This window comes from Ruegeria sp. YTSA075 (assembly GCF_059610245.1).
On record NZ_JBXWNG010000003.1, the window covers coordinates 166199 to 223869 of the forward strand.

Below are 57671 nucleotides of genomic sequence, written 5' to 3' on the forward strand. Positions count from 1 at the left end.
GCATCGTCTATGCCATCTGGTCCGGCCTGGGTATCTTCTTCATCGCCATTATCGGCTTTGTGGTCTTTGGGCAGAAATTGGACATCTGGGCGATCTTTGGTCTGTCGCTGATTCTGGCCGGAATCTTGATCATTCACCTGTTTTCGAAGACCGCGGGCCACTGAAGGCCGGTTAGGGCTGGTATATTTTGCCGCGCCGCGTTATGCGCGCGGCAACTTCCCGTTCAAAGGCTGACCTCTCATGGACCTGCGCAATATCGCAATCATCGCTCACGTGGACCACGGCAAGACAACGCTGGTGGATGAGCTGCTCAAACAATCCGGCGCGTTCCGGGAAAATCAGGCCGTGGCGGAACGCGCCATGGACAGCAATGATCTGGAACGCGAGCGTGGCATCACCATTCTGGCCAAGGCGACCAGCGTCGAATGGAAAGGCACGCGTATCAACATCGTCGACACCCCCGGCCACGCCGATTTCGGTGGAGAAGTCGAGCGCATCCTCAGCATGGTGGACGGTGTCGTCCTGCTGGTTGACGCGGCTGAAGGCCCGATGCCGCAGACCAAATTCGTGACCTCCAAGGCGCTGGCTTTGGGCTTGCGCCCGATTGTGGTGCTGAACAAGGTCGATAAACCGGATGCCGAACCGGATCGCGCGCTGGATGAGTGTTTCGATCTGTTCGCGAACCTGGGCGCTGATGATGATCAGCTGGATTTCCCATCCATGTATGCCTCGGGCCGCTCCGGCTGGGCCGACATGGAACTCGACGGGCCGCGCAAAGACCTGACCGCACTGTTCGACCTGATCGTCGATCACGTCCCGGCCCCAAAGCAAGCCGAAAAGAAAGACGAACCTTTCCGCATGCTGGCCACCACGTTGGGCAGCGACCCCTTTATTGGCCGCATCCTGACGGGCCGTGTGGAAAGCGGCACTCTGAAAGCAGGCGACAGCCTCAAGGCGCTCAGCCGCGACGGAACGCTGATCGAGAACTTCCGCGCATCGAAAATCCTGGCGTTCCGCGGTCTTGCGCAACAGCCTATAGACGTGGCCGAGGCCGGTGACATCGTCACCATCGCCGGGATGAGCAAAGCCACCGTTGCCGACTCGCTGGTCGCGCCACAGGTTGAAGAAGCCCTGCCCGCTCAACCCATCGACCCGCCGACCATCACGGTGACCTTCGGCATCAACGACTCGCCCCTGGCCGGTCGTGACGGCAAAAAGGTCCAGTCTCGCGTGATCCGCGACCGTCTGATGAAAGAAGCGGAGTCGAACGTTGCGATCCGTATCACCGACACTCCGGGTGGCGAGGCGTTCGAAGTGGCTGGTCGTGGCGAATTGCAGATGGGCGTTTTGATCGAAAACATGCGCCGTGAAGGGTTCGAACTCAGCATCTCACGCCCGCAGGTTCTGTTCCGCGAGGAAGATGGCCAGCGCCTGGAACCGGTCGAAGAAGTGACTATTGACGTGGATGACGAATATTCGGGCTCGGTCATCGAAAAGATCACCGGCGCCCGCAAAGGTGAACTGGTCGAGATGCGCCCGGCAGGTGCAGGCAAGACCCGTATCATAGCCCATGTCCCATCGCGCGGATTGATCGGTTATCACGGTGAGTTCCTGACCGACACGCGCGGCACAGGCGTTCTGAACCGCGTGTTCCATGACTGGGCCCCGCACAAGGGCCAGATTCCGGGCCGTCGCGCCGGCGTCCTGATCTCGATGGAGAAAGGTCAGGCCGTCGCTTATGCGTTGTGGAATCTCGAAGAACGTGGCCGCATGTTTGTGGGCCCACAGGCCGAAGTTTACCAAGGCATGGTAATCGGTGAGCATTCGCGTGACAATGATCTGGAAGTGAACCCGCTGAAAGGCAAAAAGCTGACCAATGTTCGCGCCAGTGGCTCGGATGATGCAGTGCGCCTGACACCACATGTTCAGTTCTCGCTGGAAGAGGCGATTGCCTATATCGATGATGACGAACTGGTCGAGGTGACACCAAGCGTTGTACGCCTACGCAAGCGCTATCTTGACCCGCACGAGCGCAAAAGAATGGCGAAATCCGCCTAAATTGTGGCAAAGTCAGGGTTTCAAAATCAGAAACAATGACGCGAGTGTGACATTTTTTCATCCATCGCAAAAATGGTGAATTGGGGCTGATTTGACCTAAGGTCAGGTTTAGCCCCTGTTTTTCATCATCAATCAACTTTAGGTAATGCTCAAGTTGATACTTTCACCACAAGTCCCTCTTGTAAATTCGGCCTAACAAAGGTGTATTCACGGCCAAAGTGTGACGTCGTTCATATAAAGCACGTTTTGATTGGTGCATAAGATCGACGCAGTTGGTAATGAGTTTTGAGGAGTAGCGCTATGCGCATTAAACCCCGTTTGTTTTCCGTCGTTTTTGCATCCGCAACAGCATCTTTGCTGACAGTTGGACCTAGCTTTTCCGATGGCACCTGCTCGGTGCGTACCGCCAAACAATCCGTGTCAACCGAGACGCTTTGCGCCTGTAACGTCGTCGATGCACGGATGCTGCGCTACATTCAGCGCCGCGCAGATTTCGAAGATATTCTGTCCCGCACTCTTCAGGCCTGCCCGGCTTTTGCAGCAGTTCTGACCGACTTCCCGACGGCATCGATCACAAATCCTCAGCGCACGGGTGATGGCCCCGCTGATGAGAACGGTGGTGGTTCTGGTTCCGGTGGCGGTTCCAGTTCGGGCGGCGGCTCAAGTTCGGGTGGCGGTTCCAGCTCGGGCGGCGGCTTAAGCTCGGGTGGCGGTTCCAGTTCGGGTGGCGGTTCCAGCTCCGGCGGCGGCTCAAGCTCGGGTGGCGGTTCCAGCTCCGGCGGCGGTTCCAGCTCGGGCGGCGGCTCGGGTGATGGCGGTGGCACCGGTGGTGGCTCGGGCGATGGTGGCGGCTCGGGCGACGGTGGCGGCTCAGGCGACGGTGGCGGCTCAGGCGACGGTGGCGGCTCAGGCGACGGTGGCGGCTCGGGCGACGGTGGCGGCTCAGGCGACGGTGGCGGCTCAGGCGACGGTGGCGGCTCAGGCGACGGTGGCGGCTCGGGCGACGGTGGCGGCTCGGGTGGCGGCAATGGCGATGTCGGTGCGACCGGCACAACCAACGACCCTTCCCCAAACGCCAACGTCTAAGGCAGATACAAAAAACCAGCAGCGTTAGCGGCTGCTGGTGTTCGTTACTACCAACATCTGAACGCGTTTAGCTGCTTCCGTAGACACCAACCCAACGACGCGGTTGTTTGGGGTCCTGCATGCGAAGGAAGAGATATCGTGTCGACGCCCAAGGCTTAATGCGGTTTGTCAGGTTATCCAAAACCAGATCACCGCTGTCAGAACGATATACCAACACCGCATGAGAGTTACGGCGTGTATCCAACACCGTTGCGATCAGAAGCTTTCTGGGGTCAATCCCCGCGGCGATCAGATCGCGTTTTTTCAGAAGGGCGAAATCTTCGCAATCACCACCCCGCGACGTAGGAAGCGCCCAACGTTCACGGGTCTTATATTGTGATTGATCGGTTACCTCGCGAATCGTCGCGTTGACATGGCGGTTCACACGCTGGACGATCTGCATTTCCTGCTGGCTGGTCAACGTGCCGGACCGCTTGGTGGCACATGCCCAATCATACTGACGGCACAATTGCCGCGCACCGGATGGCGGAGGAGAGGCTGAAACGATTGTGATAAACGCACCCTCAGAGGCATTTGCCGCAGGCGTCGCCCCGAGAGAGCCAAGCAGAATCGCAGCAGCACAAAGAAAATGCCCCGAGGCCGAAGTGGCGCGCCCCAAGACAGGCATGAGTTTCGTGCCGATCGATTTCATTCCTGATCCCCAATCCGTGTTCAACCATGCGATTGCCGTCAAACCGGACTCTGCCCTGTTTTCAGAAAATATCCGTAAACATGGCCCGTGATGCAATCATGGATGAATGTGGCGGCGAAAAAGGGCGGAATTTCGTCACTTACTATGACAAAGTTGGGCAAGAATTGGGGTCAGATTGCCACAATTATAACGGGAATATTGAACCTCAACCTTAGGTGATCAGGTTAAGGTTCTGTAATTAAACACATTTACTTAGAATATGATGCGCGGCGCGGAAGGTCTCAATCTCATCCTTCGCGCCTTGGCTGTTTTTCGCTTATAGCTATGGGCTTGCGCGACGCTGATCACAGCAAGTGATTCTCACTCGGTGATCTCGACAACAACCAGTTCACGCTCACTTGCTCCACGCGCGCGATTCAAAGCCGCCTGATAGTCGTCTGAGTTATAACACTCAACCGCCGCTTCGACCGATGGAAAGCGCGCAACGACATTGCGGGGGCGTTCTTTTCCTTCCAGCTGAACATAGCGCGCCGCACGTGCGATGAACTCACCGCCATGTTTTGCAATCGCGGGCCCTGCCAATTCGGCATATTTCCCATAGGCGTCCGCGTCGGTCACAGTCACATGTGCAATCCAAAGTGCAGCCATCTCATCCTCCCAATACCTGCTCGGCGGCCTTGATTGCGGCGTCAGAGTTCGTGGTGTCCTTACCACCGCCCTGCGCCATGTCCGGGCGCCCGCCACCGCCCTTACCTCCCAATTCGACAACGGCCGCTTTGACCAGGTCTACCGCGGAGACTTTGCCGGTCAGATCAGCGGTAATACCGGCAGCCACCGCCGCCTTACCGCCGGTATCCGCAATCAGCAGAACCGCACCCGAGCCAAGACGCGCTTTGTGCTCGTCAATCAAAGTTGGCAAGTCCTTGCCCGACACTCCGCGGAGAACCTGCGCCAGAAAGCTGACCCCGTTCACATCACGGGCCTCGGCCCCACTTCCCTGACCCGCGCCACCAGCCATCGCCAGATCGCGGCGCAACTGCGCAACTTCGTTTTGCAAGGCTTTCCGCTCATCCAGCAAGGATTTCACGCGCGCGACGACATCATCCGACTGCGCCTTTAACTCCAGCGCAACTTGTGAAAGCCGCTGATCCTGCCCGGACAGATAGCGGAACGCCTCATCCCCGGTCAGCGCCTCGATGCGGCGGACACCGGCACTGCTGGCGCTGTCGCCCAGCACCACAAAGGTTCCGATATCGCCGGTTTGGCGCACATGGGTGCCACCGCAAAGTTCAATCGACCACGTCTCACCATCCTGGCCCTTGCCAGTTGGCGCTTTGCCCATCGACACAACGCGCACTTCGTCGCCGTATTTCTCGCCAAACAGGGCCTGAGCACCCAATCCACGCGCGTCATCCGGCGTCATGATCCGGGTCTCAACGGTTGAGTTCTGGCGGATGAAGTCGTTCACCTCGCGCTCAACCTTTTGAATTTCCTCAGACGTCAACGCCTTTGAGTGGCTGAAATCGAACCGCAAGCGATCCGCGGCATTCAAGGACCCACGCTGCGCCACATGATCACCCAGCGTTTCGCGTAAGGCTTCATGCAGCAGGTGTGTCGCCGAGTGGTTGGCCCTGATCGAGGACCGGCGCGCGTGATCCACCTCAAGCTCGACCGCATCGCCCTTGGACAGCACGCCGCGCTCTACGGTCACCTTGTGCGCATAGACTTTACCATCCGCGAACTTCTTAGTGTCTTCCACGCGCGAGACATCTTCGCGTTCTTCCAAACGTCTAATCTCACCCATATCTCCAACCTGACCGCCGGCCTCACCGTAGAACGGAGTCTGGTTCACTACGACCCAGCCGGTACCACCCTGGTCGATTTTGTCGACCAAAGCACCATCAACGATCAACGCCGCGATCTGCCCTTCAGCCTTTTCGGTGTCATAGCCCAAGAAATCGGTTGCGCCAGCGGTATCGAGCACATCGAACCACACCGCCTGATCCGCCGCCTCACCCGAGCCGGCCCAGGCTGCACGGGCCTTAGCCTTTTGTTCGGCCATGGCTGCATCGAAGCCACCAGTATCCACGGTCCTGCCCTTCTCGCGCAGCGCGTCCTGCGTCAGGTCCAGTGGGAAACCGTAAGTGTCATACAGCTTGAAAGCGGCATCGCCCGGCAAGGCCGCGCCTTCGGGCAGGCCCGCCACTTCGTCATCCAGCAGTTTCAGACCACGGTCCAGTGTTTGCTTGAAACGGGTTTCTTCCAGTAACAGGGTTTCTTCGATCAGCGGCTGCGCCTGTCCCAACTCGGAGTATTGCGCGCCCATCAACTGCACCAATGATGGCACCAGACGGTGCATAACCGGATCTTTCGCACCCAGCAGATGCGCGTGCCGCATGGCCCGGCGCATGATGCGGCGCAGCACATAACCACGACCGTCATTGGAGGGCATGACCCCATCCGCGATCAGGAATGAGGTCGAGCGCAGGTGATCCGCGATCACCCGATGATGCACGTTCTGATCGCCATACGGATCAACACCCGTTGCATCTGCCGAGGCTTCGATCAGGGTTTTGAACAGGTCAGTGTCGTAGTTGTCGTGGCTGCCTTGCAGCAACGCGCCGATCCGTTCCAAACCCATGCCCGTATCGATCGACTGCATGTCGAGCTCGACCATCGAGCCATCCTCGAACTGTTCGTTCTGCATGAAAACGATGTTCCAGATTTCAATAAAACGATCACCGTCTTCCTCTGGCGATCCCGGAGGGCCGCCCCAGATGTGATCGCCGTGATCATAGAAAATCTCGGTGCACGGACCACAGGGGCCGGTTGGGCCCATTTGCCAGAAATTATCACTGGTAGCGATGCGGATGATCCGGTCTTCGGGCACACCGACCTTTTTCCAGATCTCAAACGCCTCATCATCCGTGTGATAAACCGTTGTCAGCAAACGGTTCTTGTCAATGCCGAATTCCTTGGTGATCAGTTCCCATGCAAAGGGGATAGCCTCAGGTTTGAAGTAGTCTCCAAACGAGAAGTTCCCCAGCATCTCGAAAAACGTATGGTGGCGTGCTGTGTAACCCACGTTGTCCAGATCGTTATGCTTGCCCCCGGCGCGAACGCATTTCTGTGCCGTGGTGGCGCGCTGGTAGTCACGGGTTTCAACGCCGGTGAACAGGTTCTTGAACTGCACCATGCCCGAATTCACGAACATCAGCGTCGGGTCGTTACGCGGCACCAGAGGGCTGGATGCCACCACTTCGTGCCCTTGCTTGGCGAAATAGTTCAGAAAGGTCGATCGGATATCGTTCAGCGTGGGCATTTGGGCTCTCTCGGCGCGCAATCAGAAGGGTCTGCGCAGGTTTACCGCCGCACCTAAGGAGTGTCCACAGCATAGGCTGCCCGAAAACGAAACAAGGCGGCCCCGTTTGACCGCCCTGTCCTGTCTGTTCTCAGCCCATCAAGGTGCCGGAGGGTATCACCTGTTGCCTCTCACGCGGTTTTTCAAGCTTCGAGGATATCATCATCCTCGGCCGCGCCCGGTGGCATGTCGAAATCCAGACCATGGGCTGCGCGAATCTTGTCTTCGATCTGCAGCGCGATCTGGCTGTGATCTCGCAGATATTGCTTGGCGTTTTCACGCCCCTGCCCGATGCGCTCATCGCCATAGCTGAACCAGGACCCTGATTTTTCAACCACACCAGCCTTCACACCCAGATCGAGCAGTTCGCCCATCTTGCTGATGCCTTCGCCATACATGATGTCGAATTCCACCTGCTTGAATGGCGGTGCCACCTTGTTTTTCACTACCTTGACGCGGGTCTGGTTGCCCACCACCTCGTCACGATCCTTAATCGCGCCAATGCGGCGAATATCCAGACGGACCGAGCTGTAGAACTTCAGCGCATTACCACCGGTCGTGGTTTCCGGGCTGCCGAACATAACGCCGATCTTCATCCTGATCTGGTTGATGAAGATGACCATGCAGTTTGAACGGCTGATCGAGCCGGTCAGTTTGCGCATTGCCTGGCTCATCAGACGGGCCTGCACGCCGACACTGCTGTCGCCCATGTCACCTTCCAATTCGGATTTCGGCGTCAGCGCCGCCACCGAGTCGACCACGACCATGTTCACCGCGCCCGACCGCACCAGCGTATCGGTAATCTCAAGCGCTTGTTCTCCGGTATCAGGCTGCGAGATCAGCAGCTCATCCAGATCAACACCCAGCTTGCGGGCATATTGCGGGTCCAGCGCATGTTCTGCATCCACGAACGCACAAACACCCCCGCGTTTTTGCTGTTCAGCAATGCAATGCAGCGTCAGCGTGGTTTTACCGGAGCTTTCAGGCCCGTAAATCTCGACAATTCGGCCCATTGGCAGACCGCCAATCCCCAGCGCAATATCCAGCCCCAGCGAACCGGTCGAGCTTGCTTCGATATCCTGCGTGGCACCTTCGCCCAGCTTCATGATCGAACCTTTGCCGAACTGCCGTTCGATCTGGGCCAGCGCGCTATCGAGCGCCTTTTGCTTGTCTGCGTTTTTCTTATCGCTCATCGTCAGAAGATCCGCCATTGTCCTGTCGCCTTCCCTTTTGTCACACCCTTTGCCGGGCGGCAATCGCTGCTTTGTTCGCCTCTTGTTCCTTATGGGACCAAAAAGAGAACATTTCAACTAAAACTTACGGAACTTACTCTTCGGCAATTGTGTTAAAGAGTGGTTTACGACAATCTGCACAGGTAAGCGTTGGTGGCATGGGATCGATAAATGCTTGTTTTCTATAAAGAACGCCTTGCGTTTTTATCTGTTCCAAAGACCGGCAGTACGGCCTATCACACAGCACTTGGCCCGCGTGCGGATCTGGTGATCACGGGCCCACCCGAACTGAAACACGCCCCAGTACGGCGGTTTGATCGCTTTTTCCAAAATATGTACCGAAAGATGTATGACACCGAGATGGAGATCATGGCAGTTGTACGCGAACCCATCGACTGGTTAGGGAGCTGGTATCGCTTTCGCGGCCGCGATGACCGTATCGGACATCCACATTCAACCCATGATCTGAGCTTCGATGAGTTTGTACGCGCCTATATGCAAAACCCACGCCCGGAATTTGCGGATGTGGGCAGCCAGAACCAATTCTTTCGCACCCGCAACAATGGCGTCGGTGCGAGGCATGTATTTAAATATGAAAACCAGGACAGGATCCTGGATTTCCTGCAGAACCGGCTGCAGATGGATATCACCCTGCACCGCGAAAACGTTTCGCCTACCCGGGATACATCGCTGACATCTGAAACCGAGAACATGTTCCGTAAAATACATGCCGAAGAATTTGCGACCCATGACGCAGCGCTTTAGGCGCGTCAGTTAAGCTTTTCGAACACCGCTTCGGTCAGTTGGTTCAACGAGAACGGCTTGGGTAGGAAGGTCGAATTGGCGATCTGCGGCCCGGAATCGCCAAACGCGCCTTCGGTATAACCGGACACAAAGACGACCCGGGCATCGGGCCGGATTTCCAGCGCCTTGCTGACCCAGGTCGGGCCATCCATGCCCGGCATCACCACATCGGTTACAAAAACATCCACGACCAAATCAGGGTCGTCTAATATACTCAGGGCATCCTCGCCAGATTCCGCCTCGAGCACGGTGTAGCCTTTTAGGCGCAACGCGCGGGTTGCAAAAGCGCGCACCGGGGCCTCGTCTTCGACCAGCAGCACCACACCTTCGCCCTGACGTGTGGTTTGTGGAGCCTGTTGAGCTTCCGCGGTCACTTCAGGTGCGGCGGCGGTTTTGCAGACCGGGAGCAATAGCGTGAAATTCGTCCCGCGCCCGACCACGCTGTCGACAAAGATGAAGCCGCCGGTCTGCTTTACGATGCCATAGACGGTCGACAGGCCCAGCCCGGTCCCCTCGCCGGTGCGTTTGGTCGTGTAAAACGGCTCGAATACTTTCTGCAGCTTGTCGGCGGGTATTCCGATGCCGCCATCCTTGACCTTGACGGTGACATATTCGCCCGGCTCAACCGTGGCCCTGTCCCGAACCAGCGGGCTTGTCAGGGTAAGTATTTCGGTCTCGATCCGGATCTCTCCGCCTTCGGGCATCGCATCGCGGGCATTGACCACCAGATTCATCAGCACTTGTTCAAGCTGGCGCTTATCGGCGCGAACAGGTTTGAGCACTGGATCATGGCTGAGCGTCAGATGCACCTTTTCCCCGACCAGACGGTTCAAAAGGTGGATCAGATCCGAGATCGTATCCCGCAAATCCAGCACCTCGGGGCGCAAGGTCTGTTTGCGGGAAAAGGCCAGAAGCTGGCTGACCAGTGCCGCCGCCCGGTTGGCGTTCTGATTAATCTGCACCAGATCGGCATAGTCAGGATCATTCTGATCGTGCCGCAGCAACAACAGGTCGCAATGGCCTGAGATGGCGGTCAGCAGGTTGTTGAAATCATGCGCAACACCGCCTGCCAACTGGCCAACGGCCTGCATCTTTTGCCCCTGTACAAACTGCGCCTCAAGCGTTTTTAACTCGGTCGCGTCGTTCAGAACCGCGATCAAGCACACCTGCCCGTCTTTTACGACACGGCTGAGTGTAACCTGCACAAAGACCTCTTTGTCATCACGGCTGAGCCGCAGAAATTCGGACCGATGTGCCTCTTCTTCCGCCGCCGTTCGCTGCAACCAGTCCAACACGGGATGGTTCAGCCCTTGCATGATCGTGCTGATGTTGCTGTTGGTCAGTTCCCCGCCGCCCAGCAACTTCAACGCCAGCCGATTGGCCTGCAGAATGGTGCCATCAGGAGAGAGATATAAAAGCGGCACAGGAAGATCGTTGAAATGCGTCCTAATCCCCTGTGTAGGAGAGACCGCGAGCGGAACCAGCGCCAGATTGCGCCCGGTGCTCGAGCTGGACAACTCAGTCACCACCGCGGTTTGTTCACCGGTTTTAGTACAAAGCCGCCTGACATCACTCTGCTCGTCACCACCTTGGGACAACACCTGATCCATCGTTTTCGGAAGAAAGCCCAAGAAACTCTCGGCCGCGCGGTTCAGGCCCAATACATCGCCGTGTCGCCCTTCGGTCAGAACCGGCAACGCCAGACTGTCCCAGGGCCCGTTTTCCTCAAACCGAAAACGCCAACACAACAGCCCATCACAAAGCCGGAAGACCGATACCGGGACTGTCGTATCGAGTGTCACCACATCCTCATGCGCCCGTCCTTGCGATTGCGCCCGCGATTGCAGACGCAACAGGATCGCCGCCGGGTTGGCGAAGACGGGGCGCAGACAGTGAGTCAGGGCCTCGCCTGGCGTCGCGCGAAACCGTCTGTAAGCCGCCGCATTCGCAACCAGGATATCGCCTTCTGCATTGGCAATCAGACAGGGAAAAGTATCCTGCTGTGCAAAGGCTGCCATCACAGCGGTCGATCTGCTCACAGACCGGTTGTTCAGCGCTGATCGAAACACCGCAATCAATGTAACCACCGCCAGCGATCCGCCAGAAACCCAAAGCCCCATTGCCCAATCCGGGGATATAAAATCGGTGCTGGGCGCTAAGATCAATGCAAGCGCTAGCAGGGCCAGAGTGGCGACACGTTGTGTGGAAAGGGCGGTATCTGGGCGTGGTTGATAGGAAAAATCTGCAGTATCAGACATCAATGGCTCGGTCAAAGGGACGTTGGGGTATCTCGAACTTAAATTGGTTAAAACCCGCTTAACAAATTCGGTCGGGCGAACCTCTACCTAAAGTTGCTAGAACCGGACCTACTACCGCGTCAAGTGTGCCGTAAAGAAACCATCCACACCGTGTGTTACCCGCCACGATCTGCGCAAAATTTGCTGCCAGTTGAGGTTGGACCGCAAGAAGGCCTCGACAATGTCACCATTCTCACAGTCAAGCATCGAACAAGTGGCATAGGCCAGAACACCATCGCGCTGCACAAACCGCTGAATATCGGTCAGAATTTGGGCCTGAATACCCGTCAATTCGTGCAAGCGTTCCCTGGTCAGGGCCCATTTGCCCGCCGGAGCGCGCCGCCATGACCCGCTGCCAGAGCACGGGGCATCGGCAAGTACGATGTCAAATGGCCCATGCCTTGCCAGATCTTCAGAACTGAGCAAGGTGATGTCAGCCCCCGCCCGCTCTGCCCGTTTGGGCAAATCCCGCATACGGCCCGCATTCACGTCATGGGCGAACACGGCGACATCCTTATGCGCGGCCAGGGCCAGCGCTTTGCCGCCGCCACCTGCGCAATAATCCAGAACACGCATCCCCGACTGCACATCCAGCGCTGCAACAACGGCCTGGCTTGCAGCATCCTGCAATTCGACCAACCCATCGGTATAGGCACGGCTTTGCGCGATCTTGCGCACACCGTCTGTGACCTCGAGCGCTGTTTCACAAATTGGATGCGGGATTGCGGTGATGCCATCCGCCGCCAAGGCTTCGGTCGCCAACGCAAGATCGGCTTTCAGAAGGTTCACGCGCAGATGAACCGGCGCGCGGCTCTGCAAAGCCTCTGCTGCGGCTTCCGCGTCCGCCCCCAACGAGGCAGAAAACTGCGGCCATAGCCATTCAGGAACATCCAACCGTTCGGCATCAGAGGCAAACGCGCGGGCGGTTTCGGAGGCACTCAGAAGTGACGGAGTATACCTGTCGCCCGTAAAGACGGCCTGAAGATCACCACCCCGCGCCCGAACCGCACCAATCATCAGACCGCGCCCGGTACACGCGCCACCAAGCGCGGCAAAAGATCGCCTACACCGCAGCGTATCGAACACGTGATCCCGAACCGCCGCACGATCCTTGGACCCTGCAAACCGACTGCGGCGCGCCCAGCCGGTTAGGGATTTTTCAACGGGTGCTCCGCCCAGTATCTCATCCAGGATCTCGATCGAGGCCTGAACGCGCGCCGCAGGTGTCATATCTGGTCCTGCTGCCTTACATCACCCGATAGTTCGGGCTTTCGCGGGTGATCTGAACGTCATGTACATGACTTTCTTTCAGACCTGCCCCGGTGATTTTCACAAAGTTGCAGTTCCTGCGCATCTCTTCGACCGTTGCGCAGCCGGTATAGCCCATGGCCGCACGCAGACCGCCAACCAACTGGTGCACCACTGCCCCGGCTGATCCTTTGTACGGCACCTGCCCTTCGATCCCTTCGGGCACCAGCTTGTCATTTGCTGCATCCTTCTGGAAATAGCGATCCGCCGAACCACGCGCCATCGCGCCCAGGCTGCCCATGCCGCGATAGGATTTGAAGGACCGGCCCTGGTACAGGATCACCTCGCCCGGGCTTTCATCGGTGCCAGCGATCATCGAACCGACCATGGCGCAGGAGGCCCCTGCCGCAATGGCCTTGGCAAAATCGCCCGAAAACTTGATACCGCCATCGGCGATCACCGGAACGTCGCCAGCTGCTGCCGCGCAATCCATGATCGCGGTTAGCTGAGGCACACCAACGCCTGCCACCATCCGCGTGGTACAGATCGAGCCCGGCCCGATGCCCACCTTGATCGCATCTGCACCTGCGTCGATCAGCGCTTTGGTCGCCTCGGAGGTGGCCACATTCCCCGCAATGATCTGCACTTCATTCGACAGCGTCTTGGCCCGCTTCACCGCATCCAGAACGCCCTGCGAATGGCCATGCGCGGTATCAACCACGATGATGTCGACACCAGAATCGACCAGTTGTTCCGACCGTTCAAACCCGGCATCCCCAACTGAAGTTGCAGCAGCAACCCGAAGACGACCCAATCGATCTTTGCATGCGGTGGGGTTCAGCACAGCCTGCTCACTGTCTTTCAGTGTCAACAGGCCGGTCAGCTTGCCTTCAGCATCAACGACCAGCAGTTTTTCGATCCGGCGCGCGCGCATCAGGCTTTTGGCTTCTTCGCGATCTGCAGGCTCTTTCAGCATCGCCAGATTGTCCGATGTCATCATTGCCTTAATTGGCGTATCGTCCGAAGTCGCGAAACGCATATCCCTATTGGTGACGATGCCAACAACGCGGCCATCTTCTTCCACCACGGGAAAACCAGTGAAGTTGTATCGCTCGACCAGAGCCTTGGCATCCGCCAGCGTCTGATCCGCCCGCAACGTCACAGGGTTGTAAACAATCCCGGATTCGAACCGTTTGACTCGACGGATCTCGCGGGCCTGTTCCTCGACCGAGAGGTTCTTATGCACCACACCAATGCCGCCAGCCTGCGCCATGGCAATGGCCATGCGCGCCTCGGTCACGGTGTCCATTGCCGAACTCAGCAGCGGGATGTTCATGGTAATCTCACGCGTTACACGTGTGGTCGTATCTGCGGTGGCCGGCAGCACAGAAGATGCGCCCGGAACAAGAAGAACGTCGTCGAAGGTAAGTGCCTCACGAATCTGCATCTGATCACCCCATGCAAAAGCCCGTTTGGCGGTGACCCTATTGCATGGATCAACCCCAAGGAAAAGCCCCTGAACCCAAGTTGTTGCAAAAGCGAGGCAACAGTGCGCCCTAAAACGACGCTTGTTGTTGAAAACCTGCCGCTGAATGGCCTTTCCCTTTGCGTATAAACCCATATGTTCCCCGGCAAACGCGAATACAAAGGCAGGCCATTCATGACCACAGACCCTCTTGTCGTCTTCACCCCATCCGGCAAACGCGGGCATTTTCCCGTTGGCACCCCAATTCTGACCGCCGCACGGCAGTTAGGTGTGGATCTGGATTCGGTCTGCGGCGGGCGCGGCATCTGTTCGAAATGCCAAATCACGCCCAGCTATGGTGAGTTTTCCAAACACGGCGTAACCGTGAACGACGGCGCGCTGAGTGAATGGAACGCGGTCGAGCAGCGTTATGACGACAAGCGGGGGCTAAAACCAGGTCGCCGTCTGGGCTGTCAGGCCACCGTGCAGGGTGACGTCGTGATCGACGTGCCTCCGGAAAGCCAGGTACATCGACAAGTGGTGCGCAAAGCGGCCACTGCGCGCGCCATCACCATGGATCCGGCAACGCGTCTGTACTTCGTTGCCGTAGAAGAACCCGATATGCATTCGCCCACCGGTGATCTGGAACGGCTCGAACGCGCCCTGCGTGATCAGTGGCAGATCGACGCCATCACCGCCGATCTGTCGCTGCTGTCCAAGCTGCAACCCGTTCTGCGCAAAGGGAAATGGGAGGTCACGGTCGCCATCCACAAAGGCCACAATGACACTGTCGCGCGGGTTGTCGAAATCTGGCCGGGCCTGCACGAAGGCGGGCTTTATGGTCTGGCCATCGACCTTGGTTCAACCACCATCGCGGCCCATCTGACCGATCTGGATACGGGTGAGGTCAAGACATCCTCGGGCCTGATGAACCCCCAAATCCGCTTCGGCGAAGACCTCATGAGCCGCGTCTCCTATGCCATGATGAACCCTGGCGGCGATCAGGAGATGACCAAAGCGGTGCGCGAGGCGATCAACGATCTAACCACCTCAATCGCGGAAGAGGCCGGAATTGATGCCGCCCTGATCGTGGAAACTGTATTCGTCAGCAACCCGGTCATGCATCACCTTTTGCTAGGCCTTGATCCGGTCGAACTGGGGCAAGCCCCATTTGCGCTGGCGACATCTGAGTCGATGTCCCTGCCCGCGCATGAGATGGGCCTGACCAACATGAACCCACGCGCGCAGGTCTATATCCTACCTTGCATCGCAGGCCATGTGGGTGCGGACTGCGCCGCTGTGGCCCTGTCGGAAGAGCCCGGCAAATCCGAAGATCTGGTACTGATCGTCGACGTGGGTACAAACGCAGAAATCCTGCTGGGCAATACCAGCCGCGTTCTGGCCTGTTCCTCGCCCACCGGCCCAGCCTTTGAGGGTGCACAGATCAGTTCCGGCCAGCGGGCCGCCCCCGGCGCCATCGAACGGATCGAGATCGACCCTGTCACCAAAGAACCCCGCTTTCGTGTCATTGGGTCCGAGAAATGGTCGGATGAGGATGGGTTTGACGTCGATATTGCCACCACCGGCATTACTGGCATCTGCGGGTCCGGCATTATCGAAGCGGTCGCTGAAATGCGTATCGCGGGCCTGCTGGATGAAAGCGGGCTAATCGGCTCGGCCGAGCAAACCGGCACGTCGCGCAACGTGCCCGAGGGTCGCACCCATTCCTACCTGATACATGATGCCAGCGCGGATGGCGGCCCGCGGATCACCGTGACACAAGGCGACATCCGCGCCATCCAACTGGCCAAATCCGCACTCTATGCCGGGGCGCGGCTGTTGATGGACGAAATGGAGGTTGACCGTGTGGATCGTGTTGTCCTCGCAGGCGCATTTGGCGCGCATATCTCGACCAAACATGCGATGGTTCTGGGCATGATCCCGGATGCACCGCTGGACAAAGTGTCCAGCGCTGGCAACGCCGCAGGCACCGGTGCCCGGATTGCCCTGTGCAACATCGGTGCGCGGGCCGAAATCGAGCGCGTGGTGCGCGAAATCACCAAGGTCGAAACCGCCATCGAGCCGAAGTTCCAAGACCATTTCGTCGCCGCCAACGCGATCCCACACAAAACCGATCCGTTCCCAGAACTGGCTAAGGTCGTCACCCTGCCCGCGCCTTCGTTCAATACGGGCGGTGGCGATTCCGACGCTGGCGGAGGTCGGCGCCGTCGTCGCAGGGGGTAACCGGGTCAGAAAAGACAGGCTGTGGTTCACAAACAGAGTCGCGGCCTCTCAGACCTAACCAAAGCCGCCCAAGGCGGCACCAACTTATTGATCTTGAACGTGAAAGTCTGGAGCGGGTAGCGGGAATCGAACCCGCGCGTTCAGCTTGGGAAGCTGACAGGCTACCATTACATCATACCCGCCGCGCAGATGTGGATAGCACCCCCTTTGTCCGGGGTTCAAGAGGGATCATGTCTGGCCAGGATCTACTTGGTCAGATCCTGTGCCAGCATCAGCGCGTTATTGTCTGGATCGAAAAAGGTCGCGGTGCTGACCATACCTTCGATGGTTTCGGTCTCGCCATCGAACCGTACACCTGCTGTTTCCAACGCCTTGCGAGCCTCTGAAATATTGGCCACGCCAAAGACAGGTACGCAATTACCGGGATTGGGGTCTGCCTGCTCTCCCAAACCCAGGGTTACACCTTTGGTATTGGTCTGCACTTCGCTCCAGCCCGCTTCGTCCATGTGATAGACGAGCTCAAAACCCAGGTTATCGCGATACCATTTCGCACTTGCGTGGCGGTCACGGACAGAAAGGGCCAGAGTGATCGTATCATCAAGGGAAACGCGGGCCATATGCTTTACCTTTTTCTATAAATCTAGTAACTATACTTTATGGACATTATGACACTTGTCAACCTGACATCGCGGGCTTGGTCGCTCAACATACTGGCGTTGTTGGATGCGGGTACGCCGGGACGTCAGGCCCCCTTGCTGGCTGCGACTAATGCAAGCCGGACGTCCTTTCGCGCCAGTCTTGAACATCTGATCACGCTGCGTCTTCTGGAAAGAAATCCCGGCCACGGCCATCCGTTGCGGCCTGAATTCCGGCTGACACCAAAGGGTGTTGAGGCCGCGCAAATGGCTAGCAAGATTATCAAAGCCGTACCTGATGAAAGTGAATTTGCCCTGCTGCGCAAAAGCTGGTCGGTCCCAGTGTTGGCGTTGACCAACGCGCCGCAGCGGTTTTCGACCATGAAAACCACCCTGAGCACAATCACAGACAGGGCGTTGTCCGAGTCCTTATACAGGCTAGAAGATCATCAATTTATTCAAAGGGATATCAACCTCTCTGAACGCACGCCCTACCCGACCTACTGTGCGATCAATACCGGTTTGGCAGTGAACCAGGCCATCGGCTTGCGTATCTGAGGCTGCACGCTGGTCAGACCTTTGATAGAATGACAACAAAAAAAGGCCGGGCAAGTGCCCGACCTCTGATCAAGTTGCGTTCAGCCTAGGCGCGGCGGCGACGACCGCCTCCGCGACGTCCTCGCCCTTCACCTTCGGCTCCGGGTGCCTCGGGGGCTTTGTTGAACCTGATCCACTCACCACCATGGGGGTCGTTGTTGGTGAGCAAATTGGCGGCGCGGATGGCCTCCATTTCTTTACCGGCGCGCGGCAAGGTCGAGCCCAGACCAAACATCTGCACGAAAGTCTCATCGTCCATGCCTTCCGGCAGGATGATACCGGCGGCGGTCACGGCCTCTTTCTTCTCGGCAATCTTCTTTTGAGTCACCGGCAGGGCTACAGGGTTCATGATCGCCGAGGTCATGCCAGCACCCATCGCCATTGGCAGGAAGGCATTATTGATGCCGTGGCGGTTCGGCAGGCCAAATGAAACATTGGACGCACCGCATGTCGTATTCACACCCAGTTCCTCGCGCAGACGCCGGACAAGAGCGAACACCTGCTGGCCTGCGGTTGCCATCGCGCCGATCGGCATTACCAGCGGGTCGACGACGATGTCATGCGCGGGAATGCCGTAATCAGCAGCGCGCTCGACAATCGTTTTCGCAACAGCAAAACGCACGTCAGGATCTTCGGAAATACCGGTATCGTCGTTTGAGATGGCAACGACCGGCACGTTGTATTTCTTCACCAGCGGCAAAACCAGTTCCAGACGCTCTTCCTCGCCGGTGACCGAGTTCAGCAGCGGACGGCCTTCAGCCGCCTCAAGACCCGCTTCCAATGCGCCAGGAACCGAACTGTCGACACAGAGGGGTACATCAACGAGGCCCTGTACCAGCTCGACAATCTTACGCATCAGCGGCGGTTCGGTTTCATTCGGATTGGGGTTCGAGTTGTAGACAACGCCCGCGTTGATATCCAGAACGGTCGCGCCGGCAGCAACCTGTGCCAGTGCGTCTTTTTCGACGGTCGAAAAATCGCCCGCTTCCAGTTCAGCAGCCAGTTTCTTGCGGCCTGTGGGGTTGATCCGCTCACCGATCACGCAGAACGGTTCGTCAAAGCCCAGAACGGCAGTTTTTGTTTTTGATTCTACGACTGTACGGGTCATGTCCGTTCCTTAGGAGTTTGCAGGCTTCGTCGAAGCGCCGCCGTTATTGATCGCCCAGTTGGCGTTGGTCTTGATCCCGCCCAGTGGGAAGAAGTGAACGTTGGTGATGTTGAAATCAGGGTTGGCCGCTTTGTAGTTGGCCAGTTCGGTGATCACGTCGGTCGGCTCATAAGGCAGAAGCAGCTTGGACACATCCATGGCGCGCTTTTGCAGCACCTTCAGTGACGGACCAACGCCACAAGCGATGGCGAACTTGATCAGGGTCTGCAGCTTGGCGGGGCCCGCGATACCGATATGGACCGGGATGTCGATCCCCGCCTCTTTCAGGCTGTCGGCCCAAGCGATGATCGGCTTCGCGTCAAACGCGAATTGCGTGGCCAGAGCCATTTCCGCATCGGTGGTCTCAGAGAATTTCTGTTTCCAGCGCAGCGCGTCATCGACATTCTTGGTCGAACCGTCGGGGTCAATGTCCTTGTTACCCTCTGGGTGACCCGCCACATGCAGGCGTTTGAAGCCTGCCTTGTCGAACAGACCGCTTTCCAGCAGCTGCATCGAGCTGTCGTAATCACCATGAGGCTTTGCCACGCCACCGGCCAGCAGCAGCGCTTGTTCAACGCCCGCCTCGCCCTGATACATGGAAATCCAGTTTTCCAGCGTCGCCGCATCCTTGATGATCCGCGCCGGGAAATGCGGCATCACCGGATAACCGTCAGCAGCGATGCGCTTAGCGGTCTTGACCATATCTTCGATCGGCGTGCCCTCGATATGGGCGATGTAGACGCGGGTGCCTTCGGGCAGCAGCGCGCGGAAATCTTCGACCTTCTCGGCGGTGCGCGGCATCACCTCGATCGAATAGCCCTGCAAAAAGGCTTCGACGGTCGGATTTACGGGGCCGTTTTCGACGGCGTCACGTTTCTTGAAGTTCAGCAAAGCCATTGCGGCCTCCCATAGCTGTCTGGGGCTCATGCCCAACCGTCATTGGCGATCAGCGCTTTGATGCGGTCCTGATCATATTCCGTTTCCAGACGCACGGCCTGCGCCTCAGCAATCTCGGACGGGTCGCCCTCAACCGCAAAAGGCGCGGCTTTGCGCCATTCGGCCAGGTAGGCATCACTGTCCTTGGCGTTCACTCTCATGGCGGCACGGTCGATGGCTTGTTCAAACCGTTCTTCCAACTGCCGCTTCGCGCCACGACGGCCTTTGCCGACGATGACCTGAGCGGGAATGTCGCGCCAATAAACGATGGTAACGTCAGGCATTGCTGTGATTCCTCCTAACCCGATGGGCCGGTTCTAAACACCTATGTGGGTCGTGGTCGGTCGGTTTTCGACACAAGTAGCATTTCAAGCGACTTTTTCGCCCACGATCCTGTACCCGGGCTTTTAGCCGAGTTCCAAGCCAATCCGCATATCAAAATTCTCATCGTCACTATGAAACTGCTGCATGAAACAGAAAAACCCCGGACGAATTGCATCGTCCGGGGTTTATTTTCAGCAATCGGCGAGGTTAGCCGACCAGGCCACCGTCTTCGCGGGTTACCGCGATGATGGCAGAGCGTGGAACCGCGTCACCGCCTTCGGGCCAATGGCTGTTGCCATCCTCACCGGGGTGCTGGATGCCCACGAACATGGTGCGGCGATCAGGCGACCAGCTGAGGCCGGTGATCTCACACTCATTCGGGCCTACCAGGAAACGACGGATTTCGCCGGTAACCGGGTCACCTGCCAGCATCTGGTTGTTACCCTGACCGGCAAAGTCGCCTTCGTTCGAGTATTTGCCATCTGTCTGGATCCACATCAGCCCATTGCTGTCGAACTTCAACCCGTCGGGTGAGTTGAACATGTTGTCGGCATTGATGTTGTCAGATCCTGCATTGGCGTCCTGATGCACGGTGGGGTTACCAGCCAGAACATAGAGGTCCCAGCCGAAGCCTGCCGCTGTGTGATCGCCACCTTCAGGGGTCCAGCGCACGATCTGGCCATAGTTGTTGGCCTCACGCGGGTTCGGACCGTTCACCGGCGTTTCATCGCCACCAGCATTCGGCTTGACGCCCCGGTTCTTGTTGTTGGTCAGGCAGCAATAGACCTCGGGCGAGTTGGGGTTCGCGGCAACCCATTCCGGGCGGTCCATTGTGGTTGCACCTACAGCCGAACCGGCTTGACGGGTGTGAACGCTGATTTCTGCCAGCGACGCCATACCTGTTGTCTCAGGTGTCAGCTCCAGCCACTCACCGGTTCCGTCGTCGTTGAACTTGGCGACCGAAAGAGTACCGTTTTCCAGCAGAGCATTGGTGTCAACACCAGCTGCATAGACGCCATCAGAGACAAAGCGATACAGGAACTCGCCACGCTCATCATCGCCCATGTAAACGACGACACGCCCATCGTTGTTTACAACCGCTTCAGCATTTTCGTGCTTGAAACGGCCCAAAGCGGTCAGTTTACGCGGAGTTGAGGTGGGATCGGTCGGATCAATCTCAACCACATAGCCTGCGCGGTTCGGTTCGTTGGGGTTTTTCGAGACGTCAAAGCGGTCATCGATCTTGGCCCAACCATAGCCCCAGTCGCTGGCCGAAACGCCATAGCGCTTGAGTTCAGGGCTGACCTCGTGATTCTCATCAGCTGCCGAGAAGTAACCGTTGAAGTTTTCTTCACAGGCCAGATATGTGCCCCAGGGCGTCATGCCGTTGCCGCAGTTGTTCCAGGTGCCCTTCGAGGTCGTCCCTGTCGCATCGGCTGCGGTTTTCAGCAGATCGTGGCCTGCGGCCGGCCCGGTCAAGGCCATATCGGTCTGCGGCGTGATACGGCGGTTGTAAGGGCTATCCTTGACGATCGCCCATGTGCCATCGGTGTTCGCGATCTCGACCACGGTAACACCATGGGCCATCATGCCCTTGGCAACATCGTCATCCGAGGCCGCCTTGGCATCGGGGTTATTGCCCCACAGGATGTCACGGTTGGTGTACTCGTTGTTCACAACCAACAGCACATGACCGTCATGCAGGAAGACGTCCTGACCATCAGTGTTGTCACCAAAGGCACGTTCCTGGCTGGCAGCCGTACCGCGCGTTGCATGGTCAAATTCGGGCGCATCGGACCAAAGCGGATCCCCCCAGCGCACCAAAACCTCGGCCTTGTAACCCGCAGGTACCACTATGTCATCTGCGGTGGAAATCGGGATTGCGTCAAACGCGAAACGATCTGCCGCAGCACGTGCACCCGAAGGTACAAACGAGCCGGCTACAGCCGTGAAACTGCCCATCGCCAGAACACCGCCCAAAAAACCGCGTCGCGACAAGGCCCGTTCAACCACACGATCAAATTCACATTCTTCGGGGCGTGGATTTACGACCTCATCATACTCATCAAAAGAAAGGGTGTGCTCGTCTTTCATGGCAATCTCCATATCTGGCTGAAAGCTGGTAGAGAATCCCGTATCGGGGATCGGCCACGGGATCGCACCCCAGTATGAACGCGGTGTGACAGTCACGTTAAATTCAAAATTGAAATCACTTGCGCGTCGGCGATCCCCCGCCTAGGGTCAAACTAACTCGAAAATCGGAGGGCGTGACGAATGGCGCCCAAGCGTCCCAAAGGTGCGGGCGCGTTCCCGAAGGCGGTCGAAAGCCCCGCGCCGGCAAGACCCGATCCAGATGCACTCTATGCGGCGTTGGATCTGGGGACAAATAGCTGCCGCATGTTGATAGCCCAGCCCAAGGGCAGCGGGTTCCATGTGGTCGACAGTTTCTCCAAATCCGTGCAGTTGGGCGCGGGTCTGGAACGCACGGGGCGTCTGTCCCGGGCCTCGATGTCGCGTACCGTTCAGGCTCTGCGCATTTGCCAGCAAAAGCTGAAACGCAATAAGGTCAAACGGATGCGTCTGGTCGCCACCGAAGCGTGCCGCCGCGCCAAGAACGCGCGCGACTTCATCCGACAGGTGAAACGTGAAACCGGTTTGACGTTGGAGATCATCCAGCCCGAAGAAGAGGCACGCCTGGCCGTCATCTCATGTGCGCCCTTGGTGTCCACCAAGACCGAACAGTTACTGGTCGTTGATATCGGCGGCGGTTCGACCGAGTTGGTGTGGATCGATATTTCCTCCCTCCCACGACGCGACCGCCCGGCTGCGATCATGCGCTTGCACAACGGGTTTCACACCGCTGACAGCCCCTTCCCGGCGGCCAAAGTTGTCGACTGGATCAGTGTTCCGCTGGGAGTTGCCACTTTGCGCGATCAGTTCCACGACGTCGAAGACGACTCGGCCCGTTTTGCCCTGATGAGCTGGTTTTTTGAAGAAAACCTGGCCGATTTCGCCCCTTACAAGGACGAACAGACCCGCGAGGGGTTCCAGATCGTCGGCACCAGCGGAACAGTAACGACCGTTGCCGCCTCGCATCTGGGTCTCAAGCGCTATGACCGAACCAAAGTGGACGGTCTGCGCATGACCAGCGATCAGATTGACAAAGTCATCCGCGGGTATTTAGAACTCGGCCCTCATGGGCGCCGCCGCGACCCCCGGATTGGGGATGACCGGCAAGCCCTGATCATGTCCGGCTCGGCCATTTTGCAGGCCCTTTTGCGTTGCTGGCCCACCGACCGCTTGTCTGTAGCGGACCGGGGGCTGCGCGAAGGTCTGCTGTATGCACAAATGAGCGCGGACGGTGTATTGGAAGACGGACCGTTCTGATGGCGAAGACACCGAGTGGAAAGAACACCTCAGGCCGTGGGCAACGCGACCTGAAGGTCAAGGTAAAGACCGCGCGCGGGCGAAAGCTCAGCTCGACTCGCTGGTTGGAACGACAGTTGAATGATCCCTATGTAAAACGCGCAAATGCCGAAGGGTATCGCGGGCGTGCGGCGTTCAAGATATTGGAATTGGACGAGAAATTCCGATTCCTCGTACCCGGTGCGCGCGTCGTGGATCTGGGTTGCGCCCCCGGTGGCTGGCTGCAAGTTGCGGTCAAGCGGGTGAATGCACTGGGCGAAAAAAGCGGCAAGCGGATCGGAACGGTTCTGGGCGTCGATCTGCAAGAGGTTGAGCCAGTGGCTGGCGCAACGGCCCATGTGCTGGATTTCATGGAAGACGACGCCGACCAACAGGTCAAAGACTGGCTGGGTGGCAAGGCGGATGTGGTGATGTCAGACATGGCAGCCGCCTCCTCGGGTCACAAGCAAACCGACCACCTGCGGATCATGGCATTGTGCGAGGCCGCCGCCTACTTCGCTTTCGACGTTCTTGAGGAAGGCGGCACGTTCGTTGCCAAAGTTTTGGCCGGAGGGGCCGAGGGCGACCTGCAGAAACTTCTGAAGCAGAAATTCGATAAGGTTGCCAACGTCAAACCGCCCGCATCCCGATCAGACAGCTCAGAAAAATTCGTGGTAGCAACAGGGTTTCGCGGCTGAAGTTAATCTTCGGTCGCGATCTGCACTGCAAGCGGGTGCTCCTGGAAAGACGCGGTTGCAAGGCTCTGCATCTCAACAACCTGTGAATCGTTCAGATACACTGGTCTACGATCCCGCAACTGCGCGATACGCTGCTCCAATGACCCTTTAACTGCCCCTGCACAGGGCTGTTTCTGCATCGTTTCTGACATGTGCCACCTGCAAACAAACCTGAGGCTGATGCCCCTAAGGCTGTCTAAAGGTGAAATTTGCCGGGATCATGGCCCAATACAGGCGAGCGCGTGCCGATCCAACTGAGCTTAGACCTGCGCGCCGGGATCGTCTTTCGATAGATCAATCAGAGCGCTGTTGTATTCGGCCCCCATGATCACAATCGCAGCGCACAGGTACAGGAAGATCAGCGCCGCCATAGCCCCAGCCAAACCCGCATAAGTGGCGCTGTAGCTGGCGAATTGACCGATATAGATCGAAAACCCCCATCCCCCGGTCCCCAACAGCACAAGTGTCAGAACCACGCCCGGCAGGATCTGCATCAGACTATGACGCCGCGTGGGCAGAACAAGGTGCGCCATCAGAATGGTCACAACCGGCACCGCCACCGCAAAGGTCCAGCGCAGGCGATCCGCCGACAACCAGGTTGCGACATCCACATCTGTGCGTTCGGAAACAAGCGCTGTGTAGACGGGCAGAACAACCTCAACTGCTGCCACGATCAGGACGGACGCGCCGCCCAGAATAACCAAAGCGATACACAGCAGACGCGTTTTCCAGAAGGGCCAGCTGTCATGGTCGTGATAGGCGTGGTTCATTGCTGTCCGCACCGCCGCGACCCCGTTTGAGGCAAAGTAAACGGCCAGCAAACCGCCCAGCGTAATTACCCCGGACCCGGACCCATCCAGCACCGCCCGCAGCTCGGCCACGATAGGTCCGGCCACGTCCTGTGGCCATGCGCCAAAGATCAAATCGACCAGTTCATCCGTCACATAACCTTGCGAGAGTGCTCCCGCCAGCGCGACGGTGAACAGCACAAAGGGAAACAGCGCCATCATCATCGACATGGCAACGTGGCTGCTCATGACAAAGCCGTTCTTATCGTTGAACCGCCGCACCGCCAGAAACAGCGCCTTGATCGGATGGGTTGAGAACAGATTCGAAGCAACAGACATGGGTCGACCCTAGCCCGCCACAAGCCAAGGTAGAACCCGCCGCATCGCGAATTCCAAATTATTAAATAGCTGACAGCATTGCATAAACGTATCGGGCTGTGCAGGATCAAGGCAGGCCCGTACCCTGCCCCAAGTCAGGTTCTTTATGACATCCGATCCAAACGCCCCAGTGATACGCCGCCGCCTCAGCCTGTCTGTGGTACGTGACAGCTGCATCGTTGCCGCTTTGGTTGTTCTTGGGCTTTATGCAGGAGCGGCCTTTCTGATCCCGTTGACGCTTGCCCTGCTGGTCAATGTTCTGATCATCGCTCTCAGCGACCGAGTCATCGCCCTTACCCGCTCGCCGGTTTGGCTGGCAAACCTGGCTGGAGTGACGGTTGTTTTGGCAGGCCTGTTCACCATCATGTATATTCTTGGCAGCCAGGCCACCCAATTTGCCCGTGGTATCACCACGTATGAGGCCCAGTTCGACAGCGCAATCAACCGTATCGCCGGGTTGGTGGGCAGCGATGTGACAACGTTTATCCGAGACAACCTAGTTAGCATCGACATGTCCTATCTTGCACGTCTGTTGCTGGGCAGCGCCACATCGCTGCTGAACCAGTTCTTTCTGATCAGCCTCTATGTCTCGTTCCTGATGGTCGAGCGTCTGGCCTTTCGCAAAAAGATCCAGCTGGCCGCAGGAAGCCCCGAAACCGGGAAAGAGCTGTCAGTAATGCTGGATGCAATCTCGTTCAGTCTACAGCGGTATGTCGGCGTCAAAACCCTGATCAGTCTTATCACAGCAGGCATCAGCTATAGCATCTTCCGCATGCTTGGCCTGGAATATGCTGAGACATGGGCGGTTCTGACCTTCGCGCTGAATTTCATCCCCTCAATCGGGTCGATCATTGCCGTGGTGTTCCCGGCCATGATAGCTTTGGTTCAGTTCGAAAGCATCGGGCCGTTTTTGGTGGTGGTCCTGGGCTGTGGCACGATCCAGTTCCTGATCGGCAACTTCCTGGACCCTGCGATGCTGGGCCGGTCCCTGAACATGTCCACCTTCCTGGTCATACTGGCGTTGACATTCTGGACCACGGTCTGGGGTTTGATCGGCGCCTTCCTGAGCGTGCCCCTGACGGTCTGCATCCTGATCGTTTTCAGCCATATCCCAGCGTTGCGCCCGGTCGCAATCCTGATGTCCTTGGATGGGCGACTAGGGGACGACTCCGGATGAAGAACAAGAACGCAGTTTCGCTCGCCTATCGCCTCTAAAGCAAAGCAAACAGACGGAGCCCTGAAAACAAATGTGGACAGTGTTGGTATCTGCAGCCGTCTTTGCGCTTTATGTCACAGCCGCTTTCTTCTCACTCAGGGCAGCGCAGACGGCCCGAACGCCGCAGGGCGCGGTTGGCTGGGTGGTCTTTCTGATCGCTGCCCCGTTCTTTGCCGTACCGATGTATCTGTTTCTGGGCCACCACCGTTTTCGCGGCTATCGCATTGCCCGCCAGGAAAGCGAGCGCGTGGTCGAAGGCATCAAGACATTCGCCGATCACTCCAAACCTGAACCAGATAAGATGTCGATCAATCCACGACCGTTCGAATTTTTGGCCCATCTGCCCGTTTCGCGCGGCAATGGAGTAGAGTTGCTGATCGATGGCGACGCCACATTCGATGCGATTTTTGACACCATTGATGCCGCAAAGAACTACATCCTGATCCAGTTCTACATTGTGCGCGCCGATGAATTGGGGCTGAAGCTTCAGAAACGGCTCATTGCGGCCTCGGATCGGGGTGTGCACGTGCGGTTCATGACCGACGCGGTGGGCAGCTATGGCTTGCCGTCCGAGTTTCTGGAAACCATGCAGAACGCAGGCATTGATGTCGCCAACCCGAAGGAACAACGCGGCCCGAACTTTCGCTTTCAGTTGAACTACCGCAACCATCGAAAAACCGTGGTGATCGACGGAGAGACCGGCTTTATCGGCGGGCACAATGTTGGCGTCGAATATCTAGGTCAGGGCGAAAAGTTCGGCCACTGGCGCGACACACATGTGAAAATTACCGGCCATATTGTCCGACAACTGCAGCTGATCTTTACCGAGGATTGGCACTGGGCCCGTGGCGAGGACCTGATCGACGAATTGGACTGGGCCGGGAGCGAATCTAATCAAGATATGAACGCGCTTCTGGTCGCAACAGGGCCCGGCGACGATACCGAAACTGGTGCGATGATGTTCTTTTCTGCAATCGCCGAAGCAAAAGAGCGGTTCTGGATCGCCTCGCCCTATTTTGTGCCCGATATCGACGTTATGACCGCGCTTCAACATGCGGCCATGCGCGGCGTGGATGTGCGTATCCTTGTGCCCGAGGTGATCGATCACCGCCTACCCTGGCTGGCCGCCTTTGCTTATTTTGATGAGGTTCGAAACTGCGGCGCGAGGGTGTTTCGATACACCGATGGTTTCATGCATCAAAAGGTGTTTGTGGTCGATGATACGCTGGCCGCGGTCGGGACAACAAATCTGGACAACCGATCATTTCGGCTGAATTTTGAAGCAATGGCGTTGTTTTTCAATGCAGAGGCCGCACAAGCAGTTGAAAGGATGCTTCTGGCCGATTTCGACAAGAGCTATGAGCTAACGCGATCCTTATTCCAGCAACCGGCCTATATCCGGTTTGGTGCACCCCTGGCCCGTTTGTTTGCACCTATTCTCTAGGGGATTGGCCTAAGGAAAAGAGCCGTTCCTGAAACACACGGGTCATTAGGGCAACCATATAGGCGGTCGAAAGACCAAAGGCCAAAAGCCCGGTAACCGACGCAAAAGATCCAAAAATCCGTAACGCCTCACCCAGAACGATATCGCCATAACCCAGCGTGGTGAACGTCACCAATGAGAAATACAACGCCGTATTCCAATCCGGCAGCACCTCAAGCAAAACCCAAACGATTGCCCAAATCCAAACCTGAATTGTGTGTGTCAAAACGATAAACGCCAGCGCCACGGCAATCGGGGCTGCAGTTGCCAGAAACAGCCCGTATTTGGACCATTTCCTTTCCATCCTCATCACGAAAATCGTGCACCAGGTCAGGAAAAAGATCTCGACCACAAAGCAGAGCCCAAGAAAGGCACTGCCCCAAACAATCTGGTGCAGCAAGCTCATGATTTTCCACCCTGTTCCGCGATGATCCCGTGAGTATTAGAATGGCCTCTGCGGCGGAAAGGTACAAGACCGGCGCGCCCTCAATATACCTGCGGCGAAACGCATCGGAGAGCGTTCGGCACTGGACATGGATGAATTCCGTTGCACATCCTGCATGAAAAAGCGGGGCAGATCATGCTATTGACGATAGACAAGGTGCAGAAATCCTATCCTGGTGGGCGGCCTGTCCTGCGTGATGTGTCGCTGACCCTGGATCAGGGGCAGACACTGGCCCTGACCGGTGAAAGCGGCAGCGGCAAATCCACCTTGCTGAACCTGGCCGCCGCTTTGGATAGCTTCGATGCCGGTGAGATCACACTTGATGGCGTGGCCCTGTCAACGCTGGATGATGCAGGCCGTGCCGCCTTGCGCCGCACTCAGGTCTCTCTGGTGTTTCAACAGTTTAACCTGATCCCATCGCTCACTGTTTCGCAAAATCTGTCCTTTCACGCCCGGCTGGCGGGGTGCCATGACCCCGAGTGGAGCACTCAACTGGCTGATCGGCTCGGGTTGTCCGATTTGCTGGAACGCTTCCCCGAGAACCTGTCCGGTGGGCAGCAACAGCGCGTTGCCATTGGCCGCGCCATGGCCGCGCGGCCCAAACTGCTGCTGGCCGATGAGCCTACGGGCAACCTGGACGAAACTGCCAGTGCCAATGTCTTGGACCTGATGCTGGTACTCGTTGCTGATACCGGCGCTGCTTTGCTGTTGGTGACCCATTCACAAGACATTGCCGCGCGGCTCGACCGGCGCGTGCAACTGGCCGGTGGCCGCATCGAATGACCAGGGCCGTCATACAGGCGCTGCTATCCCACTGGCGCGCTCATTGGCTGCAACTGGCAACGCTGCTAATCGGCATTGCCTTGGCAACCGGTCTGTGGTCTGCCGTGCAAGCCATCAACGCCGAGGCCCGCGCAAGCTATGCGCGTGCCAATGCGCAACTGGCCTTGGGGCAGTTTGATGAGTTGCGCGATCCAAGCGGACCCATCCCTTTGTCCCGATACGCTGAACTGCGCCGGGCAGGTTGGCAGGTGGCTGCCGTTCTGGAAGGTCCTTATCGCGCAGGGGGTCGTACCCTGCGGGTGATGGGCGTGGATATGGTGGCGTACCCTGCCCTGCCCGCCGTGACGGAAACCGAGCAGAGCGCTGATCCACCAGACCCGGCTGACATCCTGACCGCTCCGGGCCGCATGCTGATCCATCCGGACCTTGCGCCGCTATTGTCTACGGTCGCAGGATTACCGCCGATCATCCTCGGCACATCGCTGCCTGCCGATGTGATCCTAACCGATATCGGCGTGGCCGAATCCCTTCTGGATCAACCCGGAACGATCTCTCGTCTTGTAGTTTTGCCAAACCAGCCACGCGGACGCCCGCCCCTATCGCAGGTCGCGCCTGAACTACAACAGATCAGCCCGGCCTCGCAGGTCGATACGGCACAGCTGACGGATAGTTTTCACCTGAACCTCACTGCATTTGGCTTGCTGTCCTTCGCTGTTGGGCTGTTCATTGTGAACGGCACGGTCGGGCTGGCCTTTGCCCAGCGGCGCGGCATGATCCGAACCTTGCGTGCCTTGGGCGTTTCGATGCGGCGGCTGGTTTGGATGGTTCTGGCTGAATTGGCGGTACTGGCCTGTATCGGCGGAGCTTTGGGCCTGATCCTGGGTTTCTTTCTCGCAGGCGCGTTGCTGCCGGATGTCGCCGCAACCCTGCGTGGGCTTTATGGCGCCCCTGTCACCGGGCAGTTGAGCCTGCAACCGAGCTGGGCGCTGGCGGGTATGGCCATGGCACTGGTCGGCACCTTGGGGGCCAGCGGTCATGCGCTTTGGCGTCTGTCTCGTATGCCACTGCTCGAAGGACCCGGCGCTCAGGCTTGGCGCGGCAGCGGGCGATCACACGGCCTGATCGGGATGGTCGGAGTGTTCCTGATCGCCTGCGGAACCGCCCTCTATTTCGGCATCGGTGGTCTGCTCGGGGGCTTTGCACTGCTCGCTGGGCTGTTGACCGGTGCAGCACTGGTTTTGCCCTGGTTCCTTTCGCTAGCCCTGACGATCTTTGCTATGAAAGCACGCGGGCCCGTATCTCAATGGATCTGGGCGGATATGCGGGCGCAATTACCTGGGCTTTCCTTGGCACTGATGGCCTTGTTGCTAGCGCTTGCGGCCAATATCGGTGTCGGCACGATGGTGTCCAGCTTTCGGCTGACCTTTGTCGGCTGGCTGGATCAACGCCTGACCTCGGAGCTGTATGTGACCGCCGCAGATGATCAGCAAGCGGCGGACATCATCGAGTGGCTGACCCCTCAGGTGGACGCAATTCTGCCCATCCGCAGTGCAGAACTTACACACGAAACCGGCCCGCTGTTCCTGTATGGCGTGGTCGACGACCCGGTCTACCGGGATCACTGGCCATTGATCGCACGATCAGATGGCGATTGGGATCGGGTGATGTCAGGACAGGCAATCCTCATTAACGAACAGCTAGCCCGGCGCGCGGATCTTTGGCCCGGAGATGTTCTGGCGCTGTCGTCGACTGCCTCTCTGCCCATTGCAGGCGTCTATTCCGACTATGGCAATCCAACCGGTCAAGCGATCGTGTCGATGTCCCGTCTGGATCAGATCGCGCCGGGGGCTGATGCAAGACGTTTCGGCATTCGCATGGACCCAGATCACGCGACCGAGATGGCGCAATCCCTGCGCACTCAGTTCGATATGCCCCCGCGCAGCGTGGTTCAACAGGCGGCGATGAAGGCACAATCGCGGGCGATTTTCGAGAAGACATTTGTCGTGACCTCAGCCCTGAATATCCTGACCCTTGGGGTTGCCGGATTTGCAATACTGACCAGCCTGCTTACCCTTTGGACGCAGCGCCTGCCCCGAATCGCGCCGGTCTGGGCCTTGGGTCTGAATCGTGCGCAACTGGCTAGGTTCGAGCTATTGCGCAGTGCCCTGCTGGCCGCATTGACTGCCTGTCTGGCTTTGCCCTTGGGGCTGGTTCTGGCCTGGGTTTTGCTTGCTGTTATCAATGTACAGGCCTTTGGATGGCGACTTCCGATGTTCCTGTTCCCGTGGGACTGGCTGTATCTGTTCCTTCTGACGCTACTGGCTGCTTTTGTGGCGGCGGCCCTGCCCGCGTTGCGACTGCTGCGCCTGCCCCCAGCCAGCCTGCTGAGAGTGTTTGCCAATGAACGTTAGAGCGTTTTTTCTTTTTCTGCTGGTCTGGCTTCCGACATCCGCACTAGCCCAAGGTTATGCGGGTCTGGGCGGATCGGCAGACGGGTTTGATGTGCCGCAGCGTGGCGTTCCGTTCGAGTTTCCGCAAGATCACGGGCCCCATCCCAGCTACCGGATCGAATGGTGGTATCTGACCGCCAATCTCAAGGGGGATGACGGGCGCGACTATGGCATCCAGTGGACCTTGTTTCGCTCGGCTCTCAAGCCCTTTGAGGTCGAGGGTTGGCAAAGCCCACAGATCTGGATGGGCCACGCCGCTGTCACGACGCCTGAACGGCACTACTTTGCCGAACGCCTGTCGCGCGGCGGGATCGGTCAGGCGGGGGTCATAGCAAAACCCTTTGCCGCTTGGATCGACGAATGGCGCATAAGCGGGCCCGATTTCGATACGCTATCCCTGACCGCAAACGGAGAGGATTTTGGGTACACCCTGTCGCTAAACACCCAAGGCCCATTGGTGTTTCACGGCGAAGATGGCTATTCGGTCAAATCCGCCGATGGACAGGCCAGCTACTACTATTCTCAACCCTTCTATACAGTTGAAGGTACTTTGCACCTGCCACAGCGCGATGTCACCGTCACCGGTTCGGCTTGGCTGGACCGTGAATGGTCCTCGCAACCTTTGGCCGAAGATCAAAGCGGATGGGATTGGTTCTCGCTCAGCTTTGATGATGGCGACAAGCTGATGGCCTTCCGGTTGCGCGGGGATCGCGGGGATTTCACTGCCGCCACTTGGATCAATGCAGATGGCAGCACCGAGGCATTGCCGAACGGTTCCGCCGCATTCACCCAGTTAGAAACCGCAAAGGTCGCGGGGCGAGATGTACCGATACGCTGGAAGGTGGACCTGCCGGACCGGGGGCTTAACGTCGAGGTCTCGGCCCTGATCCCTGATGCCTGGATGGCCACGCGATTTGAATACTGGGAAGGCCCGGTCACTGTCTCAGGCAGCCACACCGGGCGCGGCTATCTGGAAATGACCGGGTACTGATCAGCGCACCACGTAGACCGAAGCCGTAGCGTGACGTACAACGCGCGCCGCATTGGGGCCCAGCAGATAATCCTTAAAATCAGGCTTATGTGCCCCGATCACGATCAGGTCGGATCCGGCGCCCTCAGCTGTTTTCAGGATTTCCTGATAGGCCGTGCCAGTGGCCACCACGTGGCGCATCACGGCGTTGCGTTCCGCTCCAAGCGCAGAGACACAAAGGTTCGCCAGCTTGTCATGCGCCTCGGCCAGCGCCTTATCGTGGAAGTCGGCCTCGAAAAACCCCGACACCCAGCTTTCGCCAAAATCCGGAAGAACGGTCACGACATCCAGCTGCGCCCCATCCAGATCCGCCAGCCTGGCGGCCTGTTTCAGGACCGGGCTGTCCAGATCACCATTGCTGATATCGACGGCGCAAAGAACTGATTTGGTCATGCGGGCACCTCTTGTCTGGCGGCACGGCCGCGTTGCAGGAAGGCGATCAGAGCCAGCAGGATCATCGCCGGGATATAGACCAGTTGTTTCGGAGGCTGGCTGGATGGCAAGCTGACCGAGGTCAGGCGCACCGCTTCGTCCCCGTAATAGTCGAAGATATCCAGATCATCGGCGACAGGCGTGCCAAACAGCGGTTCCTCAAGCTTGATCAGCCCATCTTCGGGGATCAGGATCAGCCCCATCGCTTCAACCCTTGCCGCGCCGCCCTCTTCATCACCGACGGTGACAACAACGGTGGTATCGGCCATTTCGAGCGTGTCGAAATCCGGGCCGGATATGACCAGTCGCACCTCGGACCCCGGTGCCGTCTGACCTATCGTTTCTTCAAACGCAGCAGGCTCGACCGACTGGAACGGAGGCGAGATTCGATCCATGAAATAGTCGGGTCTGAACAGTGCAAAAGCGACGAAGATCAGCGCGATGCTTTCATAGATGCGGCTGTGGGTCAGGAAATAGCCCATCGTGCCAGCCGTGAAGACCAGGATAGCGATGGTTGCAAATATGGCGACGGTTATCCCTTCGACCCAGGTGACATCGATCAACAGCAGATCAGTGTTGAAGATGAACACAAACGGCAGCGCTACGGTCCGCAAGCTGTAGAAGAACGCGGTGAAACCGGTCTTGATCGCATCACCGCCCGACACAGCGGCAGCCGCGAAGCTGGCCAAACCAACAGGCGGTGTCACGTCTGCCATGATCCCAAAGTAGAACACGAATAGGTGCACCGCGATCAACGGCACGATCAACCCGCTTTGGGCACCCAGTTCCACAACCACCCCCGCCATCAGCGAGCTGACGACGATATAGTTCGCCGTGGTCGGCAGACCCATGCCCAGGATCAGGCTGAGGATACCGACCATGATCAGCATCAGGATCAGGTTGCCGCCCGACAGGAACTCGACCAGATCGGCCATCACCTGCCCAACACCGGTCAGTGTTACGGTGCCCACGATCACACCTGCTGTGGCTGTGGCCAAAGCGATACCGATCATGTTGCGCGCGCCGTCGATCAGGCCCTGCCATAGGTCGGCAACACCGTCGATGAAGCGGTTATAGACATCGCTTTCGCCACGGAAGATCGCCTTGAGCGGCTTTTGCGTCAGCAGGATCACGAACAACAGCGCCGTTGCCCAGAAGGCCGACAGACCCGGTGATTTCTGTTCGATCATCAGGAAGTAGACCAAAACGATGATCGGCAGCAGGTAATGCAGGCCAGCTTTGTAGATATCAGCGATCACCGGCAAGGTGACTTCTTTCGCGTTTGGATCATCGGGCTCCAGATCCGGAACCTGTGCCGCCAGATAAAGCAGAGCGATATACACCGCGACGATAATCAGGCTCAGCACAATCCCAGCAGCTGATGGCACCAACGTAGTGACCGCGTCGACCGGGAATTGCGAGCCATAGCAGAGACCGGCAAAGACGAGGAAGAAGGACAGCATGCCCACCACCGTGCGCGCCAGATGCACATCGCGGTCGCCCAGCGTCGGCATGTTCCGCTTAACGGCTTCAAGGTGCACAATATAGACCAGCGCGATGTAGGAGATCGCAGCTGGCAGGAAGGCATGGGTAATCACCTCGACGTAGGAAATACCCACATACTCCACCATCAAGAAGGCCGCAGCGCCCATGACGGGCGGCATGATCTGGCCATTCACAGAACTTGCAACCTCGACCGAGCCTGCCTGTTCACTGCTAAAGCCCACGCGTTTCATGAGCGGGATGGTGAAGGTACCCGTGGTAACAACATTGGCGATGGACGAGCCCGAGATCAGGCCGGTCGCCGCAGACCCCACAACAGCCGCCTTGGCTGGTCCACCGCGCAGGTGGCCAAGCGCCCCAAAGGCCATTTTGATAAAGTAGTTCCCTGCCCCGGCCTTATCCAGCAAGGCCCCGAACAGCACGAACAAGAAGACGAATTTCGTGGAAACACCGAGTGCGATACCAAACACGCCTTCCGAGGTGATCCACATATGGCTCATCGCCTTTTTCAGGCTGGCGCCTTTCCAGCGAATGACTTCAGGCACCCATTCGGACGAGCCAAAGAAAACATAAGCAAGGAAAATCGTTGCAATGATTGCCATTGCCGGGCCAAGCGCGCGGCGCGCAGCCTCAAACAGCAGTAGCAGACCGCCCAGAGCAACCCATTTGTCGGTATCATCTGCAAGACCACCTGCATTGACGATCTTCTCATAGAAAAAGTAGCCATACAGCGCGACAAACGCCCCCAACAGGCCCATGATCCAATCCTGTATCGGGATATAGTCGCGCGGACTGGATTTCAGCGCCGGATAGGCCGCAAAGGCCAGAAACATCGCAAAGGCCAGATGAAACTGCCGTGAGTTGTTCACAATGCTGCCTGGCAGCACATAGTTCGCTATGGGCGAGGCCAAAACGACCTGAAAGATCGACCAGATCGCCGCAACAATGGCCAGGAAAATCCCCACATTGCCGACCGGATTACGTCCGCCCGCATCGGATGACGCCACAAGATCCTGAAGTTCTTCTTCGGATAGCGGACGATTGGATTGTGTGTCGGAACTCATGCAAATGTCTCCCCGTCGCGACCATTTTTGGCCTTCTGAATCACCCGCTTTGTGCGGGTTTGGGTTGCAGGGCGCCTGTAGGCGCCCTGCTTTAGGTCTGGCTTACTGAATCCAGCCCTTTTCTTTGTAGTACTTCTCGGCACCCGGATGCAGCGGAGCCGACAGACCGTCCGCGATCATCTCTTCGGGCTTGAGGTTCGCAAATGCCGGGTGCAGCTTTTTGAAGTCATCGAAGTTTTCGAAGACCGAGCTGACAACCGCATAAACCGCGTCATCCGACACATCCGCAGACGTCACGAAGGTCGCGCCCACACCGAAGGTTGCAGTGTCGCCATCCGATCCACGGTACATGCCACCGGGAATGGTCGCAGTCCGGTAGAACGAGTTGTCGCCAACCAGTTTGTCAACGGCTTCACCGCTGACATTCACCAGAACGGAATCACATGCCGTGGTGGCTTCCTGAATCGAACCCGAAGGGTGACCAACAGTATAAACCATCGCGTCGATCTGGTTGTCGCACAGAGCCGCCGACTGTTCAGCTGCTTTCAGTTCGGTCGCCAGTTCGAAATCATCCGTGGTCCAGCCCATTTCGCCCAGCAGCACTTCCATAGTACCGCGCTGACCGGAACCGGGGTTACCGATGTTGACGCGCTTGCCCTTCAGGTCTTCGAAGTTGGTGATGCCGGAATCGGCACGCGCCACAACGGTGAACGGCTCGGGGTGAACCGAGAAGACGGCGCGCAGGTTCTCAAAAGGACCGGCCTCTTCAAACTTCGAGCTTCCGTTATAGGCGTGGTACTGCCAGTCAGACTGCGCCACACCAAATTCCAGCTCGCCTTCGCGGATGGTGTTGATGTTGTAAACGGAACCGCCGGTCGATTCGACCGAGCAGCGCACGCCATGTTCCTTACGGCCTTTGTTCACCAGACGGCAGATCGCGCCACCGGTCGGATAGTAAACGCCAGTCACGCCGCCGGTGCCGATTGTGATGAACTCTTCGGCATAAGCCGCGGGTGCCATCATTGCAGCGGTCACAAACGCGCCGAGGCTAAGCTTGCTACTGTTTTTCATGTAAAAAACTCCCATTTTTTAGTGTGGGCGGTAAAAGCCAAAAACCCTGCAATAGCGAGGGAGCGCGCTGGTACCTCAGAACCGGCTGCCCTGCAACTGCTGCTATTTTGAATTTTTCCAATGTCTCCCAACATCTTCGAGGTTTCATTCAGATACAATGAATGTCAAGGCCAGCCCATCGCAGATCGCGCCAAAGCAGCATATTTGAGGTTGATTTTTGAACTTTCCCCGTCGAACCATCGAAGATGAAACAGGCTGCCCGCTGACACGGACAGCCCTATCAAACTGTTGGCCACCATTCGCCGAAGATCGGAAAGGTCAATCGGACTTGGTGTTTTGTTCCCGGGTTGGGATCTCAATAATCCCGAACAAGAATGCGGCAAAGGCGGTTTGTACCGAAACGGCCATAAGGCTGAATCCGGCTACAGTCAGGCGTGTTGGCAGAGGGTTTTCGATATTGCCAAAGCCCAGGCGCGCCCATTGGCCGAACGCCACACCGAACAGGATGACACCGAACAGGAACAACCAAAACGCAAATAGGGCGATATTGTCGGTTGTGGCCCAGGTTCGAAGAATCCGGCTCGGCTCACCCACTGGCAGCAATCCGCTCCGGGTGGCCATCATCCGCGCCAAGGCGCCAAAGGTCAGCAACTGGGTTCCAAGGATGGTGATCACGCAGGCGGCGATAAAGGTGTTTGTGCCCAACTCGACCGAACCTGCAACCTGAACAGGACCGAACATCAGGATCAAGGCGGCAAGCCCGCCAACAACACTGAAAAACAGCCCCGGATAGACGAACAGCCAGCGTGGATTGTGCATCAGCAAAAACTTGAGGTGGCGCCACCCGTCCCGCCAGGTGCGCAGATGCGGTGGGCGGCTTCGGCCATCAGGCCGCAGCGTGGTGGGCACTTCGGCAATTTTCAGGCGCGACATTGCGGATCGGGTGACCATCTCGGAGGCAAACTCCATGCCGGAAGTATGCAGTTGAAGATCCCGGATCGAGTCACGCCTAAATCCGCGCAGACCGCAGTGGAAATCACCAATATTGATGTTGAACAAAAGTCGGCCAATAAAGCTGAGCACCGGATTGCCCAGATATCTGTGCAGAAACGGCATCGCGCCATCCGAGATACCACCTTTGAACCGGTTGCCCATGACCAGATCGTTTCCGGCCCGCAGCGCTTCGACGAAGGGATCGAGGCTGGAGAAATCATAGCTGTCATCCGCGTCGCCCATGATCACATAGGTGCCCAAGGCCGCATCAATGCCACCCGACAGCGCCGCGCCGTACCCCTTTTGCGGGACATTGACGACTCGCGCACCCAGGGCCTCAGCCATTTCAATCGAACCATCGGTGCTGCCGTTATCGGCAATCAGCACCTCACCCTTGATCTGCGCGCGCTCAATAAAATCCTGCGCTTTCTTGATACAAATCTCGATCGTTTCCGCCTCGTTCAGACAAGGCATCAAAATCGTCAGTTCAAGCGCGTCGGCCTGGCCGACGGGCTTGGCGGTTTCAGAGTTTCCAACCAATGGAACGCACCTTTCAAATCAATACACTAACCAATATTCCACTCACGGATCAGATTTGTAAGTGAACGATATGCGACATCCGCCGGTGTTTGAAAGATTGTTGGCAACAAAGCAGACACAAACCCGGCATTAACCTCCAAAATCAAAACAAACACGCACAATCCAATCCGCGCAGCGAACCTAGGTGGTTTTTTGATTCAGGTACAGCCTTGTGACGCACCAGAATACGTCATCCGTTTGGAATCCAAGGTTCAACAACCAACTGACGCGCTGCTGTTGTGTTCATTCCAATCTGATGTAAGAGAAAATGTGGTGCCCAAGGAGAGACTCGAACTCTCACGCCCGTGAAGGCGGGGGATTTTGAATCCCCTGCGTCTACCATTCCGCCACTTGGGCCACGGACACTGGATTAGCGCCCCCGCGCGGGAAGGTCCAGAGGCAAAAATCAACCAGCTTTCCGATTGTTTGACCGCCAGCGGTTGACGGGTCTGTGGCTGCGTGGTTTGGCTTGCACGGGCAAAGACCGGGATTTGAGTAGACTATGTTACGATCGCTTTATGACTGGACCATTCGACTGGCCGAGCACCCTCATGCCCTTTGGGCGCTGGCAATTGTTGCCTTCATCGAAAGCTCGTTCTTCCCGATCCCACCTGACGTACTGATGATCCCGATGATTCTGGCACGCCCCTCGCGCGCCTGGCTGATCGCGGGTGTTGCGCTGGTTGCATCGGTCCTGGGCGGTCTGTTGGGTTATGCGATCGGGGCTTTCGCCTATGAAAGCATTGGCCAGCCCATCCTGGAATCGATGGGCAAGGCCCACGCAATGGAAGAGTTTAACACCCGTTTCAACGACTTTGGCTTCTGGGCCGTGTTGGCCGCTGGTGTCACACCTTTCCCGTACAAGGTCATCACCATCATGTCGGGCTGGACAGGCATGCCACTTGGCACCTTCATCGCAACATCGATCCTGGCGCGCGCGCTTAGGTTTTTCCTCGTTGCAGGTCTTCTTTGGAAATTTGGTGAGCCGATCCGGGACTTCATAGAAAAGCGCCTGGGGTTGATGTTCACACTGTTCATCATCCTGCTGTTCGGCGGCTTTCTGGCGGTACGGTACCTATGACAAAACGTACGGTTTTGATCACTCTTGCCGCTGGCGGTTCCGCGGCATTGCTGCTGGGGGCCTGGGGTTTCCAATACCTGGATGGGCTCGCACCATGCAAAATGTGCATCTGGCAGCGATATCCCCATGGGATAGCCTTCGCGATTGGCCTGGTCGCATTGCTCCTGCCATCATTGCGCCTTTTGCCGCTTGCTGGCGCGCTTGCCGCGTTCACCACAGCCGGTATCGGGCTATATCATGCCGGCGTTGAACAAGGTTGGTGGGAAGGCCCAACCAGTTGCACGTCGGGCAGTATCGGCGGGTTATCCGCAGAAGAGTTAATGGATCAGATCATGTCAGCCCCGCTGGCGCGGTGCGACGAAATCCCGTGGCAAATGCTAGGTCTGTCGATGGCCGGTTGGAACGCCCTGCTTTCGCTTGGGCTGGCGCTGATCTGGGTCGCGGCCTGGCGCGCTAAACCCTAAAACTCATCCAGTTCAGCATCCCAATACAGAAAGTCAATCCAGCTGTCGTGCAGGTGGTTTGGCGGAAACTTTCGGCCAATGTTACGCAATGCCTCGGCATCAGGCTGGCGCGGTGGTTTGCGTAGGGTCATGCCCGCCTGACGCAGGGATTTGGACCCTTTCTTCAGGTTACATGGGCTGCACGCTGCCACCACGTTCTGCCAGCTCGTCACCCCACCTGCTGCGCGCGGAACCACATGGTCAAAGGTCAGGTTGTCCCGGCTGCCGCAGTACTGACAGCGAAACTCATCCCTCAGAAATAAATTAAAGCGCGTGAAGGCCACGCGCTTTCTGGGTTTTACATAGTCTTTCAAAACAACGACCGAGGGTATTCGGATCTCGGTACTCGGGCTTCGGACGACTTCGTCATATTCGGCCACGATGTCGACCCTGTCCAGCCAGGCAGCTTTGATCGCCTCTTGCCAGGGCCACAACGACAGCGGGTAATAAGACAAAGGGCGGTAATCGGCATTCAAAACCAAGGCCGGGTGATGCTTGAGCGTCCCCGGTTCTCTAACAAATTCGGTCCTGAAGTCTCCGTCCATCACAAAATCGCTCCTCGCTCTCAGCTGCCCGTATGTGTCACCAGAGCGGAGAGCACCCGCCCCGATCTTAAGATAACTATATATCGTGGTAAATCTCTGACAAGCCCTGAGTTTCCACAATATGTCGCTGATTGGGTAAGCCGAATCCGTAACAGGCACATGACAGTTATCCACAGGTTGCGCACAGCGTGTTTTGCAGGCTATGGCGGGGCATGTCCTGGTTCATCCGATTCAACAAACCCTTTGATGTTCTGCCACAGTTCACGGACCGCGGCGGCGCGGATACGCCGCGTCGCACCCTTTCAGATTTCATCGACCTGCCCGGCGTCTACCCTGCAGGGCGGCTGGATCGGGATAGCGAAGGGCTTATGCTGTTAACGGATCATGGGCGGTTGCAGGCGCAGATCTCGGACCCCAAGCACAAGATGGCCAAAACCTATTGGGTGCAAGTCGAAGGTGAGCCTTACGCGGCTGCAATGAAAGCACTGCGCGACGGTGTCGATTTGAAGGATGGCCTGACCCGCCCCGCCAAAGTGCGTGAGATGGACGAACCAGAGGGCCTGTGGCCTCGCACCCCGCCGATCCGCGAGCGTAAAACCGTCCCTGACAGTTGGATCGAGCTGACCATCCGTGAAGGCAAGAACCGACAAGTACGACGAATGACGGCGGCTGTCGGCCTGCCGACCCTGCGCCTGATCCGATATCGCATTGGCGACTGGACACTGGACGATCTGGAGCCCGGTCAATGGGACAGTCTGCCCCTGCCCACCCTGAACGCGGCCCCGCAACGCAAACGAGACCGGCGCGCGCGGCGGTGACACAGACCACTGTTGTCTGCTAGAATACGATCATGAAACTCACACCGGACATCCCTGCCCCGTCAGGCATTCTGGAAGCTGCGCTGTATGTCGATGATCTGGATGCGGCAGAACAGTTCTATGGCCAGGTTCTTGGGCTGGAGCGCATTCAGCGTATCAAAGACAGGCACGTATTTTATCGTGTTGGCGGGTCCGTTCTATTGCTGTTCAACCCGGATCAGACCGAACAACCGCCATTAAACCCCAACCTGCCCGTCCCGCCTCATGGCGCGCGTGGTGCTGGGCATGTATGCCTTGTGCTGACCCGTGATGAAATCACAGCCATGCGCAAACACCTTCTGGATTGGAATGTCCCGATCGATGCCGAGTTCGACTGGCCCAGCGGCGCGCGGTCACTCTACATCCGCGACCCCGCAGGCAATTCGGTCGAGTTTGCCGAAAGCCATTTGTGGGGTTGATTTCGCTCAACCAAGCGGCTGTTTTTCACCACCGACAACTTTGTAAATCTCGCTGGACATAAGACCAATCTCAGCCAAAGTTGCGCGAAAAACGGCCATATGGGGCGTTGCAAAATGCGCCTCAAGCGCGGCTTGATCCTGCCATTCTTCGTAAACACGAAACCGGGTATTGTGCCCCAGCACCTGACTGAATTCATAGACCAGACAGCCGGTCTCTTTCACGGTTTCTGCAACCATCTGCTGCGCGGCCTCGCGGGCCCGTTCGACCCCGGCCTCGTTCACTTCCACAACGCCTGTTACAACCAGCATCATCTATCCTCCGTCAGATCATAGCGTTTCGATATGCGATTGACCGGAGTGCCGTCCCGCAGCGGAACGCCGTATGCAACCGAGTAGTCGCGGAAACCCATTTTTTCATAATAGCTTAAGCCAGGTAAATTATCGGCACGGATAGTTGCGTTTATTGCCTTAAGACGCAGTGCACAGGCCGTCTTTTTCGTCTCGGCGAATAAGGCCCTTCCAGCACCACGCAACACCGGATTTCGGCGTGTGAAAGTTGCGATATCAGCGCAATCATCAGGCAGAGAATCATTCCTGCCCAACCACTGAAACCCAGCAACATCGCCCTGTTCATCCAGCGCAACGTGGCAACATATCTTATCTGCTCCATCCAGATAGCTTTGCGCAAACAGGGCGTCTGAGAACGGGATCTCAAAAGCAGTCGTACCACCCGCCGCGATGATATCATTGAGGATGCGCCAGGCCTCAGCCACATCTTCTGACATCATCGGGCGGACGGCGATCACGGCTAAAAGCTCAGCTTGTCACGCATAAAGGCCAGCGCCACGCTGAGCCCATCGGGGGCGATTCCATGGCCGGTCCCCTTCATCACATGCGCATAGACCTCTTTGAAATCAGCGGCTTGAAGGGCTTCGGCCGCCTCGGGCAGCGATTGCGGCGGGACTACATCATCCGCATCGCCATGGACCAGCAGAATCGGCATCCGGCTAACGGTTTCATCGGGCAGCAGATCGGGTTCCAGCAAGCGGCCCGAGAACGCAACGATCCCGGCCACCGGGTCTTCGCGGCGGGGTGCGACGTACAAGCTCATCATCGTGCCCTGAGAAAAGCCGAACAGAACGACCTGTTCGGGCAGGACATCCTCATCCACCATCAGCGCATCCAGAAAGGCGTTGAAGTCCTCAACCGCCATTTCCATCCCGCGCCGGGCTTCTTCTTCGGATGATCCGTCAATCCAAGGGATCGGGAACCATTGGAACCCGTTCGGCATACCGGGGATCTGTTCTGGCGCATCAGGGGCGACGAAGAGCGTATCGGGCAGATGTTCACCCAGCGGATCAGCAAGACCCAGCAGATCGGCGCCATTGGCCCCATAGCCGTGCACGAACACCACGACTGAGCGTGTGTCGCCCGAAACCGGCTCTTTCCGGAGCGCGTTCAAAACCCGTGTCATCTGATCCCTTCTCTCTTCTTGGCCACCCGGTAATAGGCCCAGAGCACCCGCGCCGCAACTGATCGCCAAGGCGACCAGGCCTCGGCCATAAGGCGCAATTCCTTGTCGGTTGGACGTTTGGGCAAACCGTAGAGCACTCGCGCGGCTTCTTGCAGGGCCAGATCGCCCGGCGCGATCACATCGGCGCGGCCCAGTGAGAACATCGCGTAAATCTCGGCGGTCCAAACGCCAATGCCCGGAACCTGCGTGAGTGTTTTGACAACATCTGCATCAGCTGTATCGCGTAACGCTTTGTAATCAATGCGCGCCTCTGCCAGTGCGCGCGCATAACGAACCTTCTGACGGCTGAGGCCCACAGCGCGCAAATCCTCATCCGTGGCCCACATGATCTTGCGCGGTCCGGTCAGTTTTGCCTGCTGCATCCGTTTCCAGATCGCATTGGCCGAGGCCACGCTGACCTGCTGGCTGACAATCGCGCTGAGCAACTGGCCGAAACCGTCAGGCTTGCGCCGCAGGGGCAAAGGTCCGGTCTGCTCCATCGCATAGGCCATGCGCGGGCAGGTGTTGGCCAGCCACTCGGCCCCTTCCGTCACACAATCGGGTGTTTCAATGATGCGACCTACGGACATGCACTCTCTGCCTTGTGATACGGGTCGCACGTTAGGGGGATCAGCCACAGATGCAAGCCGCTTGTGCCCCGGCGCGTTCACCGATACGGATTGGCCCATGACACTGACAACAGCTGCCCCGGACGACTCGCAAGCCAAACGCAACGTAGCGGTTCTGGTCGCTGCGCAATCGATCCTGGGTGCGCAAATGCCGATGATCTTCATCGTCGGTGGATTGGCCGGTCAGTCCCTGGCCAGCAACCCCTGCCTTGCGACCCTGCCAATCTCGCTGATCGTACTGGGGTCGATGCTGGCGGCCACGCCGATCTCGGCCATCATGCAGCGCTGGGGTCGCCGGACCGGCTTCCTTGTCGGAGCCACAGCTGGGGCTTTGGGCGGCCTGATCGGAGCCTATGGCCTTTACCTTGGGTCCTTCCCGATCTTCCTGTTGGGCAGCCTGCTGACCGGTATCTACATGAGCGCGCATGGGTTTTACCGTTTTGCCGCCGCTGATACCGCCTCGGACGCGTTCCGGCCCAAGGCGATTTCCTATGTAATGGCAGGCGGTTTGGCCGCAGCGATCATCGGACCACAAATCGTCAAACTGACGTCAGAGTCATATGTGATTCCGTTTCTCGGCACATATGTGGCAGTGATCGCCCTGAACGTGATCGGATCGGCGCTGTTTTTCTTTCTGGACATCCCGACACCGCCGAAACCGGCCGAAGATGCGCCCAAGGGCCGCTCGCGGCTGGAGTTGCTGAAAACCCCACGCATCGCCGTAGCGATCATCTGCGCGATGGTATCCTACGCGTTGATGAACCTTGTGATGACCTCGACCCCTCTTGCGGTGGTCGGCTGCGGCTTCTCGGCCAATGATGCCGCGGATGTTGTTACGTACCACGTGTTGGCCATGTATGTTCCCAGCTTTTTCACGGGTCACCTGATCGCGCGCTTTGGCGTGGAGAAGATTGTGGCCCTTGGCCTTGCAATCCTTGCCGGGGCCGGAGTTGTCGCGTTGCAGGGCGTCGAATTGGAGAACTTCTTCATCGCCCTGATCCTGCTGGGGATCGGCTGGAATTTTGGCTTTATCGGCGCGACAAGCATGCTGGCCGCGTCGCACGAAGTGCATGAGCGTGGCCGGATGCAGGGCTTGAACGACCTGTTGGTGTTCGGAGGTGTGACGGTTGCTTCGCTGGCTTCGGGCGGATTGATGAACTGTTCCGGCGGTTCGCCGGTAGAAGGCTGGACAGCCGTCAACCTCGCCATGATTCCGCTGCTGACCCTAGCGGGTGGCGCATTGCTGTGGCTGGTCCTCAGACCTGCGGACGCCAAACCGGCTTGATCACCACCGGCCGGTCGCTGCGGTCCACATCAATGACAAGCGCCGCCGCGCCTCGCTCTGCGCCAAAGCGCCAATCGCAACCCTGTCAGGCTGAGCGATCACCCGTTTCAAAATCCATTCCGCCTGCCACCCGAGGTAAAGCGCCGGGTGCGCCGCATCTGACACCCCAGACCGGTTGGATCGTGCCCGCATCAGTCGCGCCAATGCCGTCTCTGCCAATACCCTCACGCCTTCAGGCCTGCCATCCAGCAATGGGATACGCCCGCGCGCCTCAAGCTCTGGGATCGCGCGAAACCAATTCGCCACGCCCACGCCATAGCCGAAATCGCGCACCACATCTTCATCCGCCGCCCCAAGGGACTGAGCCGCAGCCACCAGCAACGCGCCGGAGCTGTGATTGATATAAGCGTCGAAGTGCTCCTGATCCTCAAACGGATCGCGGTAGATGTCCCACCGTCGCACCGCTACATATTCGTCCAGCATACCCGCCAGATGAGGCGACAAAACCCGAGACAAAGGCGTCACCACCTCGTGCCGCCGCACGGTCGGCCCTTGCGCGATCTCCTGCAAGGCGTCGCGCCACCATTGCAGCCGCATTTCGGCAATCATCGCCTCCTGCGTCACCCAAGGGGCGCGCGCGACCTCAACATTCAATGCATAGATCGGAAACAGAACCGCCCGCGCCCGGACCGGAGCAGCCATTGCCGCCAGGAACCGATCGGGATCAGCCTTATGCACCAAGGCGGCACAGGCTTTGACATCTTCGTCAAATGTGGCCGTCACTCTGCCGCCGCCTGCTGGGGGTCGCAATCACGCACCAGTTTCCATTGGATCGCGTCCAGCAGCGCCTCGAACGAGGCATCGACTATGTTCGCACTGACCCCGACAGTAGACCAACGCCGCCCCTGCCCGTCTTCGCTGTCGATGATGACGCGCGTCACCGCCTCGGTCCCGCCTTGGGTGATCCGCACTTTGAAATCAACCAACCTCATATCCGCCAGCACTTGCGAATACTGCCCCAGATCCTTGGCCAGCGCCTTGGCCAGGGCGTTCACCGGCCCCCGGTCACTGCCTTGCTCGTCATGGGACTCACTGACCGAAAGTTTCTTTTCTCCATCGACCTTCACGACAACCACGGCCTCGGACAGGCTGACCATCTTGTTGTACTTGTTCTTGCGCCGCTCAACGGTGACCTTATAGCGCTTGACCTCGAAAAACTCGGGCAGCTGTCCAAGCTCATCCCGTGCCAGCAGTTCGAAACTGGCCTGCGCCGTATCATAGGAATAGCCCTCGGCCTCACGTTGCTTGATCCGCTCAAGGATGCGCCCCAAAGCAGGGGCGCCCTTTTCTACCTTAAGCCCGGCTTCGGTCAGACGCTTGCGCAGGTTCGACTGCCCCGCCTGGTTCGACATCGGAATGATACGCGCATTACCCACCATTGCCGGATCAACATGCTCATAGGTCGACGGATCCTTAAGGATCGCGCTGGCGTGCAACCCGGCCTTATGCGCAAAGGCCGACGCGCCCACATAGGCCGATTGCTTGCTGGGCACCCGGTTCAGTATATCGTCCAGCATCCGACTGATCCGCGTCAGACCAGCCAACGCCTCAGGACTGACACCAATCTCGAACTGCGAAGCATAAGGTTCTTTAAGAAGCAAGGTCGGGATCAAGGCGGTCAGGTTCGCGTTGCCACAGCGTTCGCCCAACCCGTTCAGCGTACCCTGAATTTGACGGGCACCTGCATCAACGGCAGCCAAGGAACAGGCTACCGCGTTCTCGGTATCGTTATGGGTGTGAATGCCCAACCGATCCCCAGGCAGGCCCGCTGCGATCAGGTCTGAGACGATACGCCCGACCTCGGCAGGCAAAGCGCCGCCATTGGTGTCACACAACACAACCCAACGCGCGCCAGCCTCTAGTGCTGTCCGGCACACCTCGGTCGCATAGGCCCGATTGTCCTTGTAGCCGTCAAAGAAATGTTCCGCATCGAACAGTGCCTCGCGCCCCTGCGCCACCAGATGCGCGACCGAGGCGCGGACATTCTCGACATTCTCCTCCAGCGAGATGCCAAGCGCCTGGGTCACGTGATAATCATGCGACTTGCCGACCAGACAGACTGCCTGCGTGCCCGCATTCATGACTGCCGCCAGAACGTCATCATTTGCCGCCGACCGGCCCGAACGCTTCGTCATCCCAAACGCCGTCAACCGGGCCGAGGTTTTCGGAGCCACCTCAAAAAACGCGCTGTCGGTCGGGTTTGCCCCGGGCCAGCCGCCTTCGATGTAATCGACCCCCAACTCATCCAACGCCTGCGCAATCTGAACCTTCTCAGCGGTCGAAAACTGCACCCCTTGCGTCTGCTGCCCGTCACGCAGTGTCGTGTCGTAGAGGTAGAGGCGGGTCTTGGTCATGGTTCTGGCTCTTTGGCTTGTTCAGGCATCACCCCGCCCGGACAGTTCCGGGCGAAGCATTTGATTATACGCTTTCCAGCTTCGACGCGTCGAAACCCGATCCGGCGATGATCTCAACAGCGTCCTTGCTCATGCGCACTTCCAGACCTGCGGCAAGATACGCGGATTTCAAACGATCAACCTCCGAGAAATCCTTGCTCACCATGGCTTGTGCACGCGCGGCCGCCAGCTTTTCTTCGTATTCAGAGAAATCCGCCGCCGGAACTGCAGCCCAGCCGCCCATCTCATCCGTCAGCAGGCCCAGCACTTGCGCACTTGCCAATAACGCCGCAGCATCCCCGTCCGAAGCCAGACGATGCAATTCGGTGATGGCACCCGCCGTATTCAGATCATCCGCAAGTGCTGCGATCACCAAGGGTGCCGCGCTGGCGGCGGGCTCGATGCCCGCGGTCAGCGCCCGCCACTTGCGCAGCGTTGCTTCGGCCTCGCGCGCTTTTTTCTCGGTCCAGTCCATCGGCTTGCGATAGTGGGTTTGCAGGAAAACAAACCGGATCACCTCGCCTGGCACACCCTGCTCCAACAGATCATGCACGGTAAAGAAATTGCCCAGCGACTTGGACATTTTCTTACCCTCGACCTGCAGCATTTCGTTATGCAACCAATAGCGCGCGAATTCGCCCTCGGGGTGTGCGCAGCAGCTCTGCGCGACCTCGTTCTCATGGTGCGGAAAGATCAGATCGTTGCCACCGCCATGAATGTCGAAACTTGCGCCCAGCAATTCATAGCTCATGGCCGAGCATTCGATATGCCAGCCAGGCCGCCCCTTGCCCCATGGCGAGTCCCAACCGGGCAGCTCGTCTGTCGACGGCTTCCACAACACGAAATCCATCGGGTTCTTCTTATAAGGCGCAACCTCGACCCGCGCGCCTGCGATCATGTCATCGACGGAACGACCGGATAGCTTGCCATAGCTATCCTTCCAACTGTCGACCGCGAACAGTACATGGCCTTCAGCCGTATAGGCATGGCCCTTGGCAATCAGGTCTTCGATCATCTCGATCATCTGAGCAATGTATTCGGTCGCGCGCGGCATGGCATTGGGCTCCAACGCCCCAAGCGCGCCCATATCATGCAGATACCAGCCGATGGTTTCGTCCGAGCGTTCTTGAACCAGCTGCTCCAGCGACCCTTCGGCGCCGGCCTGTTTACGCTTGAGCGCGGTCGCGTTGATCTTGTCATCCACATCCGTAAAATTGCGCACATAGGTCACGTGTCCCGCGCCGTAGACATGGCGCAGCAACCGGTAGAGCACATCAAACACGACCACGGGACGCGCATTGCCAAGATGGGCACGGTCATAAACAGTTGGCCCACAGACATACATCCGCACGTTGTCAGGATCGATCGGAACGAAATCTTCCTTCGTCCGTGTCCGTGTGTTGTGCAGTTTGAGTGTCGTCATCACTTAGGCTCCTAAAGCATGCGCGTTGGCGCGGGCTTAGCAACTTGTCTCAGAGATGAAAACGAAAGATACCGGCCCGCTTGAGAAATCAGCAGGAAATGCAGCAGATAATGATGCAGGTCATCCGGTTCATGCGAGTGTTTTACCATGCGACAAACGCCAAGCCAAGGCTTGAGTTTGACTGATCGCCCCGGCAAGGTGCCGGATATGAGCCGGGATTTTGTCAACTCTGTGTGCCGCGACCTGCCGGGGGCGGAATGGTCCGACCCGTGGGGTGGCGGACATGATGCGTGGAAGGTGGGCGGCAAGATGTTCGCCTGTATCGGAATTGCCAATGACGGCGTCTCGGTCAAGACAGCCGATATCGAAACCGCACACATGCTGATCGATGCAGGTGTTGGCGTCAAAGCCCCGTATTTTCACCGCAGTTGGGTGCGTCTGCCCTTTGATGCGGACATAGATGAACTGCGCCATCGCCTGACCGCCTCTTATGATCTGGTCCGTTCTTCACTCACGAAGAAGGTTCAGGCGACCTTGCCTGCGCGCGGCCAATAGGCTTCTGGCCATTCGAAACACTCACCAATAGGGAACTCAGATGAAATTGTCAGATCGCATTTCACAACTCACTCGGGGCGGCAGCGACGGGTGGGATGTGTTCTACCGCGCACGACAGATGGTCAGCAACGGACAAACGGTGACCGAGTTGACCATTGGCGAACACGACATCCGAACCGATGTATCGATTTTGCAAGCCATGGATCGTTCTGCGCAAAATGGTCACACCGGATATGCCATGGTCCCGGGTACCGACCAGCTGCGCGATACGGTCGCGACCCGAACACAGACACGGACCGGGGTTCCCACCACGCGTGACAATGTGCTGATCACCCCTGGCGGGCAAGCCGCCCTGTTCGCAGCGCATATGGCACTATGTGATCCGGGTGATGTGGGTCTGTATATTGACCCATATTACGCCACCTATCCCGGCACGATCCGAGGGGTCGGCGCGCAAGCCCGCGCCATTCAAACACGGGCCGAGGAGTCGTTTCAACCACGTGCCGAAGATATAGAAGCCGCGTCCGACAGGGCGGTGTCCCTGCTGATCAACTCACCCAACAATCCAACCGGAGTGGTCTATTCGCGCGAAACGCTTGCGGGCATTGCAGCCGCCTGTATGCGACGCGATCTTTGGCTGATCTCGGACGAGGTCTATGACACGCAGGTCTGGGAAGGTGAGCACATCTCTCCCCGTGCCTTGTCGGATATGGCCGAGCGCACGCTTGTTGTTGGCTCCATGTCCAAATCCCATGCCATGACAGGCTCTCGCTGCGGATGGGTTATTGGTCCAGAAGAAGTGATCGCGCATCTGATCAATCTAGCCACGCACACGACCTATGGTGTGCCCGGATTCATTCAGGATGCCGCCTGTTTTGCACTGAATACCGGCCCAGAGTTGGAGGCCGAGATCGCGGCCCCCTTCCGTCGCCGTCGCGCAATTGCCAAGGAGATTCTGAGCAAGCAGAACGTCATCAGCCTCGTACCCGCACAAGGCGCGATGTATCTGATGCTGGATATCCGCGCGACAGGTTTGTCCGGCGAAGAATTTGCGAATGCGCTGCTGGACAAACATGCCATCGCCGTCATGCCTGGCGAAAGCTTTGGCCGGGCCGCAGCAGGCCATATTCGCGTGGCAATGACGGTAGAGGACGCGCGTTTTTCGCAGGCTCTGCAGACCTTATGCGAATTTGCGGCTGGTCAGTCAAAACATCGCGCGGCTGGGTGACGGGCTCAGAACCGGAAGGTTGTCCTCAGGTTAAAAACATTTGTGCCCAGACCACCTTCAGATCGGGTGGCATCGTCGAAGTTCTGGCGCAGCGCCTCACCACTGATCACAAGGTTTTCGCCGATCGGGTAAGCGACACCAATGCCGTAAACCGCCGCTGTATCGCTGTCGGTCGAGGTTTCCGCGCGGGCCGCACCGACGACCACGTAGCCGAGCGCGTTGCCAAAATCATACCCGCCGCGAAGTTTCACAAGTGACATACTGTCCAGGCTTCCCTGACTTTCGCTGAGGTTTAACGACAGGCGGTTATACTCCAGCTCACCCCCCAGAACGAAATTGCCAAAATCCTGATCAAAACCGATATGAGCACCAAAGGTGCCTGTATCCCCGCTGGAGCTGTCAGGACCGCTTGCCTCGGCATAGCCGAAACTGAAACCTGCATAGGCACCTGTCCAATCCTCTGCCATGGCAGGGCTGGCGCATGTGATCGTCATCGCGGCGATCAGGGCCCAATGTGGTTTCCAATTCATCATCAACAGTGTTCATCCGTGTCCGGAGCAGCATCAGTCACAAATTCAAACTGGTACATGGCTACCAGATTTCAATTCTGATCACAGGATATTCAGCAGTAAGTTAATAAAGTATAACAGATTTCGCCCAAAGCGGGAGAAAATGTGCTCAGAACACGCCCTCGTCGGCGCCAGTGATACAATCTGTCGGTTTTTGGCACCGAGGTCGCAAACGGAACAGATCCGGGAGGGACCGTCTGCCAGCCTCTTTGGCAACTGAGAGGTCTCATGGCAAACGAGATTTGGAAAATTCGTCTGATCAGTCGTACCATTGGTGCAGATCGTGGGCGCGCGGCAAGGGGTCGGCCTGGCTTGTCTTGATCGCTCACGCTCAAGACACATTCCCAAATCCTGGACTTATTCAATGAACACGCAATCCCGTAGTGCCTCTCGTAGCGGTGGACGTTCCGCACGTCGCGCAGCCCGCGCATCCGCCCTTCCAGAACATCTGCGCCCGATCCGCCCCGGCATGGAAGGCGGAACATACAAACCTCTGACCCCGGCTCAGGTGGAAAAAATCCACAATGCCGCCCTGCAAGCCCTTGAAACCATTGGCCTTGCAGACGCCCCCCAAAGCGGCATCGACTATCTTGTGGGTGCGGGGTGTACACTGGGCGACGACGGGCGCATTCGGTTCCCGCGCGCATTGGTCGAAGATACAATCGCCAAGGCCAACAGGTCCATCACGCTCTGCAGCCGCGACGGTCAAACCGATCTGGACCTGACCGGTACCAAGGTTCACTATGGCACAGCCGGGGCCGCCGTAAGCGTAGTTGATGTCCATGGCCGCCAATACCGCGATTCAACCGTGCAGGATCTGCATGATGCCGCGCGGATTTGCCAACAGTTGGACAATATCCACTTCGTTCAACGCCCCATGGTCTGCCGCGACATCCTCGACAATCTCGAGATGGACTATAACACAGTTTATGCTGCATGCTCAGGGACTTACAAACACATCGGAACATCATTCACCGAGCCATCGCATGTCGCGCCCGCAATCGAAATGCTACACATGATCGCTGGTGGTGAGGACAAATGGCGCGAGCGGCCTTTTGTGTCCAATTCGAACTGCTTTGTCGTTCCCCCGATGAAATTCGCCACCGAAAGCTGCGAAGTGATGGAGGAATGCATCAAGGCCGGTATGCCGGTTCTGCTGTTGTCTGCTGGCATGGCCGGAGCAACTGCCCCTTCCACCATTGCCGGGGCGATCACGCAAGCCACCGCCGAATGCCTGGCCGGTTTGGTTTATGTAAACGCCGTAAAGCCCGGTGCACCCGCGATTTTTGGCACCTGGCCCTTTGGCCTGGACCTACGCACCGGGGCCATGTCTATCGGGTCTGGCGAACAGGCCCTGCTGAGTGCGGGCTGTGCGCAGATGCACCAGTTCTACGACCTGCCGGGAGGCGCCGCTGCGGGCGCGTCAGATTCGAAACTGCCCGATATGCAGGCCGGGTGGGAACAAATGTGTTCGAACGTCATGGCCGGGTTGTCCGGGCTTAATATGGTCTATGAAGCCGCGGGCATGCATGCCTCGCTTCTGGGTTTTTGCCTCGAAAGCCTGATCCTCAGCGATGATCTGATCGGACAGGCACAGCGCTGCGTGCGTGGCATCGAAGTCAATGACGACACACTTGCGCTGGATCAGATTGCCGAGGTGTGCATGGGTGGGCCGGGTCATTATTTGGGAACCGACGCGACGCTCAGCCGGATGCAGGCCGACTATGTCTATCCGACATTCGGCGACCGGACGTCACCAAAAGAATGGGCCGAGATGGGTAAACCCGATCTGCTTGATAAGGCCACAGCCCGTAAGGAAGAAATTCTGAGCGCACCGTCACCCGCCCAGTTCGATCCGTTGCTAGATGCTGAAATTCGCGCCAAGTTCAACATTCACTTGAACACGTAACCCATTGTAATAGCGGCCCGAAACCCTCGGGCCGCCGATTTTCAATACAAATCAGCCGTTGCTGGGTGGCAGCAATCCGGCTTCTTGCGCAACTGCGATCTCATCCTGATCCAGCGCGCCGTCACCATTTGCATCCATGGCCGAAAACGTATCGGTATCCACTTCTGGTACCACAGCCTGCACTTCTTCGATGGTCAGAACGCCATCGCCATTAGCATCGGCGCTCGATTGCGCCAAAGCCAACGAGGGCAAGCCAAGTGCGAATGCCGAGATAACAGCCAGTTGTTGCGGTTTCATGATAGTGCCTCCTGAGTGAGTTTTGCGTTGTTACGTCCGGACAGGCACCACAGACACCATCTTGCCCGTCGCCGTCACCCGCATCCTTTGCATCCCCGAATTTCGCGCCATTCCTTGCGGATTTCACTGAGTCGGCCCTGCGATCCCCCGCCGGGCGAAATCCGCCGATCTGCTTTCGGCGGTTCTGACCCGATGACCGAGAGGCAATCCGGCAAGGCTCTGCTGACGACAGGCGTATGGGGTTGAAAAAAGAAAGGGGGCCGAAGCCCCCTGTCAGTTTCGCCTTCCAGGCTCATTTCGTTGACCGCCCGGTATTTTTTTGCCTGCGGCCTGGACTGCGCATGGGGCGAGCGCACCCGCCCCGTGAGAGAGTGGGAGGGAGCAAATATTCCGCCCCACCCTGTTCCCGGCCAACACGGGCATGTCGGCCGAGTGGACCAAAGCATCGAAGGTAAGTCTCAGCGCCTTGATCCGTATTCGTCGGGGTCGGTACCTGTGGCAGCTATCCGACCCCTGCACCCCGGGTTGCCGGGGCGTTGAACTCAGCTACACCCGCTTGTTGCGCCGCAGGTGTTGCATTTCATGCAGGTGCCGTTGCGCACCAGCGTGTAGTTTCCGCATTCGCCGCAGGGGTCGCCCTCATAGCCTTGCATCTTAGCCTTGGTGCGCGCGTCCATTCCGGTCGCGACCTCTGACACCACTGCCGTTTCGCTCTGCACTTCGAATTGCGCCGCCGTTTCAGCCATGCCGTTCACCTCGGCCTGACCGCCGTTCAGAACCATCAGATCCTGCGGCAGGCGCTTACGCAGATAGCCGGTCGAACTGATTTGTTTCAGTACTTCCAAGGACTTGGAGGCCGCGCTGTCACTTAATTCAGAAACGTTCGAGACGCCCTCTTCCTCGCCACGCCCCAGATCGTCAAAACTGGCGCCTTCGGGTTTCACATGGGCCAGATCGGTGCGATCCAGATAAGACACGGCCAGTTCGCGGAAGATGTAATCCAGGATCGACGTCGCGTTTTTGATCGAGTCGTTGCCCTGCACCATCCCCGCCGGTTCGAATTTGGTGAAGGTAAAGGCATCCACGAACTCTTCCAGCGGCACGCCATATTGCAGGCCAACCGACACGGCGATGGCAAAGTTGTTCATCATCGCCCGGAAGCCAGCGCCTTCCTTGTGCATATCGATGAAGATCTCGCCCAGCTTGCCGTCTTCGAACTCACCGGTGCGCAGATAGACCTTGTGGCCACCCACGATCGCTTTTTGAGTATAGCCTTTGCGCCGATGCGGCAGTTTTTCGCGATGGCTGCGGATGATCTCCTTGACCACAACCTTCTCGATCACCTTCTCGGCCAGAACCACGGCTTTTTCCTGCGTCGAACCGCTTTCCAGAATTTCCGCCGCCTCGTCGTCATCCTCGACCAGCGCCGCGGCCAGAGGCTGCGACAGTTTCGAGCCATCACGATAGAGCGCGTTCGCCTTCACCCCCAGCGACCAGCTGAGTTCATAAGCCTTCTGGCAGTCTTCGATGGTCGCGTCATTCGGCATGTTGATCGTTTTCGAGATCGCGCCCGAGATGAAGCTCTGCGCCGCCGCCATCATGGTGATGTGGCTATCAACCCCAAGGAAACGCTTACCTTTCTTGCCGCACGGGTTGGCGCAGTCGAAGATCGAATAATGCTCTTCCTTCAGGTGCGGAGCACCTTCCAGCGTCATGGTTCCGCAAACGTGGTCGTTGGCCGCGTCGATATCCGCCTTGGTAAAGCCCAGATGGCGCAGTAGATCGAAGGTCGGGTCATTCAGCTTGGTGGCCGGGATGCCCAAAACGCCGGTGCAGAAATCCTCGCCCAGTGTCCACTGGTTGAAGACGAACCGGATGTCGAAGGCGCTTTCCAGCGCAGCGTCCACTTTGGCCAACTCATTCGGTCCAAAGCCATGACCGGTCAGCGAGGTGTGGTTGATCCCCGGCGCGTTACCGATGGTTCCGTGACCGACGGCGTAGCCCACGATCTCTTCGATCTGAGACGAGGAATAGCCCAGCTTTTCCAGCGCCGACGGCACCGAGCGGTTGATGATCTTGAAGTACCCGCCACCGGCCAGCTTCTTGAATTTGACCAGCGCGAAATCGGGCTCGATCCCCGTGGTATCACAGTCCATCACCAGACCGATCGTGCCGGTGGGCGCGATCACGGTGGCCTGCGCGTTGCGGTAGCCGTTTTTCTCGCCAAGGCTCAACGCCTCATCCCAAGCCGACATCGCCAGATCGACCAGACGCTTGTCCGGGCAGTTTCCGTGGTCCAGCGGCACCGGCTTCACGGCCAGTTTCTCATAGCCCTCGGTCACCCCCTGCGATGCGCGGCGGTGGTTGCGGATGACGCGCAGCATGTGGTCGGCGTTGCGCTCATAGCCTTTGAAGGCGCCCAGTTCGCCAGCAATCTCAGCCGAGGTCGCATAGGCCACACCGGTCATGATCGCGGTCAACGCACCACAGATCGCCCGACCCTCGTCCGAGTCATAGCTGTAGCCCATATTCATCAGCAGGCCGCCAATATTGGCGTAACCCAGACCCAGCGTGCGGAAGTCATAAGACAGCTGCGCGATTTCCTTCGACGGGAACTGCGCCATGGTCACCGAGATTTCCAGTGTCAGGGTCCACAGACGCGAGGCGTGCATGTAATCCGCCGCCTGGAACTCACCATCCTTGAGGAAGGTCAACAGGTTCATCGACGCAAGGTTACAGGCCGTATCGTCCAGGAACATATATTCCGAGCACGGGTTCGACCCACGGATCGCGCCATCTTCGGGGCATGTGTGCCATTCGTTGACCGTGTCATGGAACTGGATGCCCGGATCGGCGCAGGCCCAAGCGGCGTGGCCGACCTTCTCCCACAAATCGCGCGCCTTGACGGTCTTGGCGACCTTGCCGTCGGTGCGGTTGATCAATTCCCAATCGGCGTCTTTCTCAACAGCGGTCAGGAACGCATTGGTCACGCGGATCGAGTTGTTCGAATTCTGGCCCGAAACCGAGCTATAGGCTTCTGAATCCCAGTCCGTGTCATAGGTCGGGAATTCGATGCTGTCGTGGCCCTGCTTGGCATAATCCAGCACGCGCTTGATATAAGTCTCAGGGATCGCGACCTTTTTCGCTTCACGAACCGCTTTTTTCAGGCTGTCGTTCTTGTTGGGATCATACGCATCGTCCTGCGCACCGTCCCAGCTGCGGATGGCCTCGAAAATGCCGTTCAGCATCTTCTCGTGCATCTTCGATCCGGCAACGATCGAGGCCACTTTCTGCTCTTCGATCACCTTCCATTCGATGAATTTCTCGATGTCAGGATGATCTGCATCGACGATTACCATCTTTGCGGCCCGACGGGTTGTTCCGCCTGATTTGATCGCACCTGCGGCGCGGTCGCCGATCTTGAGGAAGCCCATCAGGCCCGAAGACTTGCCGCCACCTGACAGCGCTTCGCCCTCGGCCCGCAGATGGCTGAAGTTGGTTCCGGTGCCCGAGCCGTATTTGAACAGGCGCGCCTCGCGCACCCACAGGTCCATGATCCCGCCTTCGTTCACCAGGTCATCATCGACAGACTGGATGAAACAGGCATGCGGCTGCGGATGTTCGTAAGCGGATTTTGATTTGGTCAGCTTGCCGGTCTTGTAGTCGACATAGTGGTGCCCCTGCGCCGGGCCGTCGATCCCATAGGCCCAGTGCAAGCCGGTGTTGAACCATTGCGGTGAGTTCGGTGCGGCGCGCTGGGTGGCCAGCATATAGCGCATCTCGTCGAAATAGGCGCGCGCATCTTCCTCGGTCGAGAAATAGCCGCCCTTCCAGCCCCAATAGGCCCAGGCACCGGCCAGACGGTCGAACACCTGCTTCGAGGACGCCTCGCCATCGAACTCTGCACTTTCGGCGGGGACCGA

51 protein-coding genes and 2 tRNA genes (2 of these 53 running past the window's edge) are annotated in these 57671 nt (G+C 58.0%); 21 read left to right on the forward strand and 32 right to left on the reverse strand.

Annotated elements, in window-relative coordinates; genetic code table 11:
* From AC2FGE_RS06855 to AC2FGE_RS06865, 3 genes are all read left to right on the forward strand, one after another.
* Positions 1-164, forward strand: partial view of a DMT family transporter gene (locus AC2FGE_RS06855; RefSeq protein WP_496818468.1) — the 3' portion only. It extends 172 nt beyond the left edge of the window; 164 of the gene's 336 nt are visible here — the last part of the coding sequence; its start codon lies beyond the left edge, outside the window; its stop codon occupies positions 162-164.
* A 76-nt stretch (positions 165-240) separates the two neighbouring features.
* Positions 241-2058: a translational GTPase TypA gene (gene typA, locus AC2FGE_RS06860; protein WP_480549148.1), complete on the forward strand. Its 1818-nt coding sequence runs from the start codon at positions 241-243 to the stop codon at positions 2056-2058.
* A gap of 300 nt (positions 2059-2358) precedes the next feature.
* Entirely contained in the window at positions 2359-3144 is a 786-nt protein-coding gene (locus AC2FGE_RS06865; RefSeq protein WP_496818469.1) for a hypothetical protein, read from the forward strand.
* Positions 3145-3211: 67 nt separating this feature from the next.
* On the opposite strand, the gene AC2FGE_RS06870 is transcribed toward AC2FGE_RS06865, so the two are convergent.
* From AC2FGE_RS06870 to recA, 4 genes are all read right to left on the reverse strand, one after another.
* Positions 3212-3835, reverse strand: coding sequence for a transglutaminase-like cysteine peptidase (locus AC2FGE_RS06870; protein WP_496818470.1), 624 nt, complete (start codon positions 3833-3835; stop codon positions 3212-3214).
* 360 nt (positions 3836-4195) lie between these two features.
* A complete protein-coding gene (locus AC2FGE_RS06875) occupies positions 4196-4483 on the reverse strand; it encodes a DUF1330 domain-containing protein (protein WP_496818471.1) in 288 nt (95 codons plus the stop codon).
* 1 nt (position 4484) lies between these two features.
* Positions 4485-7157, reverse strand: a complete 2673-nt coding sequence (gene alaS / locus AC2FGE_RS06880) for an alanine--tRNA ligase (protein ID WP_496818472.1) — start codon at positions 7155-7157, stop codon at positions 4485-4487.
* A 182-nt stretch (positions 7158-7339) separates the two neighbouring features.
* A complete protein-coding gene (gene recA, locus AC2FGE_RS06885; protein WP_496818473.1) occupies positions 7340-8407 on the reverse strand; it encodes a recombinase RecA in 1068 nt (355 codons plus the stop codon).
* A gap of 192 nt (positions 8408-8599) precedes the next feature.
* Between recA and AC2FGE_RS06890 the strand changes: the two genes are divergently transcribed.
* Positions 8600-9193 (forward strand): gamma-glutamyl kinase, encoded by a 594-nt coding sequence (locus tag AC2FGE_RS06890; protein WP_496818474.1) that lies wholly within the window; start codon positions 8600-8602, stop codon positions 9191-9193.
* 5 nt (positions 9194-9198) lie between these two features.
* On the opposite strand, the gene AC2FGE_RS06895 is transcribed toward AC2FGE_RS06890, so the two are convergent.
* The 3 genes from AC2FGE_RS06895 to guaB form a co-directional block, all read right to left on the reverse strand.
* Positions 9199-11490 (reverse strand): ATP-binding response regulator, encoded by a 2292-nt coding sequence (locus tag AC2FGE_RS06895; RefSeq protein ID WP_496818475.1) that lies wholly within the window; start codon positions 11488-11490, stop codon positions 9199-9201.
* A gap of 111 nt (positions 11491-11601) precedes the next feature.
* Entirely contained in the window at positions 11602-12759 is a 1158-nt protein-coding gene (locus AC2FGE_RS06900; RefSeq protein ID WP_496818476.1) for an RsmB/NOP family class I SAM-dependent RNA methyltransferase, read from the reverse strand.
* A gap of 16 nt (positions 12760-12775) precedes the next feature.
* Entirely contained in the window at positions 12776-14224 is a 1449-nt protein-coding gene (gene guaB, locus AC2FGE_RS06905) for an IMP dehydrogenase (RefSeq protein WP_496818477.1), read from the reverse strand.
* 213 nt (positions 14225-14437) lie between these two features.
* Here guaB and AC2FGE_RS06910 point away from each other — a divergent pair, with 213 nt between their 5' ends.
* On the forward strand, positions 14438-16486 hold the full coding sequence (locus tag AC2FGE_RS06910; RefSeq protein WP_496818478.1) for an ASKHA domain-containing protein: 2049 nt from the start codon (positions 14438-14440) through the stop codon (positions 16484-16486).
* 108 nt (positions 16487-16594) lie between these two features.
* Here AC2FGE_RS06910 and AC2FGE_RS06915 read toward each other — a convergent pair.
* Positions 16595-16668 (reverse strand) — tRNA-Gly (locus AC2FGE_RS06915).
* Between the two features lie 63 nt (positions 16669-16731).
* Positions 16732-17103 (reverse strand): VOC family protein, encoded by a 372-nt coding sequence (locus AC2FGE_RS06920; protein WP_496818479.1) that lies wholly within the window; start codon positions 17101-17103, stop codon positions 16732-16734.
* Positions 17104-17151: 48 nt separating this feature from the next.
* On the opposite strand from AC2FGE_RS06920, the gene AC2FGE_RS06925 reads away from it, so the two are divergent.
* Positions 17152-17679 (forward strand): winged helix-turn-helix transcriptional regulator, encoded by a 528-nt coding sequence (locus AC2FGE_RS06925; RefSeq protein WP_496818480.1) that lies wholly within the window; start codon positions 17152-17154, stop codon positions 17677-17679.
* An 85-nt stretch (positions 17680-17764) separates the two neighbouring features.
* On the opposite strand, the gene AC2FGE_RS06930 is transcribed toward AC2FGE_RS06925, so the two are convergent.
* The 4 genes from AC2FGE_RS06930 to AC2FGE_RS06945 form a co-directional block, all read right to left on the reverse strand.
* Positions 17765-18826: a methyltetrahydrofolate cobalamin methyltransferase gene (locus tag AC2FGE_RS06930; protein WP_496818481.1), complete on the reverse strand. Its 1062-nt coding sequence runs from the start codon at positions 18824-18826 to the stop codon at positions 17765-17767.
* Between the two features lie 9 nt (positions 18827-18835).
* Positions 18836-19762, reverse strand: a complete 927-nt coding sequence (locus AC2FGE_RS06935) for a methylenetetrahydrofolate reductase (RefSeq protein ID WP_496818773.1) — start codon at positions 19760-19762, stop codon at positions 18836-18838.
* A 26-nt stretch (positions 19763-19788) separates the two neighbouring features.
* Positions 19789-20085, reverse strand: a complete 297-nt coding sequence (locus tag AC2FGE_RS06940; RefSeq protein ID WP_496818482.1) for a virulence factor — start codon at positions 20083-20085, stop codon at positions 19789-19791.
* A 247-nt stretch (positions 20086-20332) separates the two neighbouring features.
* A complete protein-coding gene (locus tag AC2FGE_RS06945; RefSeq protein WP_496818774.1) occupies positions 20333-22219 on the reverse strand; it encodes a PhoX family protein in 1887 nt (628 codons plus the stop codon).
* Positions 22220-22399: 180 nt separating this feature from the next.
* Between AC2FGE_RS06945 and AC2FGE_RS06950 the strand changes: the two genes are divergently transcribed.
* Both AC2FGE_RS06950 and AC2FGE_RS06955 read left to right on the forward strand, forming a co-directional pair.
* The gene (locus AC2FGE_RS06950; RefSeq protein WP_496818483.1) at positions 22400-23512 is read left to right on the forward strand and encodes a Ppx/GppA phosphatase family protein; all 1113 of its coding nucleotides are present in this window, start codon (positions 22400-22402) and stop codon (positions 23510-23512) included.
* Complete coding sequence (locus AC2FGE_RS06955) at positions 23512-24228, forward strand: RlmE family RNA methyltransferase (RefSeq protein WP_496818484.1); 717 nt, start codon at positions 23512-23514, stop codon at positions 24226-24228. Before AC2FGE_RS06950 ends, AC2FGE_RS06955 begins: the two co-directional genes overlap by 1 nt.
* Positions 24229-24230: 2 nt before the next feature.
* On the opposite strand, the gene AC2FGE_RS06960 is transcribed toward AC2FGE_RS06955, so the two are convergent.
* On the reverse strand, positions 24231-24419 hold the full coding sequence (locus AC2FGE_RS06960) for a hypothetical protein (protein ID WP_496818485.1): 189 nt from the start codon (positions 24417-24419) through the stop codon (positions 24231-24233).
* Positions 24420-24527: 108 nt separating this feature from the next.
* Positions 24528-25394 (reverse strand): YihY/virulence factor BrkB family protein, encoded by an 867-nt coding sequence (locus AC2FGE_RS06965; protein WP_496818486.1) that lies wholly within the window; start codon positions 25392-25394, stop codon positions 24528-24530.
* A 145-nt stretch (positions 25395-25539) separates the two neighbouring features.
* Here AC2FGE_RS06965 and AC2FGE_RS06970 point away from each other — a divergent pair, with 145 nt between their 5' ends.
* Together AC2FGE_RS06970 and cls are read left to right on the forward strand one after the other, a co-directional pair.
* Entirely contained in the window at positions 25540-26610 is a 1071-nt protein-coding gene (locus AC2FGE_RS06970; RefSeq protein ID WP_496818487.1) for an AI-2E family transporter, read from the forward strand.
* A gap of 70 nt (positions 26611-26680) precedes the next feature.
* Entirely contained in the window at positions 26681-28093 is a 1413-nt protein-coding gene (gene cls / locus AC2FGE_RS06975) for a cardiolipin synthase (protein ID WP_496818488.1), read from the forward strand.
* Here the strand turns inward: cls and AC2FGE_RS06980 are convergent.
* On the reverse strand, positions 28083-28538 hold the full coding sequence (locus AC2FGE_RS06980; RefSeq protein WP_496818490.1) for an ion channel: 456 nt from the start codon (positions 28536-28538) through the stop codon (positions 28083-28085). The genes cls and AC2FGE_RS06980 overlap by 11 nt on opposite strands.
* Before the next feature lie 174 nt (positions 28539-28712).
* Between AC2FGE_RS06980 and AC2FGE_RS06985 the strand changes: the two genes are divergently transcribed.
* Genes AC2FGE_RS06985 through AC2FGE_RS06995 form a run of 3 tightly spaced genes read left to right on the forward strand, consistent with a single transcriptional unit; the run spans position 28713 to position 32801 of the window.
* Positions 28713-29360, forward strand: a complete 648-nt coding sequence (locus tag AC2FGE_RS06985; RefSeq protein ID WP_496818491.1) for an ABC transporter ATP-binding protein — start codon at positions 28713-28715, stop codon at positions 29358-29360.
* Positions 29357-31771 (forward strand): FtsX-like permease family protein, encoded by a 2415-nt coding sequence (locus AC2FGE_RS06990; protein WP_496818492.1) that lies wholly within the window; start codon positions 29357-29359, stop codon positions 31769-31771. The genes AC2FGE_RS06985 and AC2FGE_RS06990 overlap by 4 nt, the downstream gene beginning before the upstream one ends.
* A complete protein-coding gene (locus AC2FGE_RS06995; RefSeq protein WP_496818493.1) occupies positions 31761-32801 on the forward strand; it encodes a lipocalin-like domain-containing protein in 1041 nt (346 codons plus the stop codon). Before AC2FGE_RS06990 ends, AC2FGE_RS06995 begins: the two co-directional genes overlap by 11 nt.
* On the opposite strand, the gene AC2FGE_RS07000 is transcribed toward AC2FGE_RS06995, so the two are convergent.
* From AC2FGE_RS07000 to AC2FGE_RS07020, 5 genes are all read right to left on the reverse strand, one after another.
* Positions 32802-33233 carry a universal stress protein gene (locus AC2FGE_RS07000; protein ID WP_496818494.1) on the reverse strand — a complete coding sequence of 144 codons (432 nt, stop codon included), beginning with the start codon at positions 33231-33233 and terminating at the stop codon, positions 32802-32804.
* Positions 33230-35839 carry a TRAP transporter permease gene (locus AC2FGE_RS07005; RefSeq protein ID WP_496818495.1) on the reverse strand — a complete coding sequence of 870 codons (2610 nt, stop codon included), beginning with the start codon at positions 35837-35839 and terminating at the stop codon, positions 33230-33232. The genes AC2FGE_RS07000 and AC2FGE_RS07005 overlap by 4 nt, the downstream gene beginning before the upstream one ends.
* A 102-nt stretch (positions 35840-35941) precedes the next feature.
* Positions 35942-36910, reverse strand: coding sequence for a TAXI family TRAP transporter solute-binding subunit (locus AC2FGE_RS07010; protein WP_496818497.1), 969 nt, complete (start codon positions 36908-36910; stop codon positions 35942-35944).
* A gap of 318 nt (positions 36911-37228) precedes the next feature.
* A complete protein-coding gene (locus AC2FGE_RS07015; RefSeq protein ID WP_496818498.1) occupies positions 37229-38443 on the reverse strand; it encodes a glycosyltransferase family 2 protein in 1215 nt (404 codons plus the stop codon).
* Positions 38444-38753: 310 nt separating this feature from the next.
* Positions 38754-38839, reverse strand: a tRNA-Leu gene (locus AC2FGE_RS07020).
* A 145-nt stretch (positions 38840-38984) separates the two neighbouring features.
* Between AC2FGE_RS07020 and AC2FGE_RS07025 the strand changes: the two genes are divergently transcribed.
* Together AC2FGE_RS07025 and AC2FGE_RS07030 are read left to right on the forward strand one after the other, a co-directional pair.
* The gene (locus AC2FGE_RS07025; protein WP_170532969.1) at positions 38985-39563 is read left to right on the forward strand and encodes a YqaA family protein; all 579 of its coding nucleotides are present in this window, start codon (positions 38985-38987) and stop codon (positions 39561-39563) included.
* Positions 39560-40027 carry a disulfide bond formation protein B gene (locus AC2FGE_RS07030; protein WP_496818499.1) on the forward strand — a complete coding sequence of 156 codons (468 nt, stop codon included), beginning with the start codon at positions 39560-39562 and terminating at the stop codon, positions 40025-40027. The genes AC2FGE_RS07025 and AC2FGE_RS07030 overlap by 4 nt, the downstream gene beginning before the upstream one ends.
* On the opposite strand, the gene AC2FGE_RS07035 is transcribed toward AC2FGE_RS07030, so the two are convergent.
* Positions 40024-40611, reverse strand: coding sequence for an HNH endonuclease (locus tag AC2FGE_RS07035; RefSeq protein WP_496818500.1), 588 nt, complete (start codon positions 40609-40611; stop codon positions 40024-40026). The two genes, AC2FGE_RS07030 and AC2FGE_RS07035, sit on opposite strands and share 4 nt — an antisense overlap.
* A 212-nt stretch (positions 40612-40823) precedes the next feature.
* Here AC2FGE_RS07035 and AC2FGE_RS07040 point away from each other — a divergent pair, with 212 nt between their 5' ends.
* Positions 40824-41429, forward strand: a complete 606-nt coding sequence (locus AC2FGE_RS07040) for an rRNA large subunit pseudouridine synthase E (RefSeq protein WP_496818501.1) — start codon at positions 40824-40826, stop codon at positions 41427-41429.
* Between the two features lie 32 nt (positions 41430-41461).
* On the forward strand, positions 41462-41887 hold the full coding sequence (locus AC2FGE_RS07045; protein WP_496818502.1) for a VOC family protein: 426 nt from the start codon (positions 41462-41464) through the stop codon (positions 41885-41887).
* Positions 41888-41893: 6 nt separating this feature from the next.
* Here the strand turns inward: AC2FGE_RS07045 and AC2FGE_RS07050 are convergent, their stop codons facing one another.
* From AC2FGE_RS07050 to AC2FGE_RS07065, 4 genes are read right to left on the reverse strand one after another with little or no spacing between them, the layout of a single operon-like run.
* The gene (locus AC2FGE_RS07050) at positions 41894-42196 is read right to left on the reverse strand and encodes a putative quinol monooxygenase (RefSeq protein WP_496818503.1); all 303 of its coding nucleotides are present in this window, start codon (positions 42194-42196) and stop codon (positions 41894-41896) included.
* Positions 42196-42693 carry a GNAT family N-acetyltransferase gene (locus AC2FGE_RS07055; protein WP_496818504.1) on the reverse strand — a complete coding sequence of 166 codons (498 nt, stop codon included), beginning with the start codon at positions 42691-42693 and terminating at the stop codon, positions 42196-42198. The genes AC2FGE_RS07050 and AC2FGE_RS07055 overlap by 1 nt, the downstream gene beginning before the upstream one ends.
* 2 nt (positions 42694-42695) lie before the next feature.
* Positions 42696-43361: an alpha/beta hydrolase gene (locus AC2FGE_RS07060; RefSeq protein WP_496818505.1), complete on the reverse strand. Its 666-nt coding sequence runs from the start codon at positions 43359-43361 to the stop codon at positions 42696-42698.
* Complete coding sequence (locus AC2FGE_RS07065; protein WP_496818506.1) at positions 43358-43990, reverse strand: DNA-3-methyladenine glycosylase family protein; 633 nt, start codon at positions 43988-43990, stop codon at positions 43358-43360. The genes AC2FGE_RS07060 and AC2FGE_RS07065 overlap by 4 nt, the downstream gene beginning before the upstream one ends.
* Positions 43991-44087: 97 nt before the next feature.
* Between AC2FGE_RS07065 and AC2FGE_RS07070 the strand changes: the two genes are divergently transcribed.
* On the forward strand, positions 44088-45314 hold the full coding sequence (locus AC2FGE_RS07070) for an MFS transporter (protein ID WP_496818507.1): 1227 nt from the start codon (positions 44088-44090) through the stop codon (positions 45312-45314).
* Here AC2FGE_RS07070 and AC2FGE_RS07075 read toward each other — a convergent pair whose 3' ends face one another.
* From AC2FGE_RS07075 to cysS, 3 genes are all read right to left on the reverse strand, one after another.
* Positions 45315-46097, reverse strand: a complete 783-nt coding sequence (locus AC2FGE_RS07075) for a squalene/phytoene synthase family protein (protein WP_496818508.1) — start codon at positions 46095-46097, stop codon at positions 45315-45317.
* A complete protein-coding gene (gene cimA / locus AC2FGE_RS07080) occupies positions 46094-47728 on the reverse strand; it encodes a citramalate synthase (RefSeq protein WP_496818509.1) in 1635 nt (544 codons plus the stop codon). The genes AC2FGE_RS07075 and cimA overlap by 4 nt, the downstream gene beginning before the upstream one ends.
* A 64-nt stretch (positions 47729-47792) precedes the next feature.
* The gene (cysS, locus tag AC2FGE_RS07085) at positions 47793-49190 is read right to left on the reverse strand and encodes a cysteine--tRNA ligase (RefSeq protein WP_496818510.1); all 1398 of its coding nucleotides are present in this window, start codon (positions 49188-49190) and stop codon (positions 47793-47795) included.
* 207 nt (positions 49191-49397) lie between these two features.
* Here cysS and AC2FGE_RS07090 point away from each other — a divergent pair, with 207 nt between their 5' ends.
* Entirely contained in the window at positions 49398-49745 is a 348-nt protein-coding gene (locus AC2FGE_RS07090; RefSeq protein ID WP_496818776.1) for an MmcQ/YjbR family DNA-binding protein, read from the forward strand.
* Between the two features lie 40 nt (positions 49746-49785).
* Positions 49786-50973 (forward strand): pyridoxal phosphate-dependent aminotransferase, encoded by a 1188-nt coding sequence (locus tag AC2FGE_RS07095; protein ID WP_496818512.1) that lies wholly within the window; start codon positions 49786-49788, stop codon positions 50971-50973.
* A gap of 5 nt (positions 50974-50978) precedes the next feature.
* On the opposite strand, the gene AC2FGE_RS07100 is transcribed toward AC2FGE_RS07095, so the two are convergent.
* Entirely contained in the window at positions 50979-51506 is a 528-nt protein-coding gene (locus AC2FGE_RS07100) for an outer membrane protein (protein WP_496818513.1), read from the reverse strand.
* Between the two features lie 400 nt (positions 51507-51906).
* On the opposite strand from AC2FGE_RS07100, the gene AC2FGE_RS07105 reads away from it, so the two are divergent.
* Positions 51907-53451, forward strand: coding sequence for a trimethylamine methyltransferase family protein (locus AC2FGE_RS07105; RefSeq protein ID WP_496818515.1), 1545 nt, complete (start codon positions 51907-51909; stop codon positions 53449-53451).
* 51 nt (positions 53452-53502) lie between these two features.
* Here AC2FGE_RS07105 and AC2FGE_RS07110 read toward each other — a convergent pair whose 3' ends face one another.
* Both AC2FGE_RS07110 and AC2FGE_RS07115 read right to left on the reverse strand, forming a co-directional pair.
* Entirely contained in the window at positions 53503-53748 is a 246-nt protein-coding gene (locus AC2FGE_RS07110) for an EF-hand domain-containing protein (RefSeq protein WP_496818516.1), read from the reverse strand.
* A gap of 542 nt (positions 53749-54290) precedes the next feature.
* Positions 54291-57671, reverse strand: partial view of a vitamin B12-dependent ribonucleotide reductase gene (locus tag AC2FGE_RS07115; RefSeq protein ID WP_496818517.1) — the 3' portion only. 249 nt of this gene lie beyond the right edge of the window; only the last 3381 of its 3630 coding nucleotides appear in the window; its start codon lies beyond the right edge, outside the window; the stop codon is at positions 54291-54293.

Excerpts from the sequence above, each read along its gene's own strand:
- AC2FGE_RS07035 (WP_496818500.1), bottom strand. The coding sequence starts at position 40,611 with ATGGACGGAGACTTCAGGACCGAATTTGTTAGAGAACCGGGGACGCTC.
- AC2FGE_RS06920 (WP_496818479.1), bottom strand. The coding sequence starts at position 17,103 with ATGGCCCGCGTTTCCCTTGATGATACGATCACTCTGGCCCTTTCTGTC.
- AC2FGE_RS06960 (WP_496818485.1), bottom strand. The coding sequence starts at position 24,419 with ATGTCAGAAACGATGCAGAAACAGCCCTGTGCAGGGGCAGTTAAAGGG.
- cysS (WP_496818510.1), bottom strand. The coding sequence starts at position 49,190 with ATGACGACACTCAAACTGCACAACACACGGACACGGACGAAGGAAGAT.
- AC2FGE_RS07030 (WP_496818499.1), top strand. The coding sequence starts at position 39,560 with ATGACAAAACGTACGGTTTTGATCACTCTTGCCGCTGGCGGTTCCGCG.
- AC2FGE_RS07000 (WP_496818494.1), bottom strand. The coding sequence starts at position 33,233 with ATGACCAAATCAGTTCTTTGCGCCGTCGATATCAGCAATGGTGATCTG.
- AC2FGE_RS07070 (WP_496818507.1), top strand. The coding sequence starts at position 44,088 with ATGACACTGACAACAGCTGCCCCGGACGACTCGCAAGCCAAACGCAAC.
- AC2FGE_RS07010 (WP_496818497.1), bottom strand. The coding sequence starts at position 36,910 with ATGAAAAACAGTAGCAAGCTTAGCCTCGGCGCGTTTGTGACCGCTGCA.
- AC2FGE_RS07065 (WP_496818506.1), bottom strand. The coding sequence starts at position 43,990 with ATGTCCGTAGGTCGCATCATTGAAACACCCGATTGTGTGACGGAAGGG.
- guaB (WP_496818477.1), bottom strand. The coding sequence starts at position 14,224 with ATGCAGATTCGTGAGGCACTTACCTTCGACGACGTTCTTCTTGTTCCG.
- AC2FGE_RS06990 (WP_496818492.1), top strand. The coding sequence starts at position 29,357 with ATGACCAGGGCCGTCATACAGGCGCTGCTATCCCACTGGCGCGCTCAT.
- AC2FGE_RS07050 (WP_496818503.1), bottom strand. The coding sequence starts at position 42,196 with ATGCTGGTTGTAACAGGCGTTGTGGAAGTGAACGAGGCCGGGGTCGAA.
- AC2FGE_RS07095 (WP_496818512.1), top strand. The coding sequence starts at position 49,786 with ATGAAATTGTCAGATCGCATTTCACAACTCACTCGGGGCGGCAGCGAC.
- AC2FGE_RS06890 (WP_496818474.1), top strand. The coding sequence starts at position 8,600 with ATGCTTGTTTTCTATAAAGAACGCCTTGCGTTTTTATCTGTTCCAAAG.
- AC2FGE_RS06970 (WP_496818487.1), top strand. The coding sequence starts at position 25,540 with ATGACATCCGATCCAAACGCCCCAGTGATACGCCGCCGCCTCAGCCTG.
- AC2FGE_RS07105 (WP_496818515.1), top strand. The coding sequence starts at position 51,907 with ATGAACACGCAATCCCGTAGTGCCTCTCGTAGCGGTGGACGTTCCGCA.
- AC2FGE_RS06870 (WP_496818470.1), bottom strand. The coding sequence starts at position 3,835 with ATGAAATCGATCGGCACGAAACTCATGCCTGTCTTGGGGCGCGCCACT.
- AC2FGE_RS06925 (WP_496818480.1), top strand. The coding sequence starts at position 17,152 with ATGACACTTGTCAACCTGACATCGCGGGCTTGGTCGCTCAACATACTG.
- AC2FGE_RS07060 (WP_496818505.1), bottom strand. The coding sequence starts at position 43,361 with ATGACACGGGTTTTGAACGCGCTCCGGAAAGAGCCGGTTTCGGGCGAC.
- AC2FGE_RS06985 (WP_496818491.1), top strand. The coding sequence starts at position 28,713 with ATGCTATTGACGATAGACAAGGTGCAGAAATCCTATCCTGGTGGGCGG.
- alaS (WP_496818472.1), bottom strand. The coding sequence starts at position 7,157 with ATGCCCACGCTGAACGATATCCGATCGACCTTTCTGAACTATTTCGCC.
- AC2FGE_RS07100 (WP_496818513.1), bottom strand. The coding sequence starts at position 51,506 with ATGATGAATTGGAAACCACATTGGGCCCTGATCGCCGCGATGACGATC.
- AC2FGE_RS06900 (WP_496818476.1), bottom strand. The coding sequence starts at position 12,759 with ATGACACCTGCGGCGCGCGTTCAGGCCTCGATCGAGATCCTGGATGAG.
- cls (WP_496818488.1), top strand. The coding sequence starts at position 26,681 with ATGTGGACAGTGTTGGTATCTGCAGCCGTCTTTGCGCTTTATGTCACA.
- AC2FGE_RS06935 (WP_496818773.1), bottom strand. The coding sequence starts at position 19,762 with ATGGCTTTGCTGAACTTCAAGAAACGTGACGCCGTCGAAAACGGCCCC.
- typA (WP_480549148.1), top strand. The coding sequence starts at position 241 with ATGGACCTGCGCAATATCGCAATCATCGCTCACGTGGACCACGGCAAG.
- AC2FGE_RS06865 (WP_496818469.1), top strand. The coding sequence starts at position 2,359 with ATGCGCATTAAACCCCGTTTGTTTTCCGTCGTTTTTGCATCCGCAACA.
- AC2FGE_RS07025 (WP_170532969.1), top strand. The coding sequence starts at position 38,985 with ATGTTACGATCGCTTTATGACTGGACCATTCGACTGGCCGAGCACCCT.
- AC2FGE_RS07045 (WP_496818502.1), top strand. The coding sequence starts at position 41,462 with ATGAAACTCACACCGGACATCCCTGCCCCGTCAGGCATTCTGGAAGCT.
- AC2FGE_RS06945 (WP_496818774.1), bottom strand. The coding sequence starts at position 22,219 with ATGAAAGACGAGCACACCCTTTCTTTTGATGAGTATGATGAGGTCGTA.
- AC2FGE_RS06955 (WP_496818484.1), top strand. The coding sequence starts at position 23,512 with ATGGCGAAGACACCGAGTGGAAAGAACACCTCAGGCCGTGGGCAACGC.
- AC2FGE_RS06930 (WP_496818481.1), bottom strand. The coding sequence starts at position 18,826 with ATGACCCGTACAGTCGTAGAATCAAAAACAAAAACTGCCGTTCTGGGC.
- recA (WP_496818473.1), bottom strand. The coding sequence starts at position 8,407 with ATGGCGGATCTTCTGACGATGAGCGATAAGAAAAACGCAGACAAGCAA.
- cimA (WP_496818509.1), bottom strand. The coding sequence starts at position 47,728 with ATGACCAAGACCCGCCTCTACCTCTACGACACGACACTGCGTGACGGG.
- AC2FGE_RS06950 (WP_496818483.1), top strand. The coding sequence starts at position 22,400 with ATGGCGCCCAAGCGTCCCAAAGGTGCGGGCGCGTTCCCGAAGGCGGTC.
- AC2FGE_RS07090 (WP_496818776.1), top strand. The coding sequence starts at position 49,398 with ATGAGCCGGGATTTTGTCAACTCTGTGTGCCGCGACCTGCCGGGGGCG.
- AC2FGE_RS06995 (WP_496818493.1), top strand. The coding sequence starts at position 31,761 with ATGAACGTTAGAGCGTTTTTTCTTTTTCTGCTGGTCTGGCTTCCGACA.
- AC2FGE_RS06875 (WP_496818471.1), bottom strand. The coding sequence starts at position 4,483 with ATGGCTGCACTTTGGATTGCACATGTGACTGTGACCGACGCGGACGCC.
- AC2FGE_RS07005 (WP_496818495.1), bottom strand. The coding sequence starts at position 35,839 with ATGAGTTCCGACACACAATCCAATCGTCCGCTATCCGAAGAAGAACTT.
- AC2FGE_RS06910 (WP_496818478.1), top strand. The coding sequence starts at position 14,438 with ATGACCACAGACCCTCTTGTCGTCTTCACCCCATCCGGCAAACGCGGG.
- AC2FGE_RS06895 (WP_496818475.1), bottom strand. The coding sequence starts at position 11,490 with ATGTCTGATACTGCAGATTTTTCCTATCAACCACGCCCAGATACCGCC.
- AC2FGE_RS07110 (WP_496818516.1), bottom strand. The coding sequence starts at position 53,748 with ATGAAACCGCAACAACTGGCTGTTATCTCGGCATTCGCACTTGGCTTG.
- AC2FGE_RS06980 (WP_496818490.1), bottom strand. The coding sequence starts at position 28,538 with ATGAGCTTGCTGCACCAGATTGTTTGGGGCAGTGCCTTTCTTGGGCTC.
- AC2FGE_RS07040 (WP_496818501.1), top strand. The coding sequence starts at position 40,824 with ATGTCCTGGTTCATCCGATTCAACAAACCCTTTGATGTTCTGCCACAG.
- AC2FGE_RS06940 (WP_496818482.1), bottom strand. The coding sequence starts at position 20,085 with ATGCCTGACGTTACCATCGTTTATTGGCGCGACATTCCCGCTCAGGTC.
- AC2FGE_RS06965 (WP_496818486.1), bottom strand. The coding sequence starts at position 25,394 with ATGTCTGTTGCTTCGAATCTGTTCTCAACCCATCCGATCAAGGCGCTG.